Source organism: Nonomuraea rubra, assembly GCF_014207985.1.
Lineage (GTDB): Bacteria > Actinomycetota > Actinomycetes > Streptosporangiales > Streptosporangiaceae > Nonomuraea > Nonomuraea rubra.
This window is the reverse complement of the sequence record NZ_JACHMI010000001.1, coordinates 7,736,107-7,792,529: the sequence shown is the minus strand read 5'-3', so window position 1 is coordinate 7,792,529 and position 56,423 is coordinate 7,736,107. Positions and strand designations below refer to the sequence as shown.

At 73.5% G+C, this 56,423-nt stretch carries 52 protein-coding genes (2 of these 52 only partly in view); 31 read left to right on the top strand and 21 right to left on the bottom strand.

Features of this window, described 5'->3' with window-relative positions:
* Both HD593_RS35415 and HD593_RS35410 read left to right on the top strand, forming a co-directional pair.
* Positions 1-550, top strand: partial view of an FAD-dependent monooxygenase gene (locus HD593_RS35415; RefSeq protein ID WP_185106281.1) — the 3' end only. 1,046 nt of this gene lie to the left of the window's left edge; 550 of the gene's 1,596 nt are visible here — the last part of the coding sequence; its start codon lies beyond the left edge, outside the window; it ends in the stop codon at positions 548-550.
* Positions 537-1,382: a cyclase family protein gene (locus HD593_RS35410; RefSeq protein ID WP_185106280.1), complete on the top strand. Its 846-nt coding sequence runs from the start codon at positions 537-539 to the stop codon at positions 1,380-1,382. Before HD593_RS35415 ends, HD593_RS35410 begins: the two co-directional genes overlap by 14 nt.
* A gap of 35 nt (positions 1,383-1,417) precedes the next feature.
* On the opposite strand, the gene HD593_RS35405 is transcribed toward HD593_RS35410, so the two are convergent.
* The 9 genes from HD593_RS35405 to HD593_RS35365 are packed head-to-tail and all read right to left on the bottom strand — an operon-like array spanning position 1,418 to position 17,376.
* Positions 1,418-1,792, bottom strand: coding sequence for a hypothetical protein (locus HD593_RS35405; RefSeq protein WP_185106279.1), 375 nt, complete (start codon positions 1,790-1,792; stop codon positions 1,418-1,420).
* Positions 1,789-3,270 (bottom strand): hypothetical protein, encoded by a 1,482-nt coding sequence (locus tag HD593_RS35400; protein ID WP_185106278.1) that lies wholly within the window; start codon positions 3,268-3,270, stop codon positions 1,789-1,791. Before HD593_RS35400 ends, HD593_RS35405 begins: the two co-directional genes overlap by 4 nt.
* Entirely contained in the window at positions 3,270-3,770 is a 501-nt protein-coding gene (locus HD593_RS35395; RefSeq protein WP_246546880.1) for an acyl-CoA thioesterase, read from the bottom strand. The genes HD593_RS35400 and HD593_RS35395 overlap by 1 nt, the downstream gene beginning before the upstream one ends.
* Entirely contained in the window at positions 3,743-5,293 is a 1,551-nt protein-coding gene (locus tag HD593_RS35390; protein WP_185106277.1) for an MFS transporter, read from the bottom strand. The genes HD593_RS35395 and HD593_RS35390 overlap by 28 nt, the downstream gene beginning before the upstream one ends.
* Positions 5,290-6,228 (bottom strand): AfsA-related hotdog domain-containing protein, encoded by a 939-nt coding sequence (locus tag HD593_RS35385; RefSeq protein ID WP_185106276.1) that lies wholly within the window; start codon positions 6,226-6,228, stop codon positions 5,290-5,292. The genes HD593_RS35390 and HD593_RS35385 overlap by 4 nt, the downstream gene beginning before the upstream one ends.
* Positions 6,225-6,977, bottom strand: a complete 753-nt coding sequence (locus HD593_RS35380) for a thioesterase II family protein (protein WP_185106275.1) — start codon at positions 6,975-6,977, stop codon at positions 6,225-6,227. The genes HD593_RS35385 and HD593_RS35380 overlap by 4 nt, the downstream gene beginning before the upstream one ends.
* Positions 6,978-6,981: 4 nt before the next feature.
* Complete coding sequence (locus tag HD593_RS35375) at positions 6,982-9,924, bottom strand: type I polyketide synthase (RefSeq protein WP_185106274.1); 2,943 nt, start codon at positions 9,922-9,924, stop codon at positions 6,982-6,984.
* On the bottom strand, positions 9,917-15,670 hold the full coding sequence (locus tag HD593_RS35370; RefSeq protein WP_185106273.1) for a type I polyketide synthase: 5,754 nt from the start codon (positions 15,668-15,670) through the stop codon (positions 9,917-9,919). Before HD593_RS35370 ends, HD593_RS35375 begins: the two co-directional genes overlap by 8 nt.
* On the bottom strand, positions 15,667-17,376 hold the full coding sequence (locus HD593_RS35365) for a fatty acyl-AMP ligase (protein WP_185106272.1): 1,710 nt from the start codon (positions 17,374-17,376) through the stop codon (positions 15,667-15,669). Before HD593_RS35365 ends, HD593_RS35370 begins: the two co-directional genes overlap by 4 nt.
* 112 nt (positions 17,377-17,488) lie before the next feature.
* Between HD593_RS35365 and HD593_RS35360 the strand changes: the two genes are divergently transcribed.
* Positions 17,489-18,145 (top strand): HAD family hydrolase, encoded by a 657-nt coding sequence (locus HD593_RS35360; protein ID WP_312903935.1) that lies wholly within the window; start codon positions 17,489-17,491, stop codon positions 18,143-18,145.
* Positions 18,146-18,270: 125 nt separating this feature from the next.
* On the opposite strand, the gene HD593_RS35355 is transcribed toward HD593_RS35360, so the two are convergent.
* Positions 18,271-18,900: a MerR family transcriptional regulator gene (locus HD593_RS35355; protein WP_185106270.1), complete on the bottom strand. Its 630-nt coding sequence runs from the start codon at positions 18,898-18,900 to the stop codon at positions 18,271-18,273.
* A gap of 114 nt (positions 18,901-19,014) precedes the next feature.
* Between HD593_RS35355 and HD593_RS35350 the strand changes: the two genes are divergently transcribed.
* From HD593_RS35350 to HD593_RS35330, 5 genes are all read left to right on the top strand, one after another.
* On the top strand, positions 19,015-20,046 hold the full coding sequence (locus tag HD593_RS35350; protein WP_185106269.1) for an aldo/keto reductase: 1,032 nt from the start codon (positions 19,015-19,017) through the stop codon (positions 20,044-20,046).
* Positions 20,047-20,051: 5 nt separating this feature from the next.
* Positions 20,052-21,107, top strand: a complete 1,056-nt coding sequence (locus HD593_RS35345; RefSeq protein ID WP_185106268.1) for a hypothetical protein — start codon at positions 20,052-20,054, stop codon at positions 21,105-21,107.
* 100 nt (positions 21,108-21,207) lie between these two features.
* Positions 21,208-23,349 carry an MMPL family transporter gene (locus HD593_RS35340; protein WP_221525158.1) on the top strand — a complete coding sequence of 714 codons (2,142 nt, stop codon included), beginning with the start codon at positions 21,208-21,210 and terminating at the stop codon, positions 23,347-23,349.
* Between the two features lie 286 nt (positions 23,350-23,635).
* Positions 23,636-24,265 carry a LuxR C-terminal-related transcriptional regulator gene (locus HD593_RS35335; RefSeq protein WP_221525157.1) on the top strand — a complete coding sequence of 210 codons (630 nt, stop codon included), beginning with the start codon at positions 23,636-23,638 and terminating at the stop codon, positions 24,263-24,265.
* Between the two features lie 40 nt (positions 24,266-24,305).
* A complete protein-coding gene (locus tag HD593_RS35330) occupies positions 24,306-25,727 on the top strand; it encodes an MFS transporter (RefSeq protein ID WP_185106265.1) in 1,422 nt (473 codons plus the stop codon).
* Between the two features lie 24 nt (positions 25,728-25,751).
* Here the strand turns inward: HD593_RS35330 and HD593_RS35325 are convergent, their stop codons facing one another.
* From HD593_RS35325 to HD593_RS35315, 3 genes are all read right to left on the bottom strand, one after another.
* Positions 25,752-26,255: a hypothetical protein gene (locus HD593_RS35325; protein ID WP_185106264.1), complete on the bottom strand. Its 504-nt coding sequence runs from the start codon at positions 26,253-26,255 to the stop codon at positions 25,752-25,754.
* 210 nt (positions 26,256-26,465) lie between these two features.
* On the bottom strand, positions 26,466-26,726 hold the full coding sequence (locus tag HD593_RS35320; RefSeq protein WP_185106263.1) for a hypothetical protein: 261 nt from the start codon (positions 26,724-26,726) through the stop codon (positions 26,466-26,468).
* 45 nt (positions 26,727-26,771) lie between these two features.
* A complete protein-coding gene (locus tag HD593_RS35315; RefSeq protein WP_185106262.1) occupies positions 26,772-26,978 on the bottom strand; it encodes a hypothetical protein in 207 nt (68 codons plus the stop codon).
* A gap of 116 nt (positions 26,979-27,094) precedes the next feature.
* Here HD593_RS35315 and HD593_RS35310 point away from each other — a divergent pair, with 116 nt between their 5' ends.
* Positions 27,095-27,469, top strand: coding sequence for a hypothetical protein (locus tag HD593_RS35310; RefSeq protein ID WP_185106261.1), 375 nt, complete (start codon positions 27,095-27,097; stop codon positions 27,467-27,469).
* Here the strand turns inward: HD593_RS35310 and HD593_RS35305 are convergent.
* Both HD593_RS35305 and HD593_RS35300 read right to left on the bottom strand, forming a co-directional pair.
* Positions 27,447-28,211 (bottom strand): HpcH/HpaI aldolase family protein, encoded by a 765-nt coding sequence (locus HD593_RS35305; RefSeq protein WP_185106260.1) that lies wholly within the window; start codon positions 28,209-28,211, stop codon positions 27,447-27,449. The genes HD593_RS35310 and HD593_RS35305 overlap by 23 nt on opposite strands.
* Before the next feature lie 17 nt (positions 28,212-28,228).
* Positions 28,229-29,149 carry an aldo/keto reductase gene (locus HD593_RS35300; protein WP_185106259.1) on the bottom strand — a complete coding sequence of 307 codons (921 nt, stop codon included), beginning with the start codon at positions 29,147-29,149 and terminating at the stop codon, positions 28,229-28,231.
* A gap of 114 nt (positions 29,150-29,263) precedes the next feature.
* On the opposite strand from HD593_RS35300, the gene HD593_RS35295 reads away from it, so the two are divergent.
* The 6 genes from HD593_RS35295 to HD593_RS35270 all read left to right on the top strand — a co-directional run bounded on the left by HD593_RS35295 (position 29,264) and on the right by HD593_RS35270 (position 35,401).
* Entirely contained in the window at positions 29,264-31,138 is a 1,875-nt protein-coding gene (locus HD593_RS35295) for a four-carbon acid sugar kinase family protein (RefSeq protein ID WP_185106258.1), read from the top strand.
* Positions 31,135-32,133 (top strand): 4-hydroxythreonine-4-phosphate dehydrogenase PdxA, encoded by a 999-nt coding sequence (gene pdxA, locus HD593_RS35290; protein ID WP_185106257.1) that lies wholly within the window; start codon positions 31,135-31,137, stop codon positions 32,131-32,133. Before HD593_RS35295 ends, pdxA begins: the two co-directional genes overlap by 4 nt.
* A 16-nt stretch (positions 32,134-32,149) precedes the next feature.
* The gene (locus HD593_RS35285; RefSeq protein ID WP_185106256.1) at positions 32,150-32,926 is read left to right on the top strand and encodes a DeoR/GlpR family DNA-binding transcription regulator; all 777 of its coding nucleotides are present in this window, start codon (positions 32,150-32,152) and stop codon (positions 32,924-32,926) included.
* Between the two features lie 89 nt (positions 32,927-33,015).
* Positions 33,016-33,396, top strand: coding sequence for an ArsR/SmtB family transcription factor (locus HD593_RS35280; RefSeq protein ID WP_246546876.1), 381 nt, complete (start codon positions 33,016-33,018; stop codon positions 33,394-33,396).
* Positions 33,396-34,301, top strand: coding sequence for a cation diffusion facilitator family transporter (locus HD593_RS35275; RefSeq protein ID WP_185106254.1), 906 nt, complete (start codon positions 33,396-33,398; stop codon positions 34,299-34,301). Before HD593_RS35280 ends, HD593_RS35275 begins: the two co-directional genes overlap by 1 nt.
* Before the next feature lie 173 nt (positions 34,302-34,474).
* On the top strand, positions 34,475-35,401 hold the full coding sequence (locus tag HD593_RS35270; RefSeq protein WP_185106253.1) for a glucosyl-3-phosphoglycerate synthase: 927 nt from the start codon (positions 34,475-34,477) through the stop codon (positions 35,399-35,401).
* A gap of 58 nt (positions 35,402-35,459) precedes the next feature.
* On the opposite strand, the gene HD593_RS35265 is transcribed toward HD593_RS35270, so the two are convergent.
* Positions 35,460-36,032 (bottom strand): TetR/AcrR family transcriptional regulator, encoded by a 573-nt coding sequence (locus tag HD593_RS35265; RefSeq protein WP_185106252.1) that lies wholly within the window; start codon positions 36,030-36,032, stop codon positions 35,460-35,462.
* Positions 36,033-36,117: 85 nt separating this feature from the next.
* Between HD593_RS35265 and HD593_RS35260 the strand changes: the two genes are divergently transcribed.
* The 4 genes from HD593_RS35260 to HD593_RS35245 all read left to right on the top strand — a co-directional run bounded on the left by HD593_RS35260 (position 36,118) and on the right by HD593_RS35245 (position 41,094).
* Entirely contained in the window at positions 36,118-37,308 is a 1,191-nt protein-coding gene (locus HD593_RS35260; RefSeq protein WP_185106251.1) for an MFS transporter, read from the top strand.
* Between the two features lie 84 nt (positions 37,309-37,392).
* A complete protein-coding gene (locus HD593_RS35255; RefSeq protein WP_185106250.1) occupies positions 37,393-38,601 on the top strand; it encodes an acyl-CoA dehydrogenase family protein in 1,209 nt (402 codons plus the stop codon).
* Positions 38,602-38,722: 121 nt separating this feature from the next.
* Entirely contained in the window at positions 38,723-39,751 is a 1,029-nt protein-coding gene (locus HD593_RS35250) for a LacI family DNA-binding transcriptional regulator (RefSeq protein WP_185106249.1), read from the top strand.
* Positions 39,748-41,094 (top strand): mannitol dehydrogenase family protein, encoded by a 1,347-nt coding sequence (locus tag HD593_RS35245; protein WP_221525156.1) that lies wholly within the window; start codon positions 39,748-39,750, stop codon positions 41,092-41,094. The genes HD593_RS35250 and HD593_RS35245 overlap by 4 nt, the downstream gene beginning before the upstream one ends.
* 15 nt (positions 41,095-41,109) lie before the next feature.
* Here HD593_RS35245 and HD593_RS35240 read toward each other — a convergent pair whose 3' ends face one another.
* Entirely contained in the window at positions 41,110-42,150 is a 1,041-nt protein-coding gene (locus HD593_RS35240; RefSeq protein WP_185106248.1) for a PP2C family protein-serine/threonine phosphatase, read from the bottom strand.
* Positions 42,151-42,403: 253 nt separating this feature from the next.
* Here HD593_RS35240 and HD593_RS35235 point away from each other — a divergent pair, with 253 nt between their 5' ends.
* The 6 genes from HD593_RS35235 to HD593_RS35210 all read left to right on the top strand — a co-directional run bounded on the left by HD593_RS35235 (position 42,404) and on the right by HD593_RS35210 (position 47,586).
* A complete protein-coding gene (locus HD593_RS35235) occupies positions 42,404-43,510 on the top strand; it encodes a hypothetical protein (protein ID WP_312903934.1) in 1,107 nt (368 codons plus the stop codon).
* The gene (locus HD593_RS35230) at positions 43,507-44,871 is read left to right on the top strand and encodes a hypothetical protein (RefSeq protein ID WP_185106247.1); all 1,365 of its coding nucleotides are present in this window, start codon (positions 43,507-43,509) and stop codon (positions 44,869-44,871) included. The genes HD593_RS35235 and HD593_RS35230 overlap by 4 nt, the downstream gene beginning before the upstream one ends.
* Positions 44,868-45,260: a hypothetical protein gene (locus HD593_RS35225; protein WP_185106246.1), complete on the top strand. Its 393-nt coding sequence runs from the start codon at positions 44,868-44,870 to the stop codon at positions 45,258-45,260. The genes HD593_RS35230 and HD593_RS35225 overlap by 4 nt, the downstream gene beginning before the upstream one ends.
* Before the next feature lie 298 nt (positions 45,261-45,558).
* Complete coding sequence (locus HD593_RS35220) at positions 45,559-46,500, top strand: sulfite exporter TauE/SafE family protein (protein ID WP_185106245.1); 942 nt, start codon at positions 45,559-45,561, stop codon at positions 46,498-46,500.
* Positions 46,501-46,508: 8 nt separating this feature from the next.
* Positions 46,509-47,012, top strand: a complete 504-nt coding sequence (locus tag HD593_RS35215; protein WP_185106244.1) for an RrF2 family transcriptional regulator — start codon at positions 46,509-46,511, stop codon at positions 47,010-47,012.
* A gap of 19 nt (positions 47,013-47,031) precedes the next feature.
* Positions 47,032-47,586, top strand: coding sequence for a hypothetical protein (locus HD593_RS35210; RefSeq protein ID WP_185106243.1), 555 nt, complete (start codon positions 47,032-47,034; stop codon positions 47,584-47,586).
* Positions 47,587-47,925: 339 nt separating this feature from the next.
* On the opposite strand, the gene HD593_RS35205 is transcribed toward HD593_RS35210, so the two are convergent.
* Entirely contained in the window at positions 47,926-48,966 is a 1,041-nt protein-coding gene (locus HD593_RS35205) for an endo-1,4-beta-xylanase (RefSeq protein ID WP_221525153.1), read from the bottom strand.
* Positions 48,967-49,167: 201 nt separating this feature from the next.
* On the opposite strand from HD593_RS35205, the gene HD593_RS60600 reads away from it, so the two are divergent.
* The 5 genes from HD593_RS60600 (at position 49,168) to HD593_RS35185 (ending at position 54,035) form a co-directional block, all read left to right on the top strand.
* On the top strand, positions 49,168-49,380 hold the full coding sequence (locus HD593_RS60600) for a hypothetical protein (protein WP_221525152.1): 213 nt from the start codon (positions 49,168-49,170) through the stop codon (positions 49,378-49,380).
* A 138-nt stretch (positions 49,381-49,518) separates the two neighbouring features.
* Positions 49,519-50,322 carry a rod shape-determining protein gene (locus tag HD593_RS35200; RefSeq protein WP_185106241.1) on the top strand — a complete coding sequence of 268 codons (804 nt, stop codon included), beginning with the start codon at positions 49,519-49,521 and terminating at the stop codon, positions 50,320-50,322.
* Positions 50,323-50,324: 2 nt separating this feature from the next.
* On the top strand, positions 50,325-51,965 hold the full coding sequence (locus tag HD593_RS35195; protein WP_185106240.1) for a PucR family transcriptional regulator: 1,641 nt from the start codon (positions 50,325-50,327) through the stop codon (positions 51,963-51,965).
* Between the two features lie 119 nt (positions 51,966-52,084).
* A complete protein-coding gene (locus HD593_RS35190) occupies positions 52,085-53,329 on the top strand; it encodes an NAD(P)/FAD-dependent oxidoreductase (RefSeq protein WP_185106239.1) in 1,245 nt (414 codons plus the stop codon).
* Between the two features lie 40 nt (positions 53,330-53,369).
* Positions 53,370-54,035, top strand: a complete 666-nt coding sequence (locus HD593_RS35185) for a hypothetical protein (RefSeq protein ID WP_185106238.1) — start codon at positions 53,370-53,372, stop codon at positions 54,033-54,035.
* A 53-nt stretch (positions 54,036-54,088) separates the two neighbouring features.
* Here the strand turns inward: HD593_RS35185 and HD593_RS35180 are convergent, their stop codons facing one another.
* From HD593_RS35180 to HD593_RS35170, 3 genes are read right to left on the bottom strand one after another with little or no spacing between them, the layout of a single operon-like run.
* Entirely contained in the window at positions 54,089-54,526 is a 438-nt protein-coding gene (locus HD593_RS35180; protein WP_185106237.1) for a DMT family transporter, read from the bottom strand.
* A 2-nt stretch (positions 54,527-54,528) separates the two neighbouring features.
* Positions 54,529-55,026 (bottom strand): DMT family transporter, encoded by a 498-nt coding sequence (locus tag HD593_RS35175; protein ID WP_185106236.1) that lies wholly within the window; start codon positions 55,024-55,026, stop codon positions 54,529-54,531.
* A gap of 55 nt (positions 55,027-55,081) precedes the next feature.
* Positions 55,082-56,203 (bottom strand): DUF418 domain-containing protein, encoded by a 1,122-nt coding sequence (locus HD593_RS35170; RefSeq protein ID WP_312903933.1) that lies wholly within the window; start codon positions 56,201-56,203, stop codon positions 55,082-55,084.
* Positions 56,204-56,317: 114 nt separating this feature from the next.
* Between HD593_RS35170 and HD593_RS35165 the strand changes: the two genes are divergently transcribed.
* Positions 56,318-56,423, top strand: the 5' portion of a protein-coding gene (locus tag HD593_RS35165) for a nucleoside 2-deoxyribosyltransferase domain-containing protein (RefSeq protein ID WP_185106235.1). 356 nt of this gene lie beyond the right edge of the window; only the first 106 of its 462 coding nucleotides appear in the window; the start codon lies at positions 56,318-56,320; its stop codon lies beyond the right edge, outside the window.

The following is a 56,423-nucleotide window of genomic DNA, read 5'->3' as shown; positions in this document are numbered from 1 at the left end:
GACCCGGCTGTGGACCGTACGCTCCCCGATCGGCCGCCTCCTGCGTGACGGGCTGCTCGGCCTGCTCGGCTCCACCGGGGCGCTGGAGCGCCGGTTCATCCCCAACCTGGCGCAGGACGATCTCGACTACCGCAAGAGCCCCGTGGTCGGGCCGCGGGGCGGGCGGCGAGCGATCGGCGCCCGCGGCCTGCCGGACGTCACGGTGACCCCGCTGCGCGGCGACGGCGCGCCGGTGCGGCTCGGCGAGCTGCTGGCCGACCCGAGGCACACCCTGCTGGTGATGCCGGGGGTGGATCCGCTCAAGGTGCTGCCCGGGCTGGAGCCGATGGCCGATCGGGTGGTGGCGCGGGTGCTGGTGTCCAAGGGGAGTGCTTACGGGGAGCCGTACCGGGTGCCTGGTGGCTTCGCGGGGCAGGGGCCGTTGCGGGGAGCGAAGCTCGTGCTGGTCCGGCCTGACGGGTATGTCGCCGATGCCACCACCGGGGAGGACGTCGCCGCGCTGGTGGCGCCGCTGGCCGGTCGGGGGAGGTCGCCTCGTGTGCGCGCCTGAGACGATCATGGCGGCGCTGGAGGGCGAGCCGCGGCCGGCCGGCAGGCGGCAGGTGTTGCGCGGGGCGCTGGCCGGTCTGTTCGGGGCCGGCGCGCTCGCCCTGCTGCCCCGGCGGGCCGAGGCCGCGAGCGGGGTGCGCGCCTCCCGCGTCCTGGACCTGACGCACCCGCTCGGCCCCGACTTCCCGGTGTTCGAGATGTACGTGCGCAAGCCCGCCCGCCGCCAGGTCATGTTCGAGGACGTGATCGGGTTCAACACCGCCGAGTGGACGCTCAACGAGCACACCGGGACGCACATGGACGTCCCCGCCCACTCCAGGAAGGGCCTGCCCACCGCCGACCAGGTGCGGCCCGAGGACCTCGTCGCCCCGCTGTGCGTCGTCCGCATCGCCGAGCGCGCCGCCCGCGACAACATCACCGAGCTCACCGTCAAGGACCTGCGCGAATGGGAACGCAGGAACGGCCCCATCCCCGACCGGGCCTTCGTCGCCCTCGACAGCGGCTGGTACAGGAGGGTCGGCGACGCCGCGGCGTACCTGCAGTTCGACGCGCTCGCGCAGGTGATGCGCTTCCCCGGGATCAGCCCCGAGGCGGCCGACTTCCTGATCAACCAGCGTTCCATCGTCGGCTTCGGCACCGACACCAGCAGCCTCGACGTCGGCACCCGCCGCGAGCCGCTCGTCCACCGGATGTTGCTGACCACGGGCAGGTACGGGCTGGAGAACCTGGCCGCGCTCGACACCGTGCCCGAACGGGGAGCGCAGCTGGTCGTGGGCGCGGCGAAGCTGCGCGGCGGCTTCGGCGCGCCCGTCAGGGCTCTGGCGCTGCTGTAAGGCGAGGGCCCCATCCGGGCGCCCTCGCCTCTTCTTCACGAGGTGACCAGGACGGTCAGCGGGATGACCTCCTCACCCGCGGCCCCGGACACGCGTACCGAGACCTCCCACACCCCGTCCATCGTGAACAGCTCGCCCGCCGCCCGGAACCGGCCCGGCGCCAGGCGCCGAGCCGTCGCCTCCGGGGTGATGTGTCCCATCTGCGGCATCGTGGCCGTGACCACGACCGCCTCGGCCTCGCCCCTGTCCACGACGATGTCGGCCGTGTCGCTCCCGTCGATCGTCAGCGTGACGGCATAACGCGTGCCCGCGCCCTGCGCCGACACCGGGCCGGGCCGCGACAGGCAGCCGACGGCGACGGTCATGGCCGCCGCGGCCAGGCAGGCGCCGGCCAGGAGGCGTCTCATCACGTCTCGCCCTCCGTCCCGACCGTGATGGTGAAGGGCACGGTCTCGACGGTGGAGCCGGTCGCGTACTGCGCCCAGGCGAGGTAGGTGCCCGGGGCGGGGAAGCTGAAGGTGAACGTCAGCGCGGACGTGCGGGTGGGCGTGGCGTGCACGTGACCGAGGAAGCCGCCCTCCCTGTCGCGCACGATCAGGTGGCCGGGCATGCCGAGCCACGGCTGGAGACGGCCCCTCGTACGGACGCCGATGGTGGTGGGACGGCCCGCCACCGGCCGCGGCGGGACGATCACCGACGCTCCGGGCGGGGAAGCCGCCACCGGGGCCGCCTGAGTGCCTGCGGCGACCTCGAACGCGCCGGTGACGAGCTGGCCGCCGGAGTCCGCCCGTTCCAGCTCGGCGTAGGCGAGGTGGCGGCCGGGGCGGTCGGCGCGCAGGCGTACCGCGAGCCTGCCCGGGCCGAGCCTGACGGGGTGGAGGTGGCGGAAGTACGCGCCGTCGGCGCTGGTCACCACCAGGTGGGCCAGGGCCTCGTGATGGAGGACGAGGTCGTCCACCGGGCGGCCCGTGGAGCCGTCCACGAGGTCGACCAGCAGCGTGAACTCCGTCCCGGCCGCCGGTCGCGCCGGCTGCGTGCTCAATCTCCCGACCAGGTACGGCCGCCCGCCCGCGCCTCCTGGCTCGGCCATGGAAGCGCCGCTACCGGACTCCGCCATGGGGGCGCTGCCATCGGGAACGGGCTCGGCCTGAGGAGCGGCACGGCGGGGGACGGGCTCGGCCCCCGGTGCGGCGCCGTCGGGGACGGGCTCGGGGAGCTGCGGGGACAGCACCGCCACGGTGAGCGCCACCACCCCCACCAGCGCGCCCGCGCGTACGGCCACGGCGGGGCCGCGTCGCGACATCCCGCCCGTCAGCAGCCCGCCCACCACCAGGAGCCCCGCCGCGTAGAACCCACCGTGGATGACCAGCTCCCACGGCGACGTCGCCGGGACCAGCACGCGGACCGGCAGCACCGAGCGCTCCGCGGGCGTCCGCATCTCCAGCTCGTGCGGCCCCGCCCGGAACACCTGCATGCTCACCCGGTACGGGCCCGCCCGGCCCGCCGCCAGCCGCACCGACGCGCGGGTCGCCCGGCCGGTCTCGGTGGAGCGCATCGTCAGCTCGACCGGGAGGTCGGGGACCGGGTGGAACGCCTCGATCTCCACGACGGCGGGCGCGGGCGTCCTGTTCACGCCCCGTACCGTGATCGTCAGCTCGGCACCGGCGATCGTCTGCGCGATCCGCAGGTCGGCACCGGGGGCGACCACGTGCGCACCGGCCGGCGCCGACCCTAGCGTCAGGAGGAGGAGAAGCAGCGGCAGCAGGAGGAAGAGCCGCGGCCGGAGGAAGGGCAGCAGCCAGAGGGGCAGCGGCCGGACGGGCAGCGGCCGGAGGGGCGGCAGCGGCTGGAAGTGGGGCCGCTGCAGCCGGAAGGGCGGGATCCGCATCAGTGCAGATAGCGCTTGAGGAAGGTGCGCTCCGGGATGGTGAAACGCCGTGGTTTGGCGGTGTGCGGGTCGAAGGCCATGATCGTGGAGCGGGCCTCGGCGAACACCCCCTCGTCCGAGCAGATCTCCGCGGCCAGTTCGCAGCTGACCCGGTTCACCTTCGTCACCCACGACTCGATCCGCACCGAGCCGTGCCGGAACCTGAGCGGCCTGCGGTAGTCGACCTCGTGCCGCACGATCGCGACCCCTACGGCGGGCAACCCGCTGCGGTCCTCGGGCGGTGTGCCCGCGTAGTCGAGGAAGAGGGCGATCCGGGCGTCCTCCAGGTACTCCAGGAAGCGCACGTTGTTCACGTGGCCGTGGGCGTCGATGTCGGAGAAGCGCACCTGGCGGTGGTAGACGTGCCGCCTGGGCGTGTGCCGCACCTCGATCGGGCGGGCGGGGGCCGTGAGCTGGGTGACGGCCTCGGTCATCAGACTCTTGATCGCGTGGGTGTCCATGGTGCTCCCGGTCGTTGGAGTGAAGGTCGTCGGGTGGTCATGGAGCGGTAGGGGATCAGGGTGAGCGCCGCCACCGCGGCGGCGCCGAGCGCAGGCAGGAGCGCGGTGCCCACCCCGGCTCTCCCGAACCCCTCGGCCGCCCACAGGGTGGCGGCCAGAGCGGGGCCCAGGACGTAGCCGAGGCCGCGCGCGAACTGGAGCCGGCCGGCGGCACGGTCGAGCGCGCCGCCGGTCATGACCAGGGAGTGGGCGGGGCCGCCGTACAGGCCCATCCCGGCACCCACCACGGCGAGCCGCAGCGCCACCTCGGCGGCGGACCACGCGGGGGAGAGGGGCAGCAGGAGCAGCAGCCCGAGAGCGGCCAGCGCGGCGCCGGCCAGAGCGACGGCCCGGGGGCCAAACCGGCCGGTCAGGCGGGTGCCGATCGCGGCGCCCGCGATGAGCGCGACCGGCAGGCCCGTCACGGTCAGGCCCACCAGCGGCAGTGCGGACTGCATCACCTGGCCCTGGAAGAGGAAGAACGGGCTCAGGACGATGACCAGCGCGTCGATCGTGGCCAGCATCGTGACGGCGAGCAGGGCGGGGGCACGGGCGGCCGGGGTGCCGGTGGGTGCGGCTCTTGATGGGGAGATCGCGGTGTTGGTCTGTGCGGTCGTCGGCAAGGAGACGGTGGTGTTGGTCTGTGCGGTGGTTGGTGAGGAGACGGTGGTGTCCGCGAACGCAGCCGTTGATGAGGCCGTCGCGGGGTTGGAAGTCGCGGACGCACGAGCGCTCGGCCGGGGGCCGGGGATGCGTGTGATGAGGGCGAGGAGGCAGAGCGGGACGGGCAGGAGGAGCAGGGCGCGCCAGCCGAGCGGGCTCACCAGCCCACCGCCCGCCGCCGCCCCGGCGAACCCGCCGAGCGTGGCGCAGACGGCCGCGACCGCCAGCCCGCCGACGCTGCCGTCCCGCCGCCCACCCGCCTTCCCGGACGCGCGCGTTGCGCCGAGCTCCACCGCACCACGCCCCGCCGCCCCGGCGCCCGCAAGCTCCGCCCCCGGGTCGCGCTCCACCGACCCGGGGCTGGACACGGCGTTGCGGCCCGGGCTGGGCACGGCGTTCCGGACCGTGATAGGTACGGCGTTCCGGTTCGTGCCCGGCACCGTACCCTGGCCCTCACCGGACACGGCCAGGACGGTGGTCAGGACTGTCAGGAGAGCGGCGAAGGCGGCCAGCACCAGGCGTCCGGCCAGCAGCGTGCCGATCTCGGGCGCCAGCGCGCACACCACCGAAGCCACCCCGAAACCGCCCACCCCCCACACCATCGCCCGCCGAAGCCCCACCCCCCGCAGGGACCGCCAGGCGAAGGGAACGAACACGACGGCTGCGAGGGCGTAGCCGAGCACGGCCCAGCGGCTGACCGCGAAGGAGACGCCGAGGTCGCGTTCGATCGCGGGCAGGGCGACGTTCCCGGAGCTCAGGGTGAGCGTCAGGGCGAAGGCGATCAGCCCGGCGGCCGCGACCGGGGAGCGCAGGCGGCTCATGCCGGGTACGGCCCGAGCTCGATGCCCGCCGACGCGAGCCGCTTGCCGTACTGGTGCAGCTCCACCGCGACGGTGACGCGCCCGCCGGCCGCCCCCGTCACCTCGGCCGAGCACTCCAGCAACGCCCCGAACTCGCCGAACGACCCGAACGTCGTCGTGCAGCCGAGTACGGCGGCGACCGGCGAGGGCAGCTCCCCGGCCCGCACCGCCGCGACCACCGCCGACTGCCGGAAGCCCTCGACGATGAACGGCCCGGGCACGTGGTCGTAGGCGTGGTCGAAGTAGGAGGGATGGCTGGTGTCGATCACGTACGGGAAGCGTTCCCCGTCCCCGATGACCACGTTGCGCCGATCGCGGCGGCCGACCAGCGCCGGGTCCAGCGGCGTGACGGCGGACGCGGCCGGGTCCGGCGGCGGCTTGCTCGCCTGCTGGAACTCGCGCAGTGCCGCGTAGTCCGCCTTGCCGAAGAAGACCACGTCCCCGTTGAAGCTCATGGCGGTGGAGGAGCCGATCGTCAGCTCCCCGGACAGCGTCAGGTCGCCCAGCTCGCCGCCCTTGGACTTGTCGTTCACCTGGTAACGCAGGACCCCCTGCAGCGGCGACCGCTCGTCGTCGCGGTACGCGGCCAGGTCGTGCACGCGGAACTGCCACCGCAGCAGGCTGAACGGCAGCCCGACGGGCACCCCGAAGTACCGGTGCAGCACGACGAACGACCCCTGCCGGGCCGCCTCGGCCGTGGAGAACGGGTCATGGAAGGGGACGAGCCGGTCGAACCAGAGGCTGTGCGCGCGCGGCACCTGCACGGCCACCAGGAAGTCGCCGTCCGGCCCCGGGGCGGAGTCGGTGACGAACACCTCGCCCACGGCCTGCCTGTGGGCCAGCGAGCGCGGCACCGTCTGGTCGAAGGTCAGCTTTCCGTACGGGTCAGAGGTCACGACGAACTCCTCGTCAGAGCGTGGCGGGGCGCCAGGCACCGCCAGAGCGTGTCCAGCACCGGGCGTTCGGCGGCGTCGAGGTAGAAGTGGCCGCCGGGGAAGCGGGCGGAGGCGAACGCGCCGCTGGTGTGGCGGCGCCAGGCGGACAGCTCGGCCTCGGACACCGTCGGGTCGTCCGTGCCGCCGAGCGCCGTGATCGGGCACGACAGCGGGGGCCCGGGCCGGAACACGTAGGAGACGGCCAGCTCCAGGTCGGCGCGCAGCACCGGCGCGAACAGCCGCAGCAGCTCGGGCGAGTCGCGCAGCGCCGCCGGGATGCCCTGGTAGACGCGGTCCACGGCGTCGATCAGCTCCTCGTCGCCGTCCGGCAGGGTCAGCGGGTACGGCGTGGCGGGCGTGGCACGGGCGGAGACCACGAGGTGCTCGGGCGCCCGCCCGGCCAGCGTCAGCGCGCGCCCCACCTCGAAGGCCAGCAGCGCGCCCAGGCTGTGCCCGAACAGCGCCACGGGCCCCGGCACCTGGTCGAGCACGGCGTCGGTGATCTCGGCGACGAGCGGGCTCCACTGCCGGGCGAACGGCTCGCTCACCCGGGTGGCGCGGCCGGGCAGCGTCGCCCCCCACACCTCCACGTCCGGGGCCAGGCCGGCCACCCAGCGGCGGAACATGCCCGGCTGCCCGCCGGAGTGCGGGAAGCAGATCAGGCGCAGCGCGGCGGCGGGGTTCTCGCCGAGGCAGGCCAGTGCGGTCATGGGCTCAGCTCTCCTTCGCGATCATGGCGGCCAGGTCGAGCGCCGTGCCGCCGTGCATGACGCGGAGCAGCGCCTGCAGCGGCACCGTGACGCCGAGCTCGCTCTCCGCCCGGCCCTTCAGCTCGACGATCACCAGCGAATCGAGGGCGAAGTCCGCCAGCGGCCGGTCCTCGGGCACCTGCTCGACGTCGTCGAGGCCGAGGGCGTCGGCGATGCGGCGCCGTACGAACAGGGCGATCGTGGCGGCGCGCTCGGCCTGCGGCACGGCCGTGCCCAGGTCGGCCCGCTGCGTGGCCTCTCCCAGCCAGTGGCGGCGGCGCTGCCAGGGATAGGCGGGCAGCGGGACGTCGGCGGGCGGGGCGCCGAGCACCGCCTCCCAGTCCACGTCCAGGCCGGCGCGGTAGAGGTCGGCCAGCGAGCGGTCCAGGGTGGCGGACGCCGGCTGGCCGCGCCGCAGGCTGCCCACGGCCCGGTAGCGGACACCGGCCTCCTCCAGCGTCTCGCCGAGGTCGCGCAGCAGCACCGGATGCGGGCCGAGCTCCACGAACACCGTCACCCCGGTGGCGGCGATCGCGGAGACCGCGGAGGAGAAGCGCACGGCGTCGCGCAGGTTGCGCCCCCAGTGGGCCGCGCCGAGCTGTCCGGGCTGGACCAGGGCGCCGGTCACGGTGGAGTACATCGGCACCGTGCACGGGCCTGGGCGCAGGTCCGCGAGCTCGGCGGCCAGGCGTTCGTCCTGGCCGTCGAGCATCGGGCTGTGGAAGCCGTAGCGGCTGGGGAGCCTGCGCACGTTCGCGCCGAGCCGCTCGGCGGCGTCGCAGACGGCCACCACGGCCTGCCGCTCGCCGGCGACGACGGTGGAGCGCGGCCCGTTCACAGCGGCGACCCCCACCCGGCCTCCGGCGGCGATCAGCTCGCGGACCCGGTCGGGTGGCAGCGAGATGCTCGCCATGGCGCCGCCCGCCGCGCCCTCCTCGGCCCGCCGCGCCCGGCGCAGCAGCAGGTCGAACGCCTGGGCGCGGTCCAGCGCCCCGGCCGCGTACGCCGCGGTGACCTCGCCCATGCTGTGTCCGGTCACCGCCGACGGCTCGACCCCCCAGGACCGCCACAGCGCGGCAAGCCCGAGCTGCAACGCGCCGATCGCCACCTGCGCGACCTCCGTCTCGTGCAGCCGGCCGCCGTCGGCGAGCTGCTCCAGCACGGACCAGCCGGCCAGCTCCCGTACGACGGCGTCGCACTCCGCCACCTCCGCCGCGACCACCGGCTCGCGCCGCAGCAGCTCGGTCCCCATGCCGGCCCACTGCGAGCCCTGGCCGCTGAAGACGAACGCCACCCGGGGCGGCCGCGGCGGCACCGCCGGAGCCCCGCCGTCCACCTCGCCCAGCTTCGCCACGAGCTCGGCCGGGCCGGCGGCCGTCAGGCACAGCCGGTGCGCCAGGTGCGTGCGCCGGGTGCCCGCCGCCGCGCACACGGCCGCGGCCTGCGCCGGGTCGCAGCCGTCCAGCCGCTCCGCGTACGCCCTGGCCAGCGGGGCCAGCGCGGCCGGGTCGCGGGACGACAGCGGCAGCACGAGCTTGCCCAGCGTGGCGGCGCCCGCGGGCGGGGGCGGCGGCGCCTGCACGATCGCGTGGGCGTTCGCGCCGCCGAACCCGAACGAGCTGACCGCCGCCAGCGGCGCGTGCTCGCCACGGGCCAGGCCGGTGAGCGCGGCCGGGGCCGACAGCCTGCTGCCGGCCAGGTCGATCTCGGGGTTCAGCCGCCGCAGGTGCACGTTGGGCGGCACCTGCCCGTGCTCCAGCACCAGCATGGCCTTGATCAGGCCGGTGACGCCCGCGGCGGCCTCCTGGTGGCCGAAGTTCGTCTTCACCGAGCCGAGCGCGCACGGCAGGGAGCCGTCGCCGTACACCTCGCGCAGCGCCTCCACCTCGATCGGGTCGCCCAGCGGCGTGCCCGTTCCGTGCGCCTCGATGTAGGTGACCTGCTCCGGCCGTACGCCCGCGTCGCCGAGGGCGCGGCGCAGCAGGTCCGCCTGGGCGCGCGGGTTGGGCGCCGTCAGGCCGTTGGTGCGGCCGTCGTGGTTGGCCGCCGTACCGCGGATCACCGCGCGCACGCGCCTGCCCGCGGCCAGCGACTCGCGGGTGAGGACGAGCACGCCGCACCCCTCCGCGCGGATGATCCCGTCGGCCGCGGCGTCGAACGTACGGCACCGCCCGCCCGGCGCCAGCGGCAGCACCTTCTCGGTGACCAGCGTGGAGACGGGGTTGAGGATGATGTTGACGCCGCCGGCCAGCGCGATGTCGCACTCGCCCTGCCGCAGCGCCCGCACCGCCAGGTGGACGGCCATCAGGGACGAGGAGCAGGCGGTGTCCACGGCCAGGCTGGGTCCGCGCAGGTCCAGGAGGTAGGACAGGCGGTTGGCCAGCACGCTGTGGGCGCCGCCCGGGGCCGTGTAGGTGTTGATCACGGCCGGGTCGTCGTACTGGAGGGTGAGGTAGTCGCTGTTGTAGACGCCCAGGAACACGCCGGTGCCGGCACGCTGCAGCGTCTCCAGCGGCAGGCCCGCGTCCTCCATCGCCTCCCAGGCCACTTCCAGCACGAGCCGCTGCTGCGGGTCCAGCTTGGCCGCCTCGGCGGGCGAGATGCCGAAGAAGCCGGCGTCGAACCCGTCCACCTCGGTCAGCAGCCCGGCCCAGCGGCCGTTCTCGGCGCGGTCGGCCGGCTCGGGGCGGTGGCCGTCGAGCGTGTCGACCGACGGCGTGACGGCGTCGACGCCGTCGCGCAGCAGGTTCCAGAACGCCTCCAGGTCCGCCACGTCGCCCGGCAGGCGCACGCCCGCGCCGAGCACCGAGATCGGCTCGCGGGCCGCGCACACGGCGGCGGCCAGGCGGGCCCGGGTGTCGCGGAGCTGCAGCAGGGCGCGTTCCAGGAGTTTGCGCTGGTCAGTCATGCCGTCCTCCCTTCAGGTCGAGCTCCTCGGCCAGCAGTGCGGCCAGCTCGTGCTCGTCGAGCGCGGCCAGCTCGCCGGGCACGCCCGGCTCGTCGCCCGCGTCCTCATCGCCCGCCAGGTCCTGTGCGGCGGCCGTGTCTAGTACGGCGGCCATGTTGTGTACGGCGGCCGGGTCCGGGGCGGCGGGGCGTTCGGCGGTGATGCGCTGGGTCAGGCCGTCGGCCAGGGCTTCCACGGTCGGGAAGGTGTAGACGACGGTGGCAGACAGCCGCAGGTCCAGCCCGGTCTCCAGGCGGGTGCGCAGCTCCATGGCCATCAGCGAGTCGAAGCCGAGCTCCTGCAGCGGGGCGGAGGTGTCCAGGCTCTCGGGGGTCTGGCCGAGGACCGCGCCCACCTGCTCCAGCAGGAAGCGGCGCAGGACGTCCAGACGGGCGGCGGCCCCGGTGGCGGCCAGCGCGGCCTTCTTGACGGCGCCGCGCTCCGCGCCCGCCGCCGGCCGGTCGGCGCTCACCTGCCCCTCCAGCATGCGGGCCAGGTCCGGGCCCAGCCCGGCCCTGCCGAACGCCGCCCAGTCGAACGCCGCCGCCACCAGGTGCCGACGGCCGCTGCCGAGGGACTCCTCCAGCAGGTCCAGCGCGACCTCGGGGGACAGCGGCGGCAGGCCGCGCGCCGCCAGCCGTTCGACGCCGCCGGCCGCCACCGCCAGGCCGGTGCCCGACCAGGTGCCCCAGTCGATGCTCTGCGCGGGCAGGCCGAGTGCGGCCCGGTGCTCGGCCAGGCCGTCCAGGAACGTGTTCGCCGCCGCGTAGGCGCCCTGCCCCGGCGAGCCGAACAGGCCGGCCAGCGACGAGAACAGAACGAAGTGCTCCACCGGCAGGTCCGCCGTCAGCGTGTGCAGGTTCCAGGCGCCGGCCGCCTTGCCCGCCAGCGCGCGGTGCAGGAGGCCGTCGTCGAGCGTGGCGACCAGCGCGTCCTCCAGCACGCCCGCCAGGTGGAACACCCCGGCGAGGTCCTCGGGGAGCGCCCTGGCGAGCTGCCCGGCGTCGGCCAGGTCGGCGAGCTCCACCCTGACCTCGGTCCCCGCCTCCCGCAGCTCGTCCAGCACGGCCCGCGCCTGGGGGCCGGGCGCGGTGCGGCCGGTCAGGACGAGCCTGCGCGCGCCCCTCTCCACCAGCCGGCGCGCCACGTGCAGGCCGAGCGCGCCGAGGCCGCCGGTGATCAGGTACGGGCGGCCGGGCCTGATCGGCGCCGGGTCGCCGGACCCCGCCGGGGCCGGCACGAGCTTCGGCTCCAGCAGGGCGCCGTCGCGTACCCGGATCTGTCCCGGGGTGTCCTGCGCCCGCAGCGCCGTCACCAGGGCGTCGAGGTCGGCCCGCGTGGGCGAGCCGGGCAGGTCCGCCAGCGTGGCGGCCAGTTCGGGATGCTCGTTGGCGATCACCCTGCCGAGGCCCCACACCACCGACCCGGCCGGGCCCGCCGTCAGCAACCACAGCCGCGGCGGCTGCCCGAGCCACGCCCGCCGGACCAGGTCCCGCGCCAGCCGCAGCGCCTCGGACGCGCGTCCGTGCAGCACCTCCGTCGCGCGGTCGTGCAGTGGTCCCACGTGCTCGTGCGTCGGTGTTGCGGTGTTGTACGCGTGGCCGTTCGGAGCGGGCAGGGTGCTGGTGGCGCGGGTGTCGAGGATGCCGCGCAGGGCGCCGTGCCGGGTGATCGCCTCGTCGATCAGCTCGTCGAGCGGCCGGTCCGCGGCGGCGAGCAGGTACGGCTCGCCCGCCGCCGCCAGCCGTTCCGCCAGCCGTTCGCCCACCGAGGCGGGACCGCTCGCGGGGACCGGGCCGGCGAGCACCAGCCAGGCGCCCCGGGTGGTGACGGCGGGGCCGGGGGTCAGCGGCTGCCAGCGCAGCGTGTAGAGGCGGCCGTCCTCGGCGGCGCGGCGCCGGATCAGGCGGATGCGCAGACCGGACACCACCCAGGCCACCTCGCCCGCCTCCGACCTCACCGTGACGTCGGCGGCCAGCTCGTCGGGGGCGAGCCTGCGGATGACGGCGTGGGCCGTACCGCGCCGCACGGCCTCCCCGCCGCGCGACCACACGCGCCCGGCCCCGGCGGGCAGGGGCAGGACGCGGGCGGGAAGGGCGCCGCCCGCCGCCGCCGCGACCGTGTGGAAGCAGGCGTCGAGCAGGGCGGGGTGCAGCGGTGCGCGGCCGGTGTCGAGCCCGCCGGGGAGCTCGAACGTCGCGACCGCTTCACGGTTGCCCGTACGGAGCCCGGTCAGGCCACGGAAACGCGGGCCGTAGTCCAGCCCGGCCGCCGCCAGCCGCTCGTACAGCTCCGAGACCGGCACCTCGCCCGGCAGGTCGACGGGAGCGGCAGGGGGCGACGGCGGGGTGGTGTCGCCGGAGACGGTGCCGCGGGCGTGGACCACCGGGCCGCCGCCGCGGTCGGAGGTGATGACGAAGGACTGCCGTCCCGGCCCCGACGGGCGCAGGGCGAGCTGGAGCCCGGGGTCGCCGTCGGCCGGGCAGGGGTGTGCGAAGTCCACGTCCTCCAGCGACACCGGCCCGGCACCGGCGGCCTCGCCGTCACGGGCCGAGGCGGCCGCCTGGGCGGCGGTCGCCAGCCAGTAGGCGCCGGGGACCAGCGGCACGCCGTCGGCGACGTGGTCGGCCAGCTCGTGCGCGCCGCCGAGCGACAGCGGCCACAGCCGCAGGCCCGGCTCGGCGCCCACCTTCAGGCGGGCGCCCAGCAGCGCGCCCCCGTGACCTGACGGGACGGTCGCGCCGGGCACGGCGCGCAGCAGGGGAAAGCGCCGCCGATCCCACCCGTGGGGCGGCAGGGGGACGTGGGCCGCGCCGTCGTACAGGGCGTCCCAGGCGATGGCGGCGCCGCCGGTGTACAGGTCGCCGAGGGCGCCGAGCAGGGCGCGGGCCTCGTGCTCGTCGCGCCGTACCGAGGAGATGATCTCGACCGGACGGTCGAGGTGGCCGGCGAGCTCGGCCACCGAGCGGGTGAGCACCGGGTGCGGCGACACCTCCACGAACAGCTCGTGTCCCGCGGCGATGAGCTGCTCCAGCGTGGGCGAGAAGAGCACGGGCTCGCGGACGTTCCGCCGCCAGTAGGCGGGGCCGAGCTCGGGACCGGCCGCGGGCTCCGCCGTGACCGTCGAGTACAGCGGGGTCGTCGCGGGCCCCGGGGCGAGCCCGTCGAGTGCCGCGGACAGCTCGTCCTGCAGCGGCCCGACCTGGGGGCTGTGCGCGGCGAAGTCGACGGCGACCCGCCGGGCGAACACCCCGCGCGCCTCCAGCTCGGCGATCACCTCGTCCAGCGCCGCCGGCTCTCCGGACAGCACCGTGGCGCGCGGGCCGTTGACGGCCGCCACCGACAGCCGGTCGCGGCGGCCGGCCAGGGCGCGGTCCGCCTCCTCGGCGTCCAGCTCGACCAGCGCCAGGCCGCCCTGGCCGGTGAGCCGGGTGAGCAGCCTGCTGCGCTCGCAGACGACGCGGGCGGCGTCCTCCAGCGACAGCGCGCCGGCGACGTGCGCGGCGGCGATCTCGCCCATGCTGTGCCCGATCACCGCGGCCGGCTCGACGCCCCACGCCCGCCACGTCTCGGCCAGCGCCACCTGGTAGGCGAAGAGCGCGGGCTGGACGTGGGCGGTGCCGCGCGGGGTGAGGCCGCGTTCGTCGTCCCAGAGCGGCTCGCCCAGCAGGCGGCTGATCGCCGCGTCGCATCTGCGGATGGCCGCCCGGAAGGCGGGGACGGCGTCGGCGAGCTGCTTGCCCATGCCCTCCCACTGGGCGCCCTGGCCGGGGAAGACGAGCGTGGGGCGCTGGGTCCGGCGCCTGCGCGTGCTCGCCTCGTCAGGGCCCTCCGCCAGTGCGGTCATCGCGGTCGCGAGCTCTTCGGGGGAGGCGGCGACGACGGCGGCGCGGTGGCGGTCGTGGTCGCCGCGCAGCGCCGCCGCCGCGGCCGCCCCGGCCAGCCAGGCCGTGTCGCCCGCCCTGCCGCGCGCCACGGCGGCCAGCGCCGCCGCCCGCCGCCGCAGTGCCGCCTCCGAACGCGCGGAGATCGGGAACAGGTGCAACCCGCCGCCCGAACCGGAAGAGCCGCCGGGGGCCGGCTGGGGAGGTGCCGATGACAGGACGACGTGGGAGTTGGTGCCGCCGAAGCCGAACGAGCTGACGCCGGCCGTGCGCCGAGCCGTCCCCGGCGAGTGGGCCGGGCCGTCAGACGGCCACGGTTCGGTGCGGTCCTGGACGACGACCGGGAGGCGGTCGAGGCCGAGCAGCGGGTTGGGCTTGGTGAAGTGCACGGTCGGCGGCAGTTCGCCGTGGTGCAGCGACAGCGCCGCCTTGATCAGCCCCGCCACGCCCGCCGCCGCCTCCAGGTGCCCGACGTTCGACTTGGCGGAGCCGATCCGCAGCGGCCGCTCCTCCGGCCGGCCCGGGCCGAGGACCGTGGCCAGGGCCGCCACCTCGATCGGGTCGCCGACCGCCGTACCGGTGCCGTGCGCCTCGACGTAGTCGACCGTCGCGGGGTCGATGCCGGCGGCGGCGTACGCCGAGCGCAGCACCTCCTCCTGGGCGGGCCGGTTCGGCGCGGCCAGGCCGTTGGTACGCCCGTCCTGGTTGACGGCACTGCCGTGGATCACCGCGTAGATCCGGTCACCGGCGGCCAGCGCCGCCGACAGCGGCCGCAGCAGCACCACGCCCGCGCCCTCGCTGCGCACGTACCCGTTGGCCCGCTGGTCGAACGGCTTGCACCGGCCGTCGGGCGCCATCAGCCTGCCCTTGCTGAAGCTGAGCGCGATCCGCGGGCTGGTGATGACGTTGACCCCGCCGGCGAGCGCGAGGTCCGCCTCCCCGGCGCGCAGCGCCTGGCAGGCCAGGTGGACGGCCACGAGAGAGGAGGAGCAGGCGCTGTCGACGACCAGGCTGGGCCCGCGCAGGTTCAGGCAGTACGACAGCCGGTTGGCGATGACGCTGAGCGCGGCGCCGGTGCCGTCGTACGCCTCGGGCTCGGCGCCCGAGCTGAGCAGGGACGCGCCGTGGTCGTAGGTGGAGGCTCCGACGAAGACGCCGGCCCGCGCGCCCGACAGGACGGACGCGGGCACGCCGGCGTCCTCCAGCGCCTCCCAGGCGACCTCCAGCAGCAGGCGCTGCTGCGGGTCCATGCGCGCGGCCTCCCGCGCGGAGATCGCGAAGAAGTCGGAGTCGAAGCTCTCCACGTCGTCAAGGAAGCCGCCCCACCGGGTGTTCATCCGGCCGGGCCGGTCGGGGTCGGGGTCGTAGAGCGCCTCGCCGTCCCACCGGCCGGCCGGCACCTCCCGGATGGCGTCCACCCCTTCGCGCAGCGCGTTCCAGAAGCCCGCCGGCCCGTCGGCGCCGGGCAGGCGGCAGCCGATGCCCACGATGGCGACGGGCTCGCCGTGTGCCGCGTCCGGGCGTCCGGCCGGCTGCTCGGCCGGCTGCTCGGCCGGCTGCTCGGCCGGCTGCTCGTCCGGCTGCTCGTCCGGCGAGGTGAGGTACGCGGCCACCGCCTCGATCGTCGGGTAGTCGTAGGCGATCGTCGGCGACAGGGACCGGCCGCTCCACCGTTCCAGATCGCCCGCGAGCTCGACCGACTGCATGGACGAGAGCCCGAGCTGGGAGAACGGCGTGTCGGGCGACAGGCCGGCGACCGGCGCCGACAGCAGCTCGGCCGTGCGCCGCAGCAGCCACTCGACGGTCTCCTGGTGCGTGGTCATGACGCTCCTTCGAGCTGGAGTGCGGGCGCGGCGGCCGTCAGCGTGCCGCGCTCGTAGGCCGCGCGGCAGGCCCGCCGCTGCAGCTTGCCGCTGGACGTCTTGGGCATGGTGCCGGCGGCGATCAGCACGACCTCGTCGACCTGGACGCCGTGCCCGGCGGCGACGGCGGTGCGTACGGCCGGCCCGACCCGCGCGAGCTGCTCCTCGGTCGCCCCTGCCTTGACCTCGGCCACCACGACCAGCGGCGCGTCGCCGAACGCGACCACGCAGCCGCGCCTGACCAGGGGATGCGCCGTCTCGGCCGTCGCCTCCAGGTCCTGCGGGTAGTGGTTGCGCCCGCCGACGATGATCAGGTCCTTCAGCCTGCCCGAGACGAACAGCTCGCCCTCGTGCACGACGCCGAGGTCACCGGTGCGCAGGAACGGCCCCTCGAAGCTGTCGGTCAGGCGGGCGCCGAAGACCTCCGCGGTCTCCTCCGGCCTGCCCCAGTAGCCGTCGGTCACGTCGGGCCCGGCGACCCAGATCTCGCCCACGTGGCCGGGCCGTACCGGGAGGCACGTCTCCGGGTCCACGATCTCCAGCCGGCGCCGTGGGCCTGGACGGCCGGAGCCGACGATGCGGTGATCGCCGCCGGTGACCAGCCGGCCCTCCTGCAGCGCGTCGAGGTGCACGTCCAGCGTGACGGGGCCGCCCCCGACGGGGGAGCCGGTGGCCATCAGCGTCACCTCGGCCAGGCCGTAGCAGGGGTAGAGTGCGCGCGCGTCGAACCCGTGCGGCGCGTACGCGGCGGTGAACGCCTCCAGGGTGCTCGCCCGCACCGGCTCGGCGCCGTTGAACGCGACCCGCAGGCTGCTCAGGTCGAGACCCTGCCGGTCCTGCTCGGGCACGCGCCGCACGCACAGCTCGTACGCGAAGTTCGGCCCGCCCGACACGGTCGCCCGGTAGGCGGAGATCGCCCGCAGCCACCGGACCGGCTGCTGCACGAACGTCAGCGGCGGCATGAGCACGGCCTCGCAGCCCGCGTAGAGCGCGAGCAGCACGTTGCCGATCAGTCCCATGTCGTGGAAGAGCGGCAGCCAGCTCACGATGACCGAGTCCTGGCTGAAGTCGCCGATCTCGTGCAGCAGCCGCTCCTGGGCGAGCAGCGCCCGGTGGCTGACCATGACGCCCTTCGGCGAGGCGGTGGATCCCGAGGTGTACTGGAGGAAGGAGATGCCCGCCGGGTCCGCGGGCACCGGCGAGAAGCCGGTACGGCCCTCGTCGGCCTCATCGGCCCCGATCCACGTCAGCGCCGCGAGTTCGGGGGAGTTGTCGCGGATGAACCGCTCGTACCCGTCGGGTCCGGCGAACAGGACCACGCCGGGCGCGCAGTCCTGCGCGATGGCCCGCAGGTTCGACGTTCCGCGCCGGGCGTCGAACGGCATGGGCGGGAATATCGGGACGGCGATCACGCCCGCGTACTGACAGGCCAGGAACGCGCGGATGAAATCGGCCGAGCCGGGTGCCAGGATCAGCGCGCGCTCGCCCGGCGCGGCGTGTTCGGCGAGCCGGGAGGCCAGCGCGCGGACCTCCAGATCGAGCCGGGCGAAGGTGAGCGAGTGGGATTCACGCTCGCCGTCCGGGAGAAAGCGGTAGACAGTTTTTGCGGCGTTCTCCCGGGCCCGGAAAGCGAGTAACTCCCCGAGGGTCTCTGCAAAGGGAATCATGGGCAGCAATGTAACCAGCCCGGGAAATGCTGAAAATGGCTTTGATCCGGACGTGATCGGGGTTTGATGGCGGCCTGACAGCGGCTTGAGGGAAATGCGTCAAGGTAGCAGGGTGACGATTTCCATAAAAGCAGTCTGGACGGATTTCGGCGGGGTCCTGACGCCGCCCGTCGGCGAGACGTTCTCGGACTTCTGCACGAGGACGGGCCTGCCGCCCGGCCCGTTGCTGACCGCCGTCGCGAACGTGACCGCCCGCTACGGCACCGACGACTTCATGCTGCCGCTGGACACCCCGCTGGTCACCGAGGACGAGTGGCTGCGGCAGATCGCCGCCGAGCTGGCAGGGCAGGGGATCGAGGCGCCGATGATCAGCTTCGCCGACGCCTGGTTCGACGGCAGGCGTACCAACGCCGAGTGGCTGGCGCAACTGCACCGGGTGCGCGAGCGGGGGCTGTTCGTCGGGATGTTGTCGAACATGCCGCCGGCGTGGGAGGAGCACTGGCGGCGCATGGTGCCGCCGGAGGGCGTCTTCGACGACGTGGTCAACTCCGCGCAGGTCGGCTGCCGGAAGCCGGACCCGGAGATCTTCGAGCTGGCGGCCGCCCGGGCGGGCGTGCCGGCCGGGCAGTGCGTGCTGGTCGACGACCTGGCCAAGAACTGCGCCGGCGCCCGGGCCGCGGGCTGGCTGGCGATCGAGTTCACCGACGCCGCCAGGGCGGCCGCGGAACTCGACGCGCTGCTGGACCAGCCGGCGGCGGTCACGCCGTAGCCGCCGTCAGCCGAAGGCGGCGTCGCCACGCCTGTCGTCGGTCGGGGGCGTCGGTCGAGGCCGGCGGCGGTCTGGCCCTGATCGCCGTCAGCCGGGGCGTCGGCCGAGGCCGTCAGATGAGGGCGTCAGTCGAGGGCGGCGTCGCCGTAGGCCACGTCCTCGTGGGCGAACCTGCGCAGCGCGCTGAAGACGACGTCGCCGAGCGCCGTCCACACCACGGCCGTCTCGAGGATCGCCTCCGGCTCGGAGTCCTGGATGAGCTGGCCCAGCTCGGCCTCGGCGACCTCGCGGGCCGCCCTGGCGTAGATCTCCAGCAGCTTCACCTGGTCGGTCTTGCCGAGCCGGTGCAGCGTGGCCAGCGCGGAGGCCAGCGTCAGGCGGGCGGGGTTGGTCTGGCGCACCTTCCAGCCGAGCCGCTCGATCAGCGCCTGGGTCTCCTCCTCCGCCGCCTGCCAGGCCTCGTCCTTGACCACCTTCGGGGAGACGGTCATGGCGAACTGGGCCTTGCCGGCCTGGTCGATGAGGCTCATCCCGGGGGCGTCCATCTTCTCCAGGACGTCGCGGGTGGCGGCCACGCTCAGCCCGCCGACCTCCAGCAGCGCCCGCACCAGGCGGAGCCTGCGGACGTGTTCCTCGGTGTATTGGGCCTGGTTGTAGCTGGTGCGCTCGCCAGGGGACAGGAGACCTTCGCGCAGGTAGTACTTGATCGTCGGTACGGGCACGTCGGCCCGGCGGCTCAGCTCCGCGATGCGCATGGTTCCTCCCCTTTCGCCCAACTCGTACCCACGAGCTGGCCCTTGCCAACCCATCGAAAAGGATAGTAGACAGTTCTCGTATCCATTTTTCGACCGGCCTGGGAGTTGATCGTAATGGACTACCGACCACTTGGTCGGACTGGCCTGAAGGTAAGTCCGATCTGTCTCGGCGGGATGATGTTCGGCTGGTGGGGCGAGAACGGCCCGGAAGAGACCGGCAAGATGATCCAGCGGGCCGTCGACTCCGGGGTGAACTTCATCGACACCGCCGACGTCTACGCCGCCGGCGAGTCCGAGGAGCTGATCGGCCGTTTCCTGTCCGAGAGCGGCCTGCGCGACGAGATCGTGCTGGCCACCAAGGTCCACGGCCAGATGGGCGAGGGGCCCAACCGTGGCGGCAACAGCCGCGCCTGGATCATGCGGGCCGTCGAGGACAGCCTGCGCCGGCTGCGTACGGACCGGATCGACCTCTACCAGATCCACCGGCCCGACCCCTCCGTCGACCTCGACGAGACGCTCGGCGCCCTGACCGATCTCGTACGCGCCGGCAAGGTGCGCTACATCGGGTGCTCCACCTTCCCCGCCCACCGGGTCGTCGAGTCCCACTGGGTCGCCGAGCGGCGGCACCGGGAGCGGTTCGCCAGCGAGCAGCCCCCGTACTCGATCCTGGCCCGCGCCGTCGAGGCCGACCTCCTGCCGGTGTGCCAGCAGTACGGCATGGGCGTCCTGGCGTGGAGCCCGCTCGCGGGCGGCTGGCTGTCCGGCCGGTACCGCGAGGGCGCCGAGCTGCCGCAGAGCAGGCGCGCCGCGCTGCTGCCCGCCCGCTACGACATGGAGCTGGAGGAGAACCGGCGCAAGCTCGCCGCGGCCGAGCGGCTGGCCCTGCTGGCCGAGCAGGCCGGGATGTCGCTGGTCGAGCTCGCGCTGCAGTTCGTCATGCAGCACCCGGCGGTGACGTCGGCCATCATCGGCCCGCGCACGATGGACCACCTGGAGAGCCACCTGCGGGCCCTCGACGTCCGGCTGACGCCCGACGTGCTGGACGCCATCGACGTGATCGTGCCGCCCGGGCTGACGATCAACGCCGCCGACGCCGGGTGGCGGCCGCCCGAGCTGCTCGACCCCGCCCTGCGGCGCAGAGGATAGCCGTGATGACGACGACCGCCGCCGTCACCACCGGGGAGCGCGCGAGCGTACGCGAGGACCTGGTCACCGTCCTCTGCGGGACCATCATGATCTCCGGGCTGGCCATCGACGGCTGGGCCCACAAGAACGTCATCGACACCCTGGAGGGGTTCTTCACCCCCTACCACGCTGTCCTCTACCTGGGTTACGGCCTGACCGCCGCCTGGACGTTCCGGCTGGCGTACGTGCGGCGCGACCGCCACCCGCAGTGGTGGCGCGACGGCTGGCCCGAGGGTTACCGGCTGGGCGCGATCGGCGCGCTGATCTTCTTCGCCGGCGGGTTCGGCGACATGATCTGGCACCAGACGATCGGCATCGAGATCGGCCTGCTGCCGTCCTTCAGCCCGACCCACATCGTCGCCACGCTCGGCGGCGTCATCCTGGGCACCAGCCCGCTGCGGTCCTGGTGGGCCTCGGGGGAGGGCGGCCCGCGCGCGCTGGCGGGCGTGGCCTCCATGACGTTCGCGGTGATGGGCATGCTGGTGCTGCTCAACTACGGCGCCTCGATCATGACGATCGCGCCGGCGCGGCCGTACGAGCCGGTGCTGGGCGACTACGGCGGGATCATCGACACGCCGGACGAGTTCCTGGTGGTGCAGGGCGTCTTCAGCTACCTGGTCACCACGCTGCTGGTGACGATCCCGCTGCTCATGATGCACCGGCGGCGCGCCACCATGTTCGCCGGCACCGCGCTGGTGCTCGGCGTGGCGATCCGGCTGATGGTGATCAACGAGTTCCCGCAGCCGCACCTCACCGTCGCCGCCGGCGCCCTGGCCGCCGCCCTCCTCGCCGACGGGCTGCTGGTGCGGCTCGACACCGTACGGGGTGCGGCGGCGCCGCTGCGGCTGCCCCTGGCGGGCGCGCTGTACGCCGGGCTGGTGTGCGCGGGGCAGCTCGTGGGGCTGCACCTGGCGGCGGGGGTGCGGTGGTCGCCGGAGATGTGGGCGGGGACTGTCGTGCTGACCGTGCTGCTCGGGGGCCTGCTCGGCGGGCTCGCGGCTCGTCCACTTGTTCATCGATAGTGGAAAGCTCTACTATCGGTATCCGAGTCACCTCGTCGAGGGAGAGATGATGTTTGCGACCATCGGCCGCTTCGCAGCAAGGCGCCGAACATGGGTGTTCATGGCCGCGATCCTGTTCGTCGTCCTGGGCGGCGTCTGGGGCTCGGGGGCGGGCGGCGTCCTCGGCGGCGGCGCCGGGCTCGACAACCCCCATGGCGAGTCCTCCCAGGCCAACAGCCTGCTCGCCGGCACGCTCGGCCGGCACGTCGCGGACGTCGTGGTCATGTACGAGAGCCAGGCCATGGACGTGGACGACCCGCGGTTCAAGGCGCAGGTCGAGGCGGTCGTCGCCAAGCTGCCCAAGGACTCCTACGAGTGGGTGGAGAGCTACTACTCCACCGGCTCGGCCGACTTCGTCTCGGCCGACCGGCACAAGACCTACCTCGCCCTGCAGCTCCCCGGCGCCGTCGAGGAGGAGCAGGTCGTCGTCTACAACCGGATCCTGCCGCTGTTCGACGCGCCCGGCCTCACCGAGCGTTTCGGCGGGCTGACCGCGGTGGGCCAGCAGTTCAACGCGATCAGCAACCGCGACCTGGCCAGGGCGGAGCTGCTGTCGTTCCCGCTGCTGATCATCCTGCTCCTGATCGTCTTCCGCAGCCTCGTCGCGGCGGCGCTGCCGCTGGCCATCGCCGTCCTGGTGGCGGTCGGGTCGCTCGTGGTGCTGCGCATCGTGGGCGGGCTGGTGGACCTGTCCACCGCCGCGATCAACGTGGTGGTGATCCTCGGGCTGGGGCTGGCCACCGACTACGCGCTGCTGATCGTCAACAGGTTCAGGGAGGAGCTGGCCGCCGGGCGCGAGGTCGAGGACGCCGTCGTACGGGCGACCGCCACGGCCGGCCGTACCGTCGCGGTCTCCGGCATCACGGTCGCGGTCACGCTCGGCGGCCTGATCGTCTTCCCGTCCCGGTTCCTGACCTCGCTGGCCTACGCCGGGGTGAGCGTCGTGCTGTTCGCCGTGATCAGCGCGCTCACCGTGCTGCCCGCGCTGCTTCGGGTGGCCGGCCGCCGCATCGACTCGCTGCGCATCCCGCTGCTCGGGCGGCGCCGCCCGGAGACCGAGGGCACCAGGTGGTACCGCACGGCGCACGGCGTCATGCGGCGGCCGGTCACCGTCGTGCTGGGCATCACCCTCGCGCTGGGCGCGCTCGGCGTCCCGCTGCTGGGCGCGGTCTGGACCCGCCCGGCCGAGTGGGCGCTGCCCGCCGACACCGACAGCGTCGTGGTGACCAGGCAGCTCGCCGAGGAGTTCCCGTACGACCCCACGAAGGTGATCAGCACGGTCGTGCGCATGCCCGGCCCCGCGGACACGCCGGAGGCCAGGGCCCAGCTCGACGCGTTCGCCCAGCGGCTCGACCGGATCGAGGGCGTCGACCGCGCGGCGGTGACGGGCACCGAGGGTGACCTCGCCCGGATCACCCTGGGCTACTCCCTGTCGCCCTACGGGCAGGAGATCAGGGACGTGGTGACGAAGCTGCGGGCCGAGCCGCCGCCGCCGGGCGCCACCGCGCTGTTCGCCAACCGGCCTGCGGCGATCGTGGACATGTTGACCATGATCGCGAACGGGTTGCCGTGGATGTTGCTCATCACCTCGGTGGTCACGTTCGTGGTGCTGTTCCTGGCGTTCGGATCGGTCACGCTGCCCATCAAGACCGTGCTGATGAACCTGCTGTCGCTGTCGGCCGCGTTCGGCGCGATGGTGCTGATCTTCCAGGACGGGTTCCTGTCGGGGCTGCTCGGGTTCACCGCGCCCGGGTTCATCGACGCCAACATGCCCGTCATGATCGCGGCGATCGCGTTCGGCCTGGCCATGGACTACGAGGTCTTCATGCTGGCCAGGATCCGCGAGCACTACCTGGTCTCGCGTGACCCGGTGGAGTCCGTGGCGGTCGGCGTGCAGCACACCGCCCGCATCGTGACGGCCGCCGCGCTGCTGCTGGGCGTGGTGGTGGGCGCGTTCGTCATCACGAACGTGACCGTGCTGAAGATGATCGGCGTCGGGGTGGTGGTGGCGCTCGTCGTCGACGCCACCGTCGTGCGCGGGCTGCTCGTGCCGGCGTCCATGAAACTGCTGGGCCGCTGGGCGTGGTGGTCGCCGAGGCCGCTGGCCCGCTGGTGGGAGCGGCACGGCATGCCCGAGCCCGAGCAGAGCGTCGTTCCGCTGACGCCGCCGGTCCACGTCCCCGATTCGGCTGTCCGGAATTAGGCCCGAATTGAGCCCGTCCACCCGGTGAGCAGGTGGACGGGCTCTCTTTCATCATTGGAAACACCGAGGACATATAGATATCGACAATCTTCATATTGGAATAACATTCGAAGTATTGCTTCGCCGATGACGATTTGGCTATTCTTCCATTGTGAAGCTGGCGCGTTGAGTCAAATTGCCAATTGTGGAACGGTGGGCTGAACGGGCAATGGGAACAAAATCTCCATCGTTAGCGCATGGATGGAACGGGGGGTTCCCCAGGCCGGCGGGGATCAGGATCGTGATCGTGGACGAGCACACGCTGCTGCGTGAGGTCCTGGGAGAGGTGCTGCTGGCGGAGGACGACTTCTGCGTGACGGCCGACTCGGCGGACTTCGAGTCCTCGGTCGCGCTGATCGCCAGGACGAGGCCGGACATCGTCCTGATCGACATCGACAAGCCGCACGGCAGTCCGGGCGGGGTCGTGCGGCGGCTGCGGGAGGCCTCGCCGCGCTCGGTCGTGGCGGTGCTCAGCATGTACGACGACGCTCGGATCGTGCAGGAGATGATCAGGGCGGGGGTGCGCTGCTACCTGCACAAGGGCATCACGCGGCGGGATCTGGTGGCATCACTGCGGAGCGTGGCGGGGGCCCGCGAGCAGGTGACGCTGACCGTCCCGCACGGCACGATCGCGAACCTGGACGCCGACCACGCGGGCCCGCTGTCCAGGCGGGAGAAGGAGGTCATCGCGCTCGTGGCGGCCGCCATGAGCAACCGCCAGATCGCCACCCACCTGTCGGTGACGGAGGGCACCGTCAAGCGGCACCTGCGCAACATCTTCCACAAGCTGGGCGCCGTGTCGCGGATCGACGCGGTCAACAAGTACAACGCCCTCGGGGAAGCCGCGGCCTATCCCTGGTCTGTCGCGAGTGGATAGATAGTGGTAAGTTTAGCTATCCACATTCAGGGAGGCCGCGATGCAGTTGCGCACGTTCCTGATCGCCGGGGCCGCCAGCTTCATGGCGGCGCTCGACACCCTCGTCGTCACCACGGCCCTGCCCACGATCCGGGAGCAGTTCGGCGCATCGCTGGAGAGCATGGAGTGGACGGTCAACGTCTTCACGCTCTGCTACGCGGTCTTCCTGCTGACCGCCGCCGCGCTGGGTGACAGGTACGGCAGGAAACGCGTGTTCGTCCTGGGCCTGGTGCTGTTCACCGGGTCGTCCGCGGGGGCCGCGCTGGCGGGCTCCATCGGCCTGCTCGTGCTCGCCCGCGCGATCCAGGGGCTCGGCACCGCGATGATCATTCCACTGGCGCTGACACTCCTGGTGAGCGCCACGCGGCCGGAGCGGCGCGGCGCCGCGATCGCCGGCCTCGGCGGCATGGTCGGGCTCGGCATCGCGCTCGGGCCCTGGATCGGCGGCGCCGTCGTCCAGTACGGGTCGTGGCAGGCCGTCTTCTGGATCAATGTGCCCGTGGGGCTCGTCCTCGTGCCGCTGGCCGCGCTGCTGCTCGCCGAGGGCGGCCGGGTGCAGCGGCGGCTCGACGTGCGGGGCATCCTGCTGATGATGGCGGGGCTGTTCGGGGTGGTGTTCGGGCTGATCCGCAGCGTCACGCTCGGCTGGTCGCACGTCCAGGTGCTGCCGCCTATCGTGGCCGGCGTGGCCGTCCTGGTGGCGTTCGCGTGGTGGGAGCGCGTGGCCGCCGAGCCCGTCCTGCCGCCGCGCCTGTTCCGCAGTCGCGGGTTCACGCTGTCCAACGTCGTCTCGACGCTGGTGCAGGGCGGCATGCTCGGCGCGGTGTTCCTGCTGACCCAGTTCCTGCAGCTCGTGCTGGCCTACGGGCCGCTCGACGCGGGCGTGCGGACGTTACCGTGGACGCTGCTGCCCGCCGTGGTGGCCCCGCTCGCCGGAGTGTTCGGCGAGCGGTTCGGGGTCAGGCGGCTGATGGTGGCCAGCGCGATTCTGCAAGGGGCCGCGCTGGCGTGCTTCGCCGTCGTGGTGGCGCCGGCGGTGCCGTACTCGCTGCTGTGGCCCGGCATGGTCGTGGCGGGGGCCGGCATGGGCCTGTTCTACGCCGTGGCGGCCCGGCAGCCGCTCGACTTCGTCGCGCCCTCGGAGGAAGGGCTGGCCGCCGGGGTGAACAACGCGATGCGGCAGATCGGCATCGTGCTGGGCGTGGCCGTCCTGGCCGGGGTGTTCGCGGCCGGTGGCGGTTACGGCACGCCGGCGCTCTTCGTCTCCGGGCTGCGCGCGGCCCTGTGGGCCGGGGTCGCGATCCTGGCGGTGGCGGCGGTGGCGGCCTGGCTCGTCCCTGCCGCGCCGGTCCGGCGTGATGCTCGCCCGCAGGCTCTCACGACGACGGCGGCGAGCGGTGGAGACCAGCCGGTCGCGCCGTGAGAGATTTCGCCGGGGAAATGCGATTCAGCCCTTCATTCCGGCGGCCCTGAGATCGGCCCAGATTTCCCTCAACGGAATGATGCGGGAAATGAGCGTCACGCTCAGGGCGAGCGCGCCGCCGCTGAGCACGACCGTCGGCAACAATCCGGCCGGCCCGTAGTGGTGAAATGCCGCCCGATATACGTGGGCGGGAATCAACCCCAGCGGGCCGGCGACCTGGGTGAGGTTGATCAGGAGGGTGGCCCAGAACGTCCACGCCGCGCCGCGGAGCGCCAGCATGCCCAGGGAGTTTCCCGCCGCGTAATACGCGAGGACGGCGCGGAACTGCGCCACCAGGCCCGGCGCTTCGTCCGAGGCCTCCGCCGCCGACCTGCCGGCCAGGCGTAACGCGGCCTCCACCGTCTCGTCGTTGATGACCAGCCAGCCCTGGAGGATGGCGCAGACGGCAAGGACGAAGGAGCAGGCGAAGGTGAGCAGCCGCACGCGATGAGTCCACGCCGAAGGAATGCCGATGGGCGCCGAGATCATGTCGCACACCTTTCCAGCGCGCCATTGATCGACGCCTTGGGGCTGCCTTCAAGAGCTTCTCCAATTTAGCATTTACGGAAGACGGGACGAAAGGCTGAATCGTGCCGTGCGGATTTATCGCCGGGAAATACCGTCCGCGCCGTGCGCGACAAAAAGAGAAACCACCGCCGGACTCCGGCGGTGGTTTCATTCGCTCGCGCGGCGGGCCGGTCACCCCGGCAGGACGGCTCCGCTCCAGTGCGCGTTGGCGGCGGCGTAGACGGCCTGCGTCTCGCCGTCGAAGTACGGCGACAGGCTCGTGTCGTACCGCAGGTCCACGTCGAGGTCGGTGACGCTGATCGTCACGCCGTTCAGGTAGCCCCCGCCGCTCGCCTTGTCGAAGCGCAGCAGCCAGGAGGAGTCGAGGGCGCCCTCACCGGTGAACGGGGAGTCCACGGCGAGCAGCTCCTCGCCCTTCAGGCTGGGCGCCACGGCGACGGCGGTACGTCCGCCGGAGGTCTCAAGGGTCTCGCCCGTTTACGGCCGGTGGCCGCCGGGGTGCGGACCGGCCGGGTAGCCGAGGACGTCGACCGTGGTGTCCACCGCCGGCTGGTTCCAGGCCAGGCCCTGGCCGCCGACGTTGTCGCCCAGCCTGCCGGAGTTCGCCAGGCCGCCGCCGGCGGAGGGGACGACGCCCTCGTGCACGGTGACGAAGGCGTAGCCGCGGTCGAAGTCGCGGGGCACTACGACTTCGACCTCTACAGAAGAGCTGCTTGCCGACGTAGAGGCCCGACGACGCCGCGCCACCGGCGTAACCGGGCACGAAGACCCACTTGTCGAGCGCGTAGCCGTCGCGCTGGGTGTCGTACGCGCGCTGCGCCGCGGTCGCCACGGTGTTGCGGTACTGGGAGTGCACGGCGGTGCCCGTGCACCAGTGCGGCTGCCCCTCGGCGCCGAGGAAGAACACCTTCCCCGCGGTGGCGGGCGCGCCGGCCTTCCCCGCCGCGGTGGTGGCGGGTGGCGACGGCGGGATGGAGCCGGGCTTGGTGCCGGGGAGGGCGCCGTCCTCGCGGATGGTGACCTTGCTCGCGGAGGTGTGCACGTTGTACGGGGTGGCGGCGGCCCGCCAAGCAAGGACGCTACCTGCCGTCCCCGTCGCGATCAACAACTTCTGCGTGCCCGTTGACGCGGACCGCGCCATTCTGAGCCTGCCTACGCGCCCTGGACCGCCTTGAGGTGCGCGGCGGCGGCCTGCTCCAGATGCACCAGGTCCGAGGCGACCGTGGCGAACGTGAAACCCTCGGCCAGGCGGCGGGCGGCCTGCTCGCCGGTGGGGTTGTGGATGCCGGCCGCGATGCCCGCCCGCGCGGCGGCCGTGCGGACCCGCTCCAGCGCCGCCTCGAAGACCTCCGCCACCTCCGGGTCGTTCGGGAACCTGCCGCCCACGGCCAGGCACAGGTCGGAGGGGCCGACGTACACGCCGTCCAGGCCCGGCACGGCGCAGATGGCGTCGAGGTTGGCCAGCCCGGCAGGCGTCTCGATCATGGCCAGGACCAGCACGCTCTCGTCGGCCTCCGCCGGCGTCGGGCCGATGCGCAGCATGGAGCGCATCGGCCCGTACGAGCGGCGGCCCCCGGCCGGGTAGCGGGCGGCCGACACCGCGCGGGCCGCGTCCTCCGGGGTGTCGATCAGCGGCACGATCACGCCGCCCGCGCCGAAGTCGAGCGCCCTGCCGATGGCCGCCGGCTCGGCCGACTCGACCCGGACCAGCCCGACCGACCGGCCGCCCGCGTCGATGGCCATGAGGTTGCTCAGCAGCCCGGCGTTGCCGATCAGGCCGTGCTGGGCGTCCAGCGCGACGTAGTCGTACCCCAGCCTGGCCAGGCGCTCGGTGGCGACGGGCGCGTCGAGCACCACCCAGTAGCCCACGCACTGCTCGCGATCACGGATCCTGGCGGCGAACTCGGCTGCGATCATGGGTTCGGGTCTCCTCGTCATCGGTTGTAGGCGGGCATCGGGCCGCGCAGCGCGTCGCCCACGGTGTCGCAGGCGGCGGCCACCTCGGCGGGCAGCGGGCCCGCGGCCAGGGCGGCCAGGTTCGCGCGCAGCTGGGCGGGGCTGGAGGCGCCGAGCAGCACCGCACTCACCATCGGCCGGCCGAGCAGCCAGCGCAGCGACAGCTCGGGCAGGGGCAGCCCGGCCTCCAGCGCGATCGAGCCGAGCGCCTCGACCGCCTTGAACAGCTCGGCGTCCCAGTACCGCTCCCGGTACATCGCCGCCAGCCGCGAGTCGCCGAACCGGCCGGTCGCCGGGGTCTGGTCGAAGCGGTGCCGGCCGGTCAGCAGGCCGCCGCCGAGCGGGTTGTAGACCATCGTGCGCAGCCCGGAGGTGACGGCGAACTCGGCGTACTCGTCCTCGACCCGCCGCGCCAGCAGGTTGTAGAGCTGCTGGGCGACCACCGGGCGCGGGCTCATCCCCGCGATCTGCCAGGCCGCGTAGTTGGACACGCCCAGCTCGCCGATCTTGCCCTCCGCCATCAGCTCGGCGACCGTGGCCAGCGTGGACTCCAGCGGCGTGGCCCGGTCGGGCTGGTGCAGGTAGAACAGGTCCACGTGGTCCGTGCCGAGCCGCCGCAGGCTGCCCTCCAGCGCCAGCCGCAGCCCGGCGGGGGACAGGGGCGCGTGCCCGGCGGCGTCCGGGTGCGGGATGCCCGCCTTGGTCGCCAGCACCACGCGGTCCCTGCGGCCGCGCAGCAGCGTGCCCAGGATCTCCTCGGCGGCGCCGCCCGCGTAGCCGTTGGCGGTGTCCACGCCGGTGACGCCCGCGTCGAGCGCGAGGTCCAGCATCCGCGCGGCTGTGGCGGGGTCCACGGTGTCGCCGAACGTCATGGTTCCGAGCACGGGCTCGGCGCTCATCGCGGGCTCCTCTCGCGCGGGTCGCTCGCCGACAACTGTGGCAGAACGTGCGCGTTTCGTGCAATGCTTGTCGCGCGTCTTGCGCAAATCTGTGGGCTTGGAGGTGTGGTGGGGGTGCGATCGGCTTCCGTCTTCGCCCTGGCCGATGACCTCTCGGGTGCGGCGGAGGTGGCCGCGTTGCTCATGGCGCCCGCTCGTTCTGCGCGGATCGCGCTCTCCGGGCCGCCGTACGCGTTCGCGGCGCCTGTGGTGGTGGCCGATCTCGACTGCCGGTACCGGGAGGAGGCCGGGGAGCTGGTGCGGGAGGCGTTGCGGCACGCGGGGGAACGGCGCGTCTTCGTCAAGATCGACTCATTGCTCCGCGGCAACCTGCCCGCCACAGCCGCCGCAACCCTCCACGCGAGCGCACCTCACGATGCGGTAGTGCGCGAAGGGGCGGTGTGCGAGAGGGCGGTGTGCGAGGGGGCGGTGTGCGAGGGGGCGGTGTGCGAGGGGGCGGAGCGGAGCGCTGCGGGGCGCGATGCGGCGAGGCGGGGCGCTGCGGCGCGTGACGCGCCCGTGCGTGACGCGCCCGTGCGAGAGGGCGGGGCCTGCCATGCGGTGGTGCGCGAGGGGGCGGTGAGAGACGCTGCGGTGCACGACGTGACCGCGCACGACGTGACCGCGCACGACGTGACCGCGCACGACGTGACCGCGCACGACGTGACCGCGCACGACGTGACCGCGCACGACGTGACCGCGCACGACGTGACCGCGCACGACGTGACCGCGCACGACGTGGCAGTGCGTGACGTCGCGGTGCGGGATGCGGCAGTGGGCGAGGCCGGGGTGCGCGATGCCTCGGCCTCTCTTGCGCCTGCCGGCCCGGCACAGGCATCGCACCTGCCCTCACCCGCGCTCGTCGTGTTCGCGCCGGCGTTGCCGGCCGCCGGACGTGTGACCGTCGGTGGCGTCGCGTACATCGGCGGCCTGTCCTTGCGCGAAACGCGCGCCTGGCAGGTGGAGCGTCGCCCCGCACCGGCGTCCGTCACCGATGCGCTGGGTGGCGTGCCGTCCGCGATCGTGCCGCTCGCCGCCGTCCGCGCCGGCCATGACACCCTCGTACGGACGCTGGCGCAGACCGCCGGGCGGATCGCCGTGTGCGACGCGGAAACGGACTCCGACCTCGGCGCGATCGTCAGCGCGGCACTCGCGGCCGATCACCGCGCCCGCTTCATCGGCGCGGGCGGCCTCGCCTCCGCCCTCGGCCGCTTCCTGGACGCACAGCCCCCGATCGCCGAGCGCATGGACGCACAGCCCCCGATCGCCGATCGCGCGGACGCACAGCCCCCGATCACCGATCGCGCGGGCACACAGTCCCCGATCATCCCCAACTCGGGCACGCACCACTCGATCACGGCTCGCGTGGATGCGCTTCCCCCGGCCATTCCTCGCACGGGCGCTCTTCTCCCGGCAGTCCGCGGCATTGGCCGTACCGAAACCCGGCCCCTCCTGGTCGTCGTCGGCACCGCCGAGCCCGGGGCGGCCGAGCAGGCGCGTCTGCTCCTCTCGTACGGCGCCCACCCGATCACCCTCGACGCCGAAACCGACCTGGCCGCCACCCCTGCCCACCGCACGCACCTCGCACAGCGCCTGCGCCAAGCCCTCGGCCAGACCACCGCGGCCACCGCGGCCACCGCGACCGTCGTGCTGACGATCAGCGGCCAGGCGCCACCCACCGCCGCGACCACGCTCGCCGACCTCGTAGGCGCCGCGCTCACCGGCCACACCCCCGCCCCCGACCTGGTCCTCACCGGCGGCGAGACGGCCAGGCGGGTCCTCGACGCGCTCCAGGTACGCGAGCTGACCCCCGTGGCCCAGATCCACCACGGCGCCGTCCACTGCCTCACCCCCGAAGGCCGCTCGGTCGTCACCAGGCCGGGCAGTTTCGGGGACCGCGACAGCCTCGTCCGCATAGCCGCCCATCTCGCACCCGAAAGGCTGACATGAGCACACCTCTCATCGCCCTCACCATGGGGGACGGCTCCGGCGTAGGCCCGGAGGTCGTCGTCGGCGCCCTGCTCGCCCCCGAGACCGCCACCTTCTGCCGCCCCGTCGTCATCGGTGACGCGGGACGCCTGCGCAAGGCCGCCGCCTGCCTCGGCGTACGGCCGGAGGTGGTGACCGTGGGCGGCGTCGCCGAGGCCGCGTTCGAGCCGGGCCGCGTCAACGTCATCGATCCCGGCCTGCTGCCCGAGGACCTGCCGTGGGGTCGGGTGTCGGCGGTCGCGGGCGGCGCGGCCTACGAGTACGTACGGCTGGCCGCGGAGCTGGCGATGTCCGGCCAGGTCCAGGCCATCTGCACGGCCCCGCTGAACAAGGAGGCCCTGCACGCCGCCGGCCACGTCTACCCCGGCCACACCGAGCTGCTCGCGCACCTGACCGGCACGGAGGAGGTGTCGATGATGCTCTCCACCCACAAGGTGAAGGTCATCCACGTCACCACCCACATCGGCCTCATCGACGCGGTCGCCCGCATCGAGCCCGGCCTGGTGGAGCGGACGATCCGGCGCGGGCACGCCGCCATGCGCGGCTCCGGCCTCGACCGGCCCAGGATCGGCGTGTGCGGCATCAACCCGCACGCGGGCGAGAACGGCCTGTTCGGGTACGGCGAGGAGGAGGAGAAGGTCGTCCCGGCGGTCGAACGGCTGCGCGCCGAGGGCATGGACGTGCACGGCCCGCTCCCGGCCGACACGGCGTTCTTCCTGGCGGGCCGGGGCGACTACGACCTCATCGTGGCCATGTACCACGACCAGGGCCACGGCCCCGTCAAGATCCTGGGCCTGGAGGCGGGCGTCAACATCACCGTCGGGCTGCCGGTGATCAGGACGTCCGTCGACCACGGCACCGCGTTCGACATAGCGGGAAAGGGCGTGGCCGACGCGGGTAGCATGATCGAGGCCCTCCGCCAGGCGGCCGAGCTGTCGTCCGCGCAGGGCGTGTGAGGGGAGAGGGACGCCGATGGGCCGCGCAGCACAGGTTCGCCGTGACGAGATCGTCCGCCTGGCCACCACCACCGGGCTGGCCAGTGTCGAGGAGCTGTCGGCCCAGCTCGGGGTGACCGCCTCCACGATCCGCCGCGACCTGGCCCACCTGAAGGCGGCGGGCCTGCTGGCCCGCACGTACGGTGGCGCGATGGCGGTCGTCACCCATCCGGAGGCGTCGCTGCGGCAGCGCATCGGGGAGGCGTTCGAGGCCAAGCGCGCGATCGCCGCCTGGGCCGCCGCGCAGATCCGCCCCGGTGAGACGATCCTGCTCGACGCGGGCTCGACCACCGGCGCCCTGGCCCACGAGCTGCGTTCGGCGGCGGACCTCACGATCGCCACCACCGGCCTCAACGCCCTCCAGGAGCTGGTGGGCGCCACGGGCGTGCACGTGGAGTGCCTCGGCGGCACGCTGAGGCAGGTGAGCCAGGGCTTCGTCGGCCCGCTCGCGGAGGCGGCGCTGAGCCGGATGACGTTCGACCGGGTCTTCCTGGGGGCCGACGGCGTGACGGCCGAGGACGGCATCTGCGAGGCCAGCCTGCAGCAGACGCGCATGAAGGAGCTGATGATGCAGCGCTCCCGGCACGTCTACCTGCTCGTGCACGCCGCCAAGCTGGGGCGCAGGCCCTTCCACGCCTGGGCCCGCATGCCCGACACCTGGACCCTGGTGACCGACACGACCGCCACCCCCCAGGCCCTGGAGCCCTTCAAGTCCCGTGGCGTGCACCTCGTGACCGTTCCCGCCGGAGGCTGACGAAGAGGCGTGGGGCCCTTGACAGCCTGTCATCACGGGGCCCTATCGTTGTACATATGAATACCTCTTCAGATAACAAAGTTTTGGCCATGGACAGCTGTACCACCCGGGTGGTCGACGCCGGCAGGGTCGCCGCCGTGCGGGAGCGGATGCCGGCCACCGACGACCTGGCCGACACCGCCGACGTCTTCGGGCTGCTGTCCGACCCGAACCGGCTGCGGTTGCTGGTGGCCCTGCTGGACGGCGAGTTGTGCGTGTGCGACCTGGCGGCGGTGACCGGCCAGAGCGAGTCGGCCGTCTCCCACGCGCTGCGGCTGCTGCGCGCCCACCGCATCGTGGCCGCCCGCCGCTCCGGCCGGATGGCCTTCTACCGGCTGGAGGACCCGCACGTCCGCATGCTGCTCGACCTCGCGCTGGCCCACACCGAGCACACCGAGGCGCTGCACCCCGAGCGCGAGGGGAACGCCTGATGGGCGCCGGGCACGGGCACGGCCACGGGCACGCGGGCAGCCGCCACCGCTGGCGGCTGGCGGTGTCGTTCGTGCTGATCGGCGCCTTCTTCGTGGTGGAGCTGGTCTTCGGCCTGCTGTCGGGCTCGCTGTCGCTGCTGTCGGACGCCGGCCACATGGCCGCCGACGTGGTCACGCTCGGCGCGGCGCTGGTCGCCACCAGGATCGCCGTCCGCCCCGACACCACGGGCCGGCGCAGCTACGGCTCGTACCGGGCGGAGGTGTTCGCGTCGCTGCTGGCCGTCGTGCTGATGCTGGGCGTGGCGCTGTACGTCGTGCTGGAGGCGATCGGCCGGATCGGCGGGCCCGCCGAGGTCTCCTCCGGGCCGATGATCGTCGTGGGCGCCGTCGGCCTGGTGGTGAACCTGATCGCGCTGCTGTTGCTGCGCGCCGGCGCGGGCGAGAGCCTGAACGTCAAGGGCGCCTACCTCGAGGTCGTGGCCGACACCGCCGGCTCGGTCGGCGTCATCGTGGCCGGCTGGCTGGTCGCGGCCACCGGGCAGGCGCTCTGGGACACCGTCATCGCCCTGGGCATCGGCGTGTTCGTCGCCGTGCGGGCGATCTCGCTCGGCCGGCAGGTCTTCGCGGTCCTGGGCCAGCACGTGCCCGAGGGGATCGACGCCGCCGCCGTGGCGAACGACCTGGCGGCCATCGAGGGCGTACGCGACGTGCACGACCTGCATCTGTGGACCCTGACCTCCGGCATGAACGTCGCCACCGCCCACCTCGTCACCGGCGACCTCAGCGACAACCACGCCGTCCTGGACCAGGCCCGCGACCTCCTGCGCCGCCGGCACGGCGTCGCGCACGCCACCCTCCAGGTCGAGCCGGCCGACCACCAGGGCTGCGACGAACTGGGCTGGTGAACAGCGGGTGGCCGGGTGGTGCGCACTCGCGAGAGGCGGGGCTGCCGCGTTCTGTGAGTAGCGGCGATCGGTGGGCAGGACTGGGCGATGGGTGCAAAGAAGCAGGTGAACGCGGGGTCAGGGTAGAAAACCAGACAGAGCCTGATATATGGGGGATTCGGGGGTGGTGTCGCATGCTGCCGGAAGTGCATGGCTGGTTGCGGCGCCGTACTTCGTCCGCCGGGGACTGGCCGCTCCGGGACCTGCTGGCCGCCAAGGGGGAGACCACGGTCAGCGTGGTGCTCCCGGCCCGCGACGAGCGGGACACCGTCGGGGAGATCGTCGGCGTGATCCGGCGCGAGCTGGGCCCGCTCGTGGACGAGCTCGTGGTCATCGACTCGCGTTCCACTGATGACACGGCGCTGGTGGCGGCCCGCGCGGGGGCCAGGGTGCATGCCCAGGACGAGATCCTGCCGCAGCTCAAACCGCTCGACGGCAAGGGGGAGGCGCTGTGGAAGTCACTGGCTGTCACCTCGGGTGACGTGCTGGTGTTCGTCGACGCCGATATCCGGAATTTTCGGCCTTCGTTGGTGCTCGGAGTGCTGGGGCCGCTGCTGGGTGACCCGAGCGTGGCGTACGCCAAGGGGTGCTATGACCGGCCGGTGAACGCCGCAGGCAACGGCGGCGGGCGCGTCACGGAGCTGGTGGCCCGGCCACTGATCAACCTGCACTGGCCCGAACTGGCGGGTTTCGTGCAGCCACTCGCGGGGGAGTACGCGGGCCGGCGCTCGGCCCTGGAACGGGTGCCCTTCGTGACCGGCTACGGCGTCGAGCTGGGGCTCCTGATCGATCTCCTCGAACTGGCGGGGCTGGACGCCTTCGCGCAGGTGGACCTGGGGTCACGCGAGCACGCGCCCCAGTCCACGGAGGCGCTCGGCGGGATGGCGGGGCAGATCATGCTCGCCGCCTGGTCCCGGCTGGAGCGCCAGGGGAAGATCCAGACGTTCCACGAGCCGTCGTTGCGGCTGGCCCAGTTCCGCCGGGGGCAGAACGGGCACGAGGTCCTGATCCGGGACGTCGGCATCGGCGAACGCCCGCCGATGGTCACCGTGGACGCCTGACCGCCCGCCGGCCAACCCTGCTCGCCGATGGGCAGGGAGCCGGCCGCCGGCCCGGCGGTCACTTGAGCGCGGCGGTGACGAAGGCGGCGATCTGGTCGCGCATCGCCTCGTGGTCGTCGGCGGCGTCCCGCAGGATGATGCGCGCGAGCTGCGGCATCATCGCCGGGAACAGCGCCAGCCCCGTCAGCGTGAACAACATCCTGGCCGTGCGCGCCGAAGGCTCCTCACCCCGGCCCTCCGCCAGCGAGGCCGTCTTGCGGCCGCAGCGCTCCACCCGGGCCTCCTGGCCCTCCAGGAGCTCCTCGCCCCGGTAGTTGAGCGCCTCCCACATCAGCAGCCGCACCAGGTCGGGATGCGCGCGGTAGTAGTCGGTCAGCTTGGCCACGTAGTCGACGGGGTCGGCGCCGGGCAGGGCGATCTGGGCCGTCAGGTCGTCGAGCGCCTCGGTGATGACGGCGTCGAACAGCTTCTCCTTGCTGCCGAAGTGCCCGTAGATGCGCTCCTTGTTGACGCCGGCGCGCTCGGCGATGCGATCCACGCGCGCGCCCGCCACCCCGTACGCGGCGAATTCCTCCCGCGCGGCCTCCAGCAGGGCGGCGCGGGTAGCGGCGGTCGAGACCTTGGGTGCCATGACGACATCCTAGCCACCAACCGGTTGGTTGCAAACCAACTAGATGGTTGACATCCAACCAGTTGGTTGGCTAGCGTCCGACCCCATGACACTCACTGTTTCCCCCGCCCCGCGGCTGCGGCCCCCATCCCCGGCCGCCGCGCCCTTCGCGAGCACGCTGGCGGCGTTCACGCTGACCGCGATCCTGGTCAGCGGCCAGCTGTACATCGTGATCCCCCTCTTGCACGACATGGCCGCCGGCTGGGGCTCCTCGGCCGGCGGGCTGACGTGGCTGGTGACCGCCTTCGGCATCGGCTACGGCATCGGTTTCCTGGTGTTCGGACCGCTTTCCGACCGGTACGGCCGCCGCAGGCTGCTGATGATCGGATTGCCGCTGGCCGCGCTGACGACGGCGCTGGTGGCGCTGAGCCCGTCGCCCGAGGTGGCGCTGGGGTTGCGGGCGGTGCAGGGCGTGGCGGTGGCGATGTTCCCGCCGGCCGGGATGGCGTACCTGGGGGAGCGGCTGGAGCCGCGCCGCCGCGTGGTCGCCATCGCGGCGGTGACCGGCGCGTTCCTCGCCTCCGCCGTGTTGCTGCAGGTCGCCGCCCAGCTCCTGGTGAACGTGATCGGCTGGCGCGGCCTGTTCGGGCTGTCGGCGGCCGGGTTCGTGCTCGCCGCGCTGGGGGTGCGCGCGGTCATGCTGCCCGATGTGTCCCGCCAGGCCGCCGGATCCCTGTGGTCCGCCTACCGGCCGCTGCCGGGCCTGCTGTTGCACCGGGTGCTGAGCCTGCGGTACCTGGCCACGTTCATGCTGATGGTCGGCTTCGTGGCCGTGTACACCGGCCTGCAGATCTACGGCGGCAGCTCGCCCGCCGAGCTGCTCGCGCTGCGCGCGGCGGGGCTGCCGTCGATCGTCCTGATGCCGCTCCTCATGCCGTGGCTGGCCAGGATCCGCATGACGACCAGGGCCGCCGCGTTCCTGGCGGCCGCCGCGCTCGCGCTGGCCGTCATCGGCCTCACCGGCACCGCCGTCCTGGTGCTCCTGCTCGCCCTGTTCGTCGCCGCCATCACCGGCGGCCTGCCCAGCATGAACGAGTCGATCTCGGCGGAGGCGGGCCCGGCCCGCGGCACGGCGCTGGCGCTGTTCTCCGCCGCGCTCGCGGTCGGCGGCAGCGTCGGCCCGCAGGTGGCGGCCGCGTTCGGGGGTCTGACCCCGCTCATGTACGGCCTCGCGACCGGCATGGCGCTGGCCACCCTGTTCATCCTGCTCTCCACCTGGACGGCAGGAAAGCAGTGAGCCGTGACATCGGCGGCGAAGAGGCGTTCCGATGGCACGCTACCGACCGGTAAGGTGTTACCACCGGTAACCTTAGGGGGAGTGATGGCGGGGTTCTGTCCGGAGCCGAGCGACGACGTGGTCCAGGTGCGTGACTGGGTGCACGCCTTCGCCCGCGACGTCATCCGCCCCGCGGGCGCCGAATGGGACGAACGCGAGGAAACCCCCTGGCCGGTCATCCAGGAGGCGGCCAAGGTCGGGCTGTACTCGCTCGACTTCTTCGCCACCCAGTGGTTCGAGGAGAGCGGGCTGGCGCTGCCGGTGGCGTTCGAGGAGATCTTCTGGGGCGACGCGGGCATCGGGCTGTCGATCACCGGCACCGGCCTGGCCGCCGCGGCGCTGGCCGCCAACGGCACCCCCGAGCAGATGGGGGAGTGGCTGCCGCAGATGTTCGGCACGGAGAACGACGTCAAGCTGGGCGCCTTCTGCGCGTCCGAGCCGGACGCCGGCTCCGACGTCGGCGCCATCCGCACCCGAGCCGTCCCCGACGGCGACGACTGGGTGCTCAACGGCGTCAAGACCTGGGCCACGAACGGCGGCATCGCGAACGTGCACGTGGTCGTCGCCTCGGTGGACCCGTCGCTGGGCACCAGGGGCCAGGCGTCGTTCGTGATCCCGCCGGGCACGCCGGGGCTGTCGATGGGGCAGAAGTTCCGCAAGCACGGCATCCGCGCCTCGCACACGGCCGAGGTGGTCCTGGACGACGTCCGGGTGCCCGGCTCCTGCCTGCTCGGCGGCAAGGAGAAGCTGGAGGCCAGGCTGGCGCGCGTACGGAACGGCGAGCGGGCCGGCGAGCAGGCGGCGATGCGCACGTTCGAGACCACCCGCCCGTCGGTGGCCGCGATGGCGGTGGGCATCGCCCGCGCGGCCTTCGAGTACGCCAGGGACTACGCCCGCGAGCGCGAGCAGTTCGGCCGCAGGATCGGCGAGAACCAGGCCATCGCCTTCCTGCTGGCCGAGATGGCCACGCGGGTGGACGTGGCCCGGCTGCTGACCTGGCGCGCCGCCTGGATGGCCCGCAACGGCAAGCGGTTCGAGCAGGCGGAGGGCTCGATGTCGAAGCTGGTGGCGGGGGAGACGGCGGTCTGGGTGTCGGAGCAGGCGATCCAGATCCTGGGCGGCGCCGGATACACCAGGGAGCACCCGGTGGAGCGCTTCCACCGCGACGCCAAGATCTACACGATCTTCGAGGGCACGAGCGAGATCCAGCGGCTGATCATCGGCCGGGCGGTCACGGGGCTGCCGGTCCGCTGAGAACATCCCGCGCTGAGGAAGGGGGAGGAAACCGTTTGCCTCGTACGGGGCGACGCCCTGTTGCTGGACTCGGCGGAGGGTAGAGTTCACACGGGCAAGCCGTTCGGAAAGCGGAGCAAGCATGGGCAAAGTGGAGCGTCACGCCACGATCACCGACGTGGCGGCGCTCGCCGGGGTGTCGGTGGGCACGGCCTCCAAGGCGCTCAACGGGCGCGGGTCCCTGCGCGAGGAGACCCGGACCCGGGTCAGGGAGGCGGCCAGGCAGCTCAACTTCGAGGTGAACGCGGGGGCCCGGAGCCTGCACTCCGGCCGCACGTACACCGTGGGCATGATCACCACGGACACGATCGGCCGGTTCAGCATCCCCGTGCTGATGGGCGCGGAGGACGCGCTCGGGGCGGGGCAGATGTCGGTGTTCCTGTGCGACGGCCGCGACGACCCGATCCGGGAGCAGTACCACGTCAAGACGCTGCTCAGCCGGCGCGTGGACGGCATCATCGTGACGGGCAGGCGCACGGAGGCCCGCGCGCCGATCGCGCCCAGGCTGCCCGTGCCCGTGGTCTACGCCTTCATCAGCTCGACGGACCCCGGCGACTGCTCGGTGGTGCCCGACGAGGAGGGCGGGGCGCGCAAGGCGGTGGAGCACCTGCTGGCCATCGGCCGTACCAGGATGGCGCACGTGACCGGGCCCGAGCACCACCACTCGGCCCAGGCGCGCTCGGCCGCCGCCGTCGGACGGCTCGCCGAGGCGGGGCTCTCCCTGGCGGCGCCGCCGCTGTTCGGGGCGTGGAGCGAGGCCTGGGGCCGGCAGGCCGTGGGGATGCTGCTGGCGGGCGGCACCTCGTTCGACGCCGTGTTCTGCGGCAGCGACCAGATCGCGCGCGGCGTCGCGGACGCGCTGCGGGCGGTGGGGCGGCGGGTGCCGGAGGAGGTGGCGCTGGTCGGGTACGACAACTGGGACGTGATGGCGGGGGCCTGCCAGCCGCCGCTGACCAGCGTGGACATGAACCTGGAAGGGCTCGGCAGGACGGCCGCCGAGATGTTGCTGGCCGCCATCAACGGCACACCGTCCCCCGGACGGCACGCCCGGCCCTGCCACCTGGTGGTCAGGGAGTCGACGACGGTGCCGCTGGTCCGCGTGGAACCGTGACCCGGCCCCTCACCCGAGCCGCCGACGGGCGCCCCGCCGCGCCCGTCCGCATGCTGCACCTGGGGCTCGGCGGCTTCTTCCGCGCGCACCAGGCCTGGTACACCGAGCACGCCCCCGACGCCTCCCGGTGGGGCATCGCCGCCTTCACCGGCCGCAGCACGGATCTGGTGGCGCGACTGGCCGCTCAGGACGGGGCCTACACGCTGGTCACGCGGGGCGCGGACGGGGACGCCTTCGAGGTGGTCGGATCGGTCACGGCCGTGCACGGCGGGGGTGAGGACGCGGAGTGGCTGGCGTACTGGCGGCGGCCCGAGCTGGCCGTGGTCACGCTGACCGTCACCGAGGCAGGTTACGCGCGCGACTCCGCCCCGGCCGCGACGGCCCCTCCCGCGACGGCCCCTCCCGCGACGGCCCCGCCCGCGACGGCTACGCCCGCCACGGTCACAGCCGCGACGGCCGCGACCGTGGCGGGGCGGCTGGCGGCCGGGCTGGCGGCGCGACGGCGGGCCGGGGGAGGGCCGGTGGCGATCGTGTCCTGCGACAACCTGCCGGGCAACGGCGAGCTGACCCGGCGCCTGGTCGAGGAGCAGGCGCAGGCGGCGGGGCTGCGGCTCGCGGACGCCCGCTACGTCACCACCATGGTCGACCGGATCACCCCGTACCCGTCTCAGGAGGACACCGGCCTGGTGGCCGCCGCGACCGGCCGCGCCGACGCCGCCCCGGTCGTCACCGAACCGTACTCCGAATGGGTGCTGTGCGGGGACTTCCCGGCGGGCCGGCCCCGCTGGGAGGACGCCGGCGCCCGCTTCGTCACCGACGCCGCCCCGTACGAGGAGCGCAAGCTCTGGCTGCTGAACGGCGGCCACTCGCTGCTGGCCTACGCCGGGTCGCTGCGCGGCCACACCACGGTCGCCGAGGCCGTCGCCGATCCGGCCTGCAGGGGATGGCTGGCGCAATGGTGGGCGGAGGCGTCCCGCCACCTGTCCTTCCCGGAGGCGGAGCTGGCCGCGTACCGGCAAGCCCTGCTGGACCGCTTCGCCAACCCCAGGATCCGGCACACCCTGGCCAAGATCGCCGAGGACGGCCCGCGGAAGCTGCCCGTACGGATCCTGCCGGTCCTGAGAGCCGAGCGGGCGCGAGGCGCGCTCCCCGCCGGGGCGGTCCGGGTGCTCGCGGCCTGGCTCCTGCACCAGCACGAGCCCGTTCCTCCTGTACGGGAGCCCGCTGCTGGACCGCTGCGGGAGGCCGCCCGTACGGCCCTGGCCGGGCTCGATCCCGCGCTGGCGGACGACACCGGCCTGATCGACGCGATCGTGGCCGAAACCCGATCACTGCTTCCGTGACGCGCCTTGGCCGGCTCAATCCCCCGGCCGGTGCAGCAGCAACATGGCCGCGTCGTCCAGCAGCGGCCCGCCCGTGTGCTGCACCAGATCCGCCCGCAACGCGTCCAGGCCCGCCTGCGGATCGTCCCGCCGCAACAACCAGACCCGCTCCTCCAGCGGGTAGAACTCCCCGCCCTTGTCCCGCGCCTCGATGACCCCGTCGGTGAAGAACAGGATGCGGTCCCCGCTCCCGAACGGCACCCGGTGCGCCTTGACCGCGGCCGGCTCCAGCGCGCCGAGCCCGAGGGGCAGGCCGGGGTCGGGCGGGTCGGCGGGGTGCAGGGTGCCGTCGTCCAGGATGAGCAGGGGCGCCGGATGCCCGAAGTTCACCAGCGTGATCTCGCTCTCGTGGATCTCGGCGATGATCGCGGTGACGAACTGCTCCCCGCCCAGGTGCCTGGCCAGGCTGGCCTCAAGCCGTTCGCCGATGTCGGCCAGGCCGGCCTCGTCGTAGGCCGCCTCCCTGAACGCCCCCAGCACCCACGCCGCCGTCTCGACCGCTGCCAGCCCCTTGCCCTGCACGTCCCCGATCAGCAGCCGCACGCCGTGCGGGGTCGTGACGATCTCGTACAGGTCGCCGCCGATCCGGGCCTCGGCCGCCGCCGAGGTGTAGGAGAGCGCCACCTGGAGGTCGCCCGCCCGCCGGGGCACGGGGCGGAGCAGGACGCGCTGGGCGGCCTCCGCGACCTGGCGGACGCTGGCCAGCTCGCGCTCGCGCTGCAGGCGCAGGCGGCTGGCCAGCATGCTCGCCGCCGTCACGCCCATGATGCCGACGACCGTGAGGTTGTTCTCGAACGTGAACAGCAGGTCGTTGTAGACGGCCATCGGCACGCACAGCGCCAGCGCCACCGCCCCGACGGCCGCGGTGCGCCGTACGCCGCCCGACACCGAGGCGAAGGCGGGGCCGAGGGTGAGGAGCGGCAGGAAGACGAGGTTCTCGCCGGCCAGCAGGTCGGTGAGCGCGACACCCAGCATGACGACGAACGGCAGCCAGCGCAGGATTCGCAGCGACCTCATCCGACCCCCGAGTGAACTCTTCCGGCGTACCAGCATCGCGCAGGAAACCCGTCGTTCTCAACCCGGTAGATCCCGGGCCGGTCGGCGGCGGGCGATTTCCGCAAATTCCGTCACGGATATATCCGGATTTTGACTGGCATTCTCTGAATCGTGTCCGCGCCGGTACGCAACGTGAAATCCACAAGTTGTTTTTCGGCTCCCTTCTCCGCGCTCACAATGGATAGGTTCGACCTGACAGAAAGGAGTCAGCAACGTGGCATTGGCCGACGCCGGCATCCGGCGATTACTGGTGGATTCGGGGGAGCCCAGGGGATGGGTGTCTCCCAGAGCCGATCTGGTGACGGCGCTGCTCGGGGTATGGTTCGGGGTCGGGCTGATGATCGACGCCTGGGCGCACACCACTCGGACGGAACTGGAGACGTTCTTCACCCCGTGGCATGCGGTGTTCTACTCCGGGTTCGCGGTGGTATCCGGCTGGATCCTCTGGCAGGTGTGGCGGAACGTACGCGCCGGGAGGCAGGGGCTGGCGGCGGTGCCGACGGGTTATCTCGCCGGGCTGGTGGCGGTGCCCGCGTTCGCCGCGTTCGGGTTCGCGGACATGATGTGGCACACCATTCTCGGCATCGAGACGAGCCTCGACATCCTTTTCAGCCCTTCGCATCTCGGGCTCATCGTGACGATGCTCCTCATCATCACCACCCCGCTCCGTTCCGCGTGGAACGCCCCCGACCTCGGCCCCCGGCCGACGCTCGGCCGGCTGCTGCCCGCGCTGATCGGGCTCGGGTTCGCCACCACGCTGGTGTCGCTGTTCCTGTCGTACGGCGACGCCATGCAGTACCGCCCGGGCCGCATCGTCGAGGCGTTCTCCTCGGTGGACGACCCGGGCGCGGACCGGCTCGCGCTGGCGATGGTCGTCACCAACGTCGTCATCCTCAGCCCGGTCCTGCTGCTGGCCCGCCGCTGGGTGCTGCCGTTCGGCTCGGTGACCGTCATGTACACGATCGTCGTGCTCATGCCGGGCGCCCAGACCGAGTTCCAGAACGTGCCGGTGCTGCTGTCGTTCGTGGCCGCCGGGCTCGTGAGCGACCTGCTGATCCGCCGGCTGCGCCCGTCGGCCCGGCGGCGTGGCGCCTACTGGGCGTTCGCCGGGCTGTCGGCGTTCGCCACCTGGACGCTCTACATCGGGATCTCCTCGGTGGCGGGGGGCGGGCTGCCCGCGGTGCCGGAGCTGTGGACGGGGGCGCCGGTCATCGCCGGGCTCATCGGGCTGGCGCTCGGGGCGCTGTTCCTGCCGAACGCGATCGGGGCGGTCACACCGGGCACCGAGGACGGCGAGACGGCCGGCGCCGAGCGGGCATGATCGTTCGAGCTCTGTGCCTGGCCGCCGTCCTCGTGGTGGCGCTGGCCGTCCCCGCCGGGGCGCACAATGTCACGGCGGGGGCGGATCTGCGGATCGCGCAGACGATCGCCGGGGCCGAGGTCACGGTGGTGATCAAGGGGACTTCGCGGGTGCCGGGGCCGCTGCGGATCGGCGTGATCGCGTACCAGCCGGTCTCCGGGCTGCCCGTCGGCCTGGAGGTCCGCTCGGTCGAGGACGGCCGGGCGCTGACGGGCACGGCCCAGGCGGCGGCAGACCCGCAGTACGTCCAGGTCAGGGTCGAGCGCACCGGGCCGCACGAGCTGAAGCTGAGTGCGGGAGGCGAGGTCGCCGTCGTTCCGTTCCGCGTCCTCGTCGAGCGCGGGTCGATGGGCGACTTCCTGATCTACGGGGGCCTGTTCCTGGCCGCGCTGCTGCTGGTGGGCGGCCTGCTCACCGGCGCCACGGCCCGGCCCGGCCGGGCGATGGCGCTGGCGGCGGGGGCCGCGGCAGGGGTGACGGTCGCCGCCATGGTCATCGTGTTCGAACCGCAACTGCCGCCGCCCGCGCCCGACGGCGCCGCCCCCGCCGCCGCGACCCCTGCGGCGGGCGGGCGGCCGTACGCGCAGGCCCGGGTGGAGACGGTGCCCGCGCGGCCGGGCGCGGGAGAGGAGTTCACGTTGCGGCTGGACCTCATCGACGGCTCGACCGGGCGGCCCGTGGACGATCTCACCGTGCACCACGAGGCGCTCGCCCACGTGGTCGTCACCAGCGAGGACGGCCGGTACTTCCGCCACGTGCACCCCTTGCGCACGGCGCCGGGACGGCTGGAGGTGCGCTTGCGCGCCGATCGGGCCGGGCGGTACCTGGCGCATGCCGAGCTGGAACGGGAGGATTCGGGCGGCCAGCTCGTCGCCGCCGGTTTCGAGATCGGCTCCGAGGCTGGCTCCGAGATCGGGGGCGAGGCTGGCTCTGAGGTCGATTCTGAGGTCGGTTCCGAGGTTGGGGATGAGGTCGGGGGCGAGACTTCGCGTGCGGACGTGGCGGAGGCGGGCGGGGCCGTCGTGCCGCGGCTGCAGCCCGCCGCGCCGGTCGCGGGGCGGCCCACGACGATCGAGCTGGACGTCCCCGCCGGGGTGCGGCCCTGGCTCGGCATGACGGGGCACCTGCTCGTACGCAGCCAGGACGGGGCGTTCCTCGGCCACGTGCACGAGATGGGCACCCCCGGCTCCCGGCTGCGCTTCACCTTCAGCTTCCCCGCACCCGGCCGGTACCTCGCCTGGGTGCAGTACGCCACCGGCGATCGCATCGTGACCGCGCCGTTCACCGTGGACGTGACGGCGGCGGCGGAGGCCGGGCGGTGAGGGTGAAGGCGGCGCTCGTCGCTGGTGCGCTCGTGGTCGCCGGTGCGGTGGTGTTCGTGGTGGGCGGGGGTGCGTCGGCTGATCCGATCAACCTGACCACCACCGGCGCCCGGTACGCCGCCACCGTGGTGATCGAGGATCCGGCTCCGGGGCGGGTCGCCGTGGAGGTCATGGTGAGCGAGGGGGACGCCGACAGCGTGGCCGTGTCCGCGGTGATGGCCGACATGGGGCACTCCACGCCTGAGCTCGCCGCCACCGAGCGGGAGCCTGGGCGGTTTGTGGCCGAGGGTGAGCTGTTCTCGATGAGCGGCGTCTGGGAGGTGTCGATCCGGCTCGACGGGCCCGCGGGCGAGGAGCAACTCGCCGTCAAGGCGCTGATCACCGACTAGCACCACCCGCCGCCCGCCGGGCCCGCGCCGAGGCGGCGTCGTGTCGTAGCTCGTACGGACGTGGCGACACGCTGGGTCGAGCACGCGCCACCCGCCGGGTGCCGACTTCGTGCCGACGCGGACGCGGGCGGCGGTCGTATCTCGCGTGGGCGTGGCGGTGCGCGAGCCGGCGTGCCTGGTCACGCACGCCGGGGGCGGTCGTCATGGTTCCGTGTCCATCCGGAGGGTTGACAGGTTGCCCGGCGCGCTAAATCATTATTCCTACTTGTATAGTAGGAATCGTAGGGAAGGGGAGATCGTGCGAGCGCTCATCCTGCTCGGGCTGGTCGGCCTCGCCGCTCAGCTGGTCGACGGCAGCCTCGGCATGGCCTATGGCGTCACCTCGACCACGCTGCTGCTGGCCATCGGCACCAACGCGGCGGCCGCCTCCGCCACCGTCCACCTCGCCGAGATCGGCACCACGCTCGCCTCAGGCATCTCCCACTGGCGCTTCGGCAACGTGGACTGGAAGGTCGTCGCGAAGATCGGCATCCCCGGAGCCGTCGGCGCCTTCGCCGGGGCGACGTTCCTGTCGAGCCTGTCCACCGAGATCGCCGCCCCGGTCATGTCGCTCATCCTGCTGTCCCTGGGCGTCTACATCCTCATCCGCTTCACCGCGTTCGGCCTGCCGCGCGGGAACCTGGGCAAGCCGCTGCGCAGGCGCTTCCTGGCGCCGCTCGGCCTGCTGGCCGGCTTCGTGGACGCCACCGGCGGTGGCGGCTGGGGCCCGGTCGGCACGCCCGCCATCCTGGCCAGCGGCCGCCTGGCCCCCCGCAAGGTGATCGGCTCCATCGACGCCAGCGAGTTCCTCGTCGCCATCGCCGCCAGCGTCGGCTTCTTCGTCGGCATCGGCTCCGAGAACATCAACTTCGCCTGGGTCGCCGTCCTCCTGCTCGGCGGTGTCATCGCCGCGCCGATCGCCGCCTGGCTCGTCCGGCACATCCCGCCGCGCATCCTCGGCTCGGCCGTGGGCGGCGTGATCGTGCTGACCAACGTCCGCACGCTGCTGCGCAGCGACTGGATCGACGCCTCCGGCGGCGTCCAGACCGTCGCCTACCTCGTCATCGCCGCCATCTGGGCCGCCGCGATCGCCTACTCCGTACGCGAGTACCGCCGCGACAAGGCCAACGAGTCGGTCGAGGCGGTGGAGAGCGAGCTGCGCCGGCGTACGACGGCAGAGGAGGAGACGGCCTCCGCCTGAGCCGGCCCATGAGAATCTCCGCCCGCACCCAATACGCCCTGGGCGCCATGCTCGCCCTGGCCGTGGCCGACAGCCCGGTGCACGCCGAACGCATCGCCGTCACGCAGGACATCCCCCGTCGCTTCTGCGACAACATCCTGCTTCAGCTGCGCCGGGCCGGTCTCATCCGCAGTCAGCGCGGCCCCGACGGCGGCTACTGGCTGGCCCGGCCGCCCGGGGAGATCGCGCTCGCCGACGTCATCCGCGTCACCGAGGGGGCCGAGCAGGCCCTGCGCCCGTTCTCCCCGGCGGCCGCGCCGCTCGCCGAGATCTGGGACCGGCTGCGCAGCCACGAGGACACGCTGCTCGGTGAGATCACCCTGGCCGACGTCGTCGCCGGCAGTCCTCTCGGGTCCGCTGGTCCCGCACCAGCCCGCGCCCCCGGGTCCGGTGGGCCGCCGGCGTCCGGTGGTCCGCTCGGGTCCGATGGTCTGGTCGGGTCCGGTGGGCCGCCCGGGCGCGAGGTTTCGTAGCGAGTGGCAAGCTGGGGCGGTGGGATTCGGGGTACGTGAGTTCGAGCTGGCGCTGCTGCACCGCATGCGCGACGTGAACGCCGAGAAGGTCGAGGAGACGCTCGGTCTCCTCGGCGCCTCCCGCGCCGAGTTGCGCGAGGCCCATGCCCACTGGACGAGGCTGGCCCACGCCCCGAGGGCGCCGAAGGGGGCCGCCGCGTTGCGGAGGGCGCTGGGCCCGCCGCCGCACCGCGGCCGCAGGCCCGCCGGCAGCCTCACCTGCGACGTGCTCCGGTGGCCGCTGCCGACCTGGCCGGGCCTGGCGTACGAGGCGCTGGTCGGCCCCGGCGGCGAGCTGTGGAACCAGTGGTTCGTCCGCCCCTCCGGCGCCGCCGCGCTGACCTTCGCCGACCTGGTGCCCTGGGCGTGCGTCGTGGGGGACGTCGGCGCGAGCTTCCCCGGCGCCGTACAGATCGACGGCCCCGCCCCGCACCACTGGACGGTCGACTTCCGCCACGACGGCGAGACGCATCGCGCCCGCTTCGTGTACGGCCTCTTCCAGCGGCTCGAACGAGCACCTTCCGGCCCGTTCTGACGAGCACCTTCCGGCCCGTTCTGAGGCTCGGCGCGAGCCTGGCCCGATGCTTCCGCGAGCCCGCCGGGACGCTGGGGGCCCAGGTCCTCACGCGGGTGTGCGGATCGTGAGGACCTGGGCGGCGGCCGGGCACCGTCGGCGGAAGGTGCCCGGCCATCGGGAACGCCGCGCCCGGCTTCCCGGTCATCGGGAGTCCCTCGCCGGACCGGCGACCCCGGTCATCAGGGGTGCCTGGCCGGACCGGCGACTCCGGTCATCAGGGTGCCGTGCCGGCACGGTGCCCGGCTCGGCGGGGGTGCTCGCCCCCGGTGGCGCCCCCTCGTGAGCGAGGGCGATCGGTCAGCGAGGGTTCTTGACCGTCAGCAGTGCCTGGTAGGCCGGCTTGGGCGCCAGGTTCTCGTCGAGGAGACAGGCCGCGCCCTCCCCGTCGAACCAGCCCGGCACCCACGAGTGCCGGTCGGTGAAGCCCCAGACGGTGAGCTCGCGGCAGGCCCTGACGCTGAGGCAGTCGGTCATGGCCCGGCTGTAGTACGTGGCCTGGGTGGCCAGCTTCTCCGGCGTCACCGGCAGCTCCATGCGCACGTCCAGCTCGGTGATCGCGACCTCCAGGCCGAGGTCGGCGAAGCGGCGCATGACGTTCGCCCAGTCGCCGGGGTAGTCGTACTGGATGCCGAGGTGGCCCTGGAAGCCGACGCCGTGGATCGGCACGCCCTGCGCCTGGAGCTCCTTGACCAGGGACAGCGTGGTCTCGATCTTGGGGGCGTTCCACTCGAGGTTGTAGTCGTTGATGAACAGCTTGGCGCGCGGGTCGGCGCGGTGCGCCCAGCGGAAGGCGTCGGCGATGTAGCCGGAGCCGAGGTGCTTGAGCCAGATGCTCTGCCGCATCGTGCCGTCCTCCTCCACGACCTCGTTGACCACGTCCCAGGCGCGGATCTTGCCCTTGTAGCGGCGTACCTGGGTGGTGATGTGGTCGCGCAGGATCTGCCGCAGCTCGGTGGCGCCGATCGAGCCGTCCTCGACGCCCGCGGTCAGCCAGGCGGGGAGCTGGTTGTGCCAGACGAGGGTGTGGCCGCGTACCTGCTGGCGGTTGCGGCGCGCGTTCTCGACCAGGGTGTCGGCGTCGTCCCAGGTGAACACGCCGCGCTGCGGCTCCACCGACTCCCACTTCATCGCGTTCTCGGCGGTGACGTGGTTGAACTGGCGGTTGAGCACCCTGCGGTAGTCGGACTCGGCGCGCAGGGCGGCGATGTCGACCGCTGAGCCGATCTTGACGCCGGTCTGCTCCGCGAGCTGGCGCAGGTCGCGCGGCGGGCGCGGGTGGGCGGAGGCGGGGAGCGGGGCGGCGAGGACGAGAGCGAGGGCGATGATCAAGGGCTTCACCGAATGACCTCCGGTGCCGTGGGGGTGGCTGGGCGGCGACAGGACTTTCGAAAGTTTCGGAATTGTGTCGATAGTTTCACCGACTGCCGGAACCGTAAGCGTTCGCAGACGCCACGTCAACCACCCGCAGCCCGCACCGCTCACGGAGCGTTCGGCCGAGCCGTGGCGCGTCCGGCGGCGGTGTGGGCTATGGTCGGCCCCATGACGGGACCGTGGAGAACACCACGAGGGTCCATCGCGTTCACCGGCGTGATGGGCCCGGTCCTGCTGTCGTTGTGGCCGCTGCTGCACGGTGATCGCCACGGTGAGCCCACCCATCTGGCCCTGCTGCCGTCGCCCGCGGCGGACGCGGTCCGAGATCCGCAACAGCTCGCGCAGCGCACCGCGGGGTCGCGCAGCCCGCCGCTGACCTAGCCGACGTCTCTTTCTTCCTTCCCCTCGTGCAAGCAGGGGCGGGGTCTGCCGCCCTGCCCTTGGCGTCAGCTAGGAGCCGATCACCGTCATGTCCGTCGCCGAATCAGTTCACGTCCTGCCGCGGCCGTACGAGCCCGCATGTCACCTGGGGCTCCGCCCGGCGTCCTCGTGCGGGAGCGCGTGGTGAACGCCGGGCGGCGCCTCGTGGCGCTCGATCTGGGCACCGCGCGTACCCGGTCGCTGGCCATGGGCGGGAACGCCATGGCCGACCTGCCGTCGGTGATCGCCAGGGGGGCGGACGCGGTGCGGCCCATCCGGCACGGCATGGTGATCGACCCGGGCGGCTGCCTGCGGCTGGTTCGCCTGGCGTTGCGGGACACCCGGCTCTACGACAGCCGCCCGCTGGAGCGGGTGCTGGCCGGGGTGCCGCTGGCCGCGTCCCGGAGCGATCGCGGGGCGGTCCGCGCCGCGGTCGCCGAGATCGCCGGGTGCGAGGTGCGGCTGGTGGACGAGCCGCTGGCCGCCGCCGTCGGCGCCGGCGTGGACGTGCTCGACACCCGGCCCTGCCTGGTGCTGGACGTCGGCGCGGGCATCGTCGAGGTGGTCGCGTTCAGCCAGGGGGCCGTCGTCGACGCGGCCGCGCTCCAGCTCAGCGCCACCACGGGGACGGGGCTGGCGTCGTACGCGCTGGAGGGGGTCGTGGACATGACGGCGGCCCTGGTCCGCCGCCTGGCGGCCGGTGCGCGGCCCGCCACGCGCGCCCGCGGCCTGGTCGTCACCGGCGGTGGCGCGCGTCAGGAGGAGCTGCTGCGCCGGTTGCGCGCGTCGGTACGGCTGCCGGTCGGCGTGGCGCCGCAGCCGCAGCATGCCACCGTCCGCGGGCTGATGCGGCTGTGCCTGCAGCCGGCTCTGGCCGTAGCCGCCAAGCCGGCCCGGGGCTGATCGTGATCACGTTGGACCGCCTGGTGAACGTGCTCGGCGGGTACGGCGTGCGGCTGTGCGGGCGTCCCGAGGCCCGTTCGGCCTGGCTGCGCAGCGTGGCGATGCCGGATGCCGGCGACCGCCACGTCACGGGAGACCTGCTGCTGGCCGTCGGCAGCAGGTCGATCGGCGAGGCGGTGCGGGCCGCGGCGGCGGTCAAGGCCACGGCGGTCCTGGTCCGTCCCGCCGGGAGCGGGGGCCGCGCGGACGAGGAGCGGGAGGCCGCCGAGCTCGGTGAGCGGTACGGGGTGGCCGTGTTGCTGGCCGATCCTGCCGTCTCGTGGAGCCAGCTGGCGGGGGTGGTCTACGGGCTGGTGCTGGAGAGCCGCGAGACCGCCTCGGGGCGTGGTCCGACCGACCTGTTCGCCCTGGCCGACAGCCTCGCCGACGTCATCGGCGGGCCGGTGACCATCGAGGACCGGCACTCGCGGGTGCTGGCCTACTCCCGTTCCCAGCAGGCGGGCGACCCTGCCCGGCTGGAGACGATCCTCGCCCGGCGCGTGCCCGATCGCCTGCGCGAGCTGTTCCAGCAGCAGGGGGTCTTCGCCCGCCTGGCGACGACGGACGAGCCGGTGTTCGTGCCCGCCGATCCCGGGAACGGACTGACCGGGCGCATGGCGGTGGCGGTGCGGGCCGGTCGCGAGCTGCTCGGCTCGGTGTGGGTGAGTTGCGGCAGCCCGCCGGACGAGGCCGGCCGTCGTGCTCTGGCCGACGGTGCCCGTACGGTCGCGCTGCACCTCCTGCGCTCCCGGGCCAGCGCCGACCTGGAGCGGCAGGTGGAGTCCGACCTGGTCATCCGGCTGCTGGAGGGCAGCGCCGACGCGGCGACGTTGATCAGCCGGCTGGGCCTGCCACCGCAGGAGATGCGCGTCATCGCGGTCCGCGCCCGTACGGGGGGCGAGCGTCACGCCGCGCTGCTGCTGGCGTTCGAGCAGGCCACCACCGGCTTCGGCTGGTCCAGGCCCGGCCGCAGCACGCTGCTGGGTGACACGCTCTACACGATCCTGCCGGCCGTGCACGCGCAGGCCGCCCGCCGCTGGATCACGGCGCTGCAGGCCGAGCTCCCCGCGCAGGTACGCCTGGCGGCGGGGATCGGCGCCCCCGCCGGGGTTCTGGAGCTGCCGGCGAGCCGCCAGGAGGCCGGCGAATGCCTGGCCTTGCACGAGAGCGGGCTGGGTGAGGGCGGGGCGCACGGGAGTGGGCTGAGCGGGCCGCATGGGACCGGGTTGCGCGAGGGCGGGTCGCACGGGAGTGCCAGGCCCGGGGTACTCGTCCCTGCCTACGACGAGTCCTGGGACGACATCCTGCTGCGGCGGCTGCGCGCGGCCGCGCGTACGGGCCGGACGCCGGCGCGCGGGCCCGTGCCCACGCTGATGCGGTACGACGCCCGTCACGGAACCCGGTTCGTGGCCACGTTGCGGGCCTGGCTGGAGAGCCAGGGCGACCTCACCGCGGCCGCCGAACGGCTGGAGGTGCATCCCAACACGGTGCGCAACCGGCTGCGCAAGATGGGCGAGATCACCCCGCTGGACCTTGGTGACGCCCGCAAGCGTCTCGCCCTGACGATCATGCTGGCCGCCGTCGAGGAGGAGCCCGGTCACTGAGGTGTTGTGCCGGATCCACAACGGCGGCGGTGTGATTGTCGCCCGCCCACACCGTCACGGGCCGCCGGCCGGGCCATGCTGGCTGCGACATCGGCATCCGTACTCGTTGGAGGGTGAGCATGGCCGGCAACTGGCCGCGATCGGTGATCGTGGTGGGCGCGGGCATCGTGGGCCTGTCGACCGCGTGGTTCCTGCAGGAGCGCGGGGTTCAGGTCGACGTGATCGACCGGGGCGGCGTGGCGGCCGGCGCGTCCTGGGGCAACGCGGGGTGGATCGCGCCCGGCCTGGCCATCCCGCTGAACGAGCCCGCCGTCCTGCGGTACGGCCTGCGCTCGCTGCTCGACCCCGCCGCTCCGCTCCACGTGCCCGCCACCGTCGACCCCGGACTGTGGGCGTTCCTGGCCCGCTTCGCCGCCAACAGCCGCTGGCGGTCCTGGACCCGCGCCGCGCGTGCCAACCTGCCGCTCAACGACGAGTGCGTCGAGGCGTACGAGGCGCTGGCGGCCGACGGCGTGCCGGCGGCCGTTGTCGCGGCGCCGATCACCGCCGCGTTCGGCACCCCGCGCCAGGCCGAGAGCCTGCTGCGGGAGCTGCGCAGGCTGGAGTCGGCCGGGCAGCGGGTCGAGCACACCGTGCTGGACGGCGGGCGGCTGCACGAGCAGGTCCCGCTGGCAGGCGACGCGCTGGGCGCCGGGGTACGGATCGAGGGGCAGCGTTACGTCGACCCGGGCGCGTTCGTGCACGCCCTGGGCAGGGCCGTCATGCGGCGCGGCGCGACCGTGTACGCCGTCGAGGTCGCCGAGGTGCGCACCGACGACAGGAAGGTGATCGTCCGCTCCGCCAAGGGCACCGTCCTGTCGGCCGACGCGGTGGTGCTGGCCACCGGCGCCTGGCTGCCCCGCCTGGCCCGGCAGTGGGGCGTCCGCGTCCCGGTACGAGCGGGCCGCGGCTACTCCTTCACCGTGCCGGTCGACCACCCCGTCCCCGGGCCGCTCTACCTGCCCGGCGTACGGGTCGCCTGCACGCCGTACCAGGGCGGCCTGCGGGTGGCGGGCACCATGGAGTTCCGCGACCCGGACGCCCCGGGGGTGCCCGCCAGGCTGGACGCCATCATCGCCTCCGCCCGCCCGCTGCTGCGCGGGGTGCGCTGGGAGGAACGTACCGACGTCTGGGTGGGCTCCCGGCCGGTCACGCCGGACGGGCGGCCGGTCATCGGGGCGACGGCGGCTCCCACCGTGTACGTGGCGGGCGGCCACGGCATGTGGGGCCTGACCCACGGCCCGATCACGGGACGGCTGCTGGCCGAGCAGATCACCACCGGCAAGCGGCCCGCCGCCCTGGCCGAGTTCGACCCGCTGCGCTGACCCCCGTGAACTGCGCACCCTCCGGGTACGTGGTAAGGGCATGGTGCTTCGCTTGCTCGCTCTCCTCGCCCTGGCGGCCTCCGTCCTCGTGGGGCTGTCCACGCCCGCGTACGCCTGCAGTTGCGCGGACCTGTCACCGGCGCGGGCCGTCGAGCACGCGGACGCCGTCTTCACCGGCACCGTGGCGGACGTGCGCGCGGAGGAGGGGCCGGGCAGGCCGCGGGTCTACACGTTCCTGGCCGACCAGATCTACAAGGGGAGGCCCGCCGGCAGGTTCACGGTCGCGAGCAGCGCGGACAGTGCCTCGTGCGGGTACGCGTTCGAGCGGGGCGGGCGTTACCTGGTGTTCGCGGCGGCCGGATCCGAGGGGTCCATGGTGGCGGGGGTCGAACTGTCGTCCACCCTGTGCTCGGGCAACGTGCCGGTGGACCCGGGTGCGGGGCCGCTGCGGCCCGGCGACGAGCGGGAGGCCGGGCACGAGAGCCTGGCGGGACCGGTGGACGCCGGGCTCGTCAAGGCGCTCGGCACCCCGGCGCGGCCGGTGGCGGCCGGCGAGACCTTCCCCGTCAAGGAGCCGCTGAGGGCGGAGGAGGAGACGGGCATCGGCTGGGGATGGATCGCCGGGGGCGCGGGTGCCGCCCTGCTGCTGGCGGGCGCCTTCACCGCCGTGGCGCTGCGCCGCCGCATGCACGCTCGGCGCCGATGACGAAGGTGCTCACCGCACCCCCACCCGGACGCTCGGCGCCGATGACGGCGGCGCTAGGTGTTCTCGCGCCGCAGGCGGGCCGTGATGCGGGGCAGGCTGAGCCCCAGGAGTACGAGGGCCACGCCGGCCAGCCTGACCGGCGCGGGGAACGTCCCCTGCTGGACGCAGTCGATCACCACGGCGGACAGCACCTGCCCGCTGATCACCAGCACCGAGGCACTCATCGCGCCCAGCCTCGGGAACACGTAACTGTTGACCGCCACGAACAGCGCCCCGAACACCCCGCCCGCGTACGCGGCGGCGGGCACGTCCGTGACGTCCGGCCAGATCCGCAGGACGAGCAGCACCACGCTCAGGAAGACGAACCCCACCACGTGGTTCCACACGGACGCCCTGAACGCGCCCGCCCGCGTGCCGAGCTGGCCGTTGATGGTGCGGCTCGTGCCGATGAGCACGCCGTTGGCCAGCGCGAGGAACACGAAGAACAGCATGGTCACGCTCCACCGAGCACGATGAGCACGCTGCCCGCGAGCACGCACCCGGCCACCGCCAGGTCCATGCCCGTGAGCCGGCGTTGAGGGGTGTGCAGCAGGCCCAGGTGGTCGGCGGCGGTGCCGAACACCACCTGGCCGGTGAGCATCAGCGCGATGGTCCCGGCCAGGGCCAGCTCGCTGTTGACCGCGACGGCCGACAGGACGACCACGAGCGCGCCGGGGATGCCGCCCAGGTAGTACCAGAGCGGCGTCCTGGCCGCGCCGTCCGCCGGCGCCGGCGGCCGGCGCCGGCCGATGGTGGGCACCAGGACCAGCGCGACCACGGCGCCGATGGCGTGCGCGGCCCAGGAGGCGTACACGGCGTCGGTGTGGCGGGCGAGCACGGCGTTGGTCTGGGTCATCAGCGTGAGCAGCACGCCGCCCGCGATCGCCGGCAGCCAGTCGAGCGCGCGCCGGCTCACGGTCCCGCCGCCCGGTCCGAGACTGGAAAATTTCATGTCGGTGCATTGAAACACGTTCCGGCGGGTGGTGCGGACGCGGGGTGTCAGGCGGTCATCGCCGCGCGGGCGCGGCCGTCCTGAACGGGGCCAGGTACGCCCACTGCCAGGCCAGCTCGAGCGGCCCGCGCTCGAACCGGCGCAGCCACCACGACGACAGCACCATGAACAGCAGGCAGATCGTGCCCCAGGCCACCGGCACCCACCAGGGCCGCAGCCCGTCGAACCGGGCGGCCAGGCCCAGCCCCCAGCCGTAGCAGAGCACTCCGGCGGCCAGGTTCTGGAACACGTAGCAGGACAGCGCCGTGCGGCCGACGTTCGTGAGCCCCCGGCGCAGCACGCCCGGCGCGCCCTTCATGCCGAGCGTGATCGAGGTGATCAGCGCCAGCAGGCCCAGGGCGACCAGCGGCGCCATGAGGTAACGGTCCACCATGAACCAGGCGGGGCCCGCGAACGAGGTGAGCAGGTTCAGCGGCACGCCGAGGCCGAGCCCGGCGGCCATCAGCCGGCCGCGCAACCGCGCGCCCCGCTCCTCGAACACCCCGGCGCGCATCAGCCGGGCCCCGAGCAGGAACAGCACGATGCCCAGCGGCACGATGAGGACCAGCTCCGCGCGGAACACCACCAGGTTGTCCAGCCGCAGCCGCACCTGGTCCAGCCAGCCGTCCGGGTACGCGGCGGCCCGCCCCGTCGCCCCGGCCGGGGCTGTCAGCAGGGCCAGCGTGACGAGGCCGACCAGGGCCACGAGCAGCGTGCCCGCCCCCACCATCCAGGCCGTCACGGCACGCTCGCTCCTGCCGATCAGATATGCGACGATCATCGAGGTCAGCGCATACCCCATCAGCACGTCGAACTCGAAGATCAGGACGAAGTGCAGCGCCCCCTCGGCGAACAGCAGCGCCGCCCGCCACAGATAGCGGCCGGGCCACGCCAGGCCCCTGCGTACCGCGCTGCGGTACTGCAGCTCCAGCCCGACGCCGAACAGCAGCGTGAGCAGGCCGAGGAACTTGCCGTTGGACAGGAAGCGCAGGAACGTCTCCGCCACGCCGGCGTCCCCGCCGAAGCCCAGCATCGCCGGCGGGCCTGCGGGGTCGGTGAAGATCCAGATGTTGGTGCCCAGCGTGCCCAGGATGGCCACGCCGCGCAGCACGTCGAGTGCGCCGATGCGTCTGTCCACACCTTCAACTGTGCTGGCGTGCGGGCCGCTCCCGATCGTCCCGTGGAGCGAAATCACCCGTACATCGATGGATGTACGGCGCGCGACCGAAGTCGCGGACGAGGAGGAATCGCGGTGAGCCCTTACTACGAGGCGCCCGACTACTACGAGCCCGCCCCAGGGGATCCGCCCGCGGTGTTCCTGGCGGGCGGGATCACCGGGGTGGCGGACTGGCAGCGGG

What these genes read in the sequence shown, in the direction of transcription:
- HD593_RS35400 (WP_185106278.1), bottom strand. Translation starts at nt 3,270, where the DNA reads ATGCGGATCCCGCCCTTCCGGCTGCAGCGGCCCCACTTCCAGCCGCTG.
- HD593_RS35395 (WP_246546880.1), bottom strand. Translation starts at nt 3,770, where the DNA reads ATGGACACCCACGCGATCAAGAGTCTGATGACCGAGGCCGTCACCCAG.
- HD593_RS35390 (WP_185106277.1), bottom strand. Translation starts at nt 5,293, where the DNA reads ATGAGCCGCCTGCGCTCCCCGGTCGCGGCCGCCGGGCTGATCGCCTTC.
- HD593_RS35380 (WP_185106275.1), bottom strand. Translation starts at nt 6,977, where the DNA reads ATGACCGCACTGGCCTGCCTCGGCGAGAACCCCGCCGCCGCGCTGCGC.
- HD593_RS35375 (WP_185106274.1), bottom strand. Translation starts at nt 9,924, where the DNA reads ATGACTGACCAGCGCAAACTCCTGGAACGCGCCCTGCTGCAGCTCCGC.
- HD593_RS35370 (WP_185106273.1), bottom strand. Translation starts at nt 15,670, where the DNA reads ATGACCACGCACCAGGAGACCGTCGAGTGGCTGCTGCGGCGCACGGCC.
- HD593_RS35365 (WP_185106272.1), bottom strand. Translation starts at nt 17,376, where the DNA reads ATGATTCCCTTTGCAGAGACCCTCGGGGAGTTACTCGCTTTCCGGGCC.
- HD593_RS35355 (WP_185106270.1), bottom strand. Translation starts at nt 18,900, where the DNA reads ATGCGCATCGCGGAGCTGAGCCGCCGGGCCGACGTGCCCGTACCGACG.
- HD593_RS35350 (WP_185106269.1), top strand. Translation starts at nt 19,015, where the DNA reads ATGGACTACCGACCACTTGGTCGGACTGGCCTGAAGGTAAGTCCGATC.
- HD593_RS35345 (WP_185106268.1), top strand. Translation starts at nt 20,052, where the DNA reads ATGACGACGACCGCCGCCGTCACCACCGGGGAGCGCGCGAGCGTACGC.
- HD593_RS35340 (WP_221525158.1), top strand. Translation starts at nt 21,208, where the DNA reads ATGGCCGCGATCCTGTTCGTCGTCCTGGGCGGCGTCTGGGGCTCGGGG.
- HD593_RS35330 (WP_185106265.1), top strand. Translation starts at nt 24,306, where the DNA reads ATGCAGTTGCGCACGTTCCTGATCGCCGGGGCCGCCAGCTTCATGGCG.
- HD593_RS35325 (WP_185106264.1), bottom strand. Translation starts at nt 26,255, where the DNA reads ATGATCTCGGCGCCCATCGGCATTCCTTCGGCGTGGACTCATCGCGTG.
- HD593_RS35305 (WP_185106260.1), bottom strand. Translation starts at nt 28,211, where the DNA reads ATGATCGCAGCCGAGTTCGCCGCCAGGATCCGTGATCGCGAGCAGTGC.
- HD593_RS35300 (WP_185106259.1), bottom strand. Translation starts at nt 29,149, where the DNA reads ATGAGCGCCGAGCCCGTGCTCGGAACCATGACGTTCGGCGACACCGTG.
- pdxA (WP_185106257.1), top strand. Translation starts at nt 31,135, where the DNA reads ATGAGCACACCTCTCATCGCCCTCACCATGGGGGACGGCTCCGGCGTA.
- HD593_RS35285 (WP_185106256.1), top strand. Translation starts at nt 32,150, where the DNA reads ATGGGCCGCGCAGCACAGGTTCGCCGTGACGAGATCGTCCGCCTGGCC.
- HD593_RS35280 (WP_246546876.1), top strand. Translation starts at nt 33,016, where the DNA reads ATGGACAGCTGTACCACCCGGGTGGTCGACGCCGGCAGGGTCGCCGCC.
- HD593_RS35275 (WP_185106254.1), top strand. Translation starts at nt 33,396, where the DNA reads ATGGGCGCCGGGCACGGGCACGGCCACGGGCACGCGGGCAGCCGCCAC.
- HD593_RS35270 (WP_185106253.1), top strand. Translation starts at nt 34,475, where the DNA reads ATGCTGCCGGAAGTGCATGGCTGGTTGCGGCGCCGTACTTCGTCCGCC.
- HD593_RS35265 (WP_185106252.1), bottom strand. Translation starts at nt 36,032, where the DNA reads ATGGCACCCAAGGTCTCGACCGCCGCTACCCGCGCCGCCCTGCTGGAG.
- HD593_RS35260 (WP_185106251.1), top strand. Translation starts at nt 36,118, where the DNA reads ATGACACTCACTGTTTCCCCCGCCCCGCGGCTGCGGCCCCCATCCCCG.
- HD593_RS35255 (WP_185106250.1), top strand. Translation starts at nt 37,393, where the DNA reads ATGGCGGGGTTCTGTCCGGAGCCGAGCGACGACGTGGTCCAGGTGCGT.
- HD593_RS35250 (WP_185106249.1), top strand. Translation starts at nt 38,723, where the DNA reads ATGGGCAAAGTGGAGCGTCACGCCACGATCACCGACGTGGCGGCGCTC.
- HD593_RS35240 (WP_185106248.1), bottom strand. Translation starts at nt 42,150, where the DNA reads ATGAGGTCGCTGCGAATCCTGCGCTGGCTGCCGTTCGTCGTCATGCTG.
- HD593_RS35230 (WP_185106247.1), top strand. Translation starts at nt 43,507, where the DNA reads ATGATCGTTCGAGCTCTGTGCCTGGCCGCCGTCCTCGTGGTGGCGCTG.
- HD593_RS35215 (WP_185106244.1), top strand. Translation starts at nt 46,509, where the DNA reads ATGAGAATCTCCGCCCGCACCCAATACGCCCTGGGCGCCATGCTCGCC.
- HD593_RS60600 (WP_221525152.1), top strand. Translation starts at nt 49,168, where the DNA reads ATGACGGGACCGTGGAGAACACCACGAGGGTCCATCGCGTTCACCGGC.
- HD593_RS35200 (WP_185106241.1), top strand. Translation starts at nt 49,519, where the DNA reads ATGTCACCTGGGGCTCCGCCCGGCGTCCTCGTGCGGGAGCGCGTGGTG.
- HD593_RS35190 (WP_185106239.1), top strand. Translation starts at nt 52,085, where the DNA reads ATGGCCGGCAACTGGCCGCGATCGGTGATCGTGGTGGGCGCGGGCATC.
- HD593_RS35185 (WP_185106238.1), top strand. Translation starts at nt 53,370, where the DNA reads ATGGTGCTTCGCTTGCTCGCTCTCCTCGCCCTGGCGGCCTCCGTCCTC.
- HD593_RS35180 (WP_185106237.1), bottom strand. Translation starts at nt 54,526, where the DNA reads ATGCTGTTCTTCGTGTTCCTCGCGCTGGCCAACGGCGTGCTCATCGGC.
- HD593_RS35175 (WP_185106236.1), bottom strand. Translation starts at nt 55,026, where the DNA reads ATGAAATTTTCCAGTCTCGGACCGGGCGGCGGGACCGTGAGCCGGCGC.